Origin of the sequence: Microbacterium schleiferi (assembly GCF_020781975.1) — a bacterium.
Classification (GTDB): Bacteria; Actinomycetota; Actinomycetes; order Actinomycetales; family Microbacteriaceae; genus Microbacterium.
The window spans coordinates 1-56,097 of sequence record NZ_JAJGNI010000006.1; the positions used below are offsets into that span (position 1 = coordinate 1).

Genomic DNA, 56,097 nt, shown 5'->3' on the forward strand with positions numbered 1-56,097 from the left:
CTACGGCACCCACGCGAATGCCCTCCCGCACGGCCTACGGCCGCACGTGAGGGCATTGGAGGGGCTGACGGGAATCGTCCCCACCGCCACTCCACACGCCGCTGTGCGGCGCGCGGAGCCTCCGGCGGCGTGGGCCCACCCGCACGCGGAGATCGGTTCCTACGGCACCCACGCGAATGCCCTCCCGCACGGCCTACGGCCGCACGTGAGGGCATTGGAGGGGCTGACGGGAATCGAACCCGCGCTGTCTGCTTGGGAAGCAGAAGTTCTGCCATTGAACTACAGCCCCATGCGCCGAGGCGCCCCGCCAGCATACCAAGCAGCTCGCGAGGGGTCGTAGGCTGGGCTCGTGCTGCTCTCGGACCGCGACATCCGCCACGAAGTGTCCACTGGTCGGGTCGCGCTCGACCCATGGGATGCCGAGATGGTGCAGCCCTCGAGCGTAGACGTTCGCCTCGATCGCTACTTCCGGCTGTTCGACAACCATAAGTATCCGTTCATCGACCCCGCCGTCGACCAGCCCGATCTCACACGGCTGATCGAAGTGGCACCCGACGAACCGTTTATCCTGCACCCGGGCGAGTTCGCCCTGGGTTCGACGTTCGAGCAGGTGACACTCCCCGACGACATCGCCGCGCGGCTCGAAGGCAAATCCTCGCTCGGGCGGCTCGGGCTGCTTACGCACTCCACTGCGGGGTTCATAGACCCTGGCTTCTCGGGCCACGTGACCCTCGAGCTGTCGAACGTCGCTACCCTGCCGATCACGCTCTGGCCCGGCATGAAGATCGGGCAGCTGTGCTTCTTCCGGCTGTCGTCTCCCGCCGAGAACCCCTACGGATCTGGCCCGTACGGCAACCGCTACCAAGGACAACGCGGACCGACGGCATCCCGATCGCACCAGAATTTTCACCGCACGGATGTCGGAACCCGCGCCGCGGAGTAGTCCGGCGCTTAGTCATCCTGTCTCTGGCTCAGCGAGCCGCCAGCAACAGTTCGGTCGCGCCTTCTTGCGGGTTGACGTGAGCCGAACCCGCAAGACGACGCGACCGATAGGTGTGTTTGGGGTCGGAATGCCTCAGCTTGCCGCTGACTCGCGACCGCGCGTGAAGCCGGCGTCAAAGCCCCGCTCGTAGGCGCGCGCGCCGCGGCGGTGCTCGCCCCGGTGATGCTTGCCGTGACGGTGACCCTGTCGGTGCGAGCCGTGGTCACGGCCGTCGTCGCAATGGCGCGCATCGTTGTCGGCTTCGAAGGCCGGACCGAAACCCGGACGGAAACCGGGGCCGAAGCCGCGTCCGAATCCGGGGTGGAACCGCGGTCCGAAGGGGCGACCGTGCCGCCCGCGGCCGAACCGGCCGAAGCCGAGGTCCGGGTCCAGGTCGTGCTCCTGCTCTCCGCCGAGTCCGCGGGCCATCGCCTGAAGTGACGCGATGGTCGTGGCGTAGTCCTCGGGTGAGACGGCGCCCGAAACGCGCTCACGGATGCCGGACACGGCCTCGGCGAGGCGTTCCTTCATCTCACGACCGGCGTCGGTGAGCGTCCAGTCGCCGGATCCGTTCTGCTCGATCCAGCCGCGATCCTCGAGGCGGCGCATCCGCTTGCCTCGAGGTGCTCGGGCCCAGGCGTGCGTGCCGTCGATGACGCCCAGCAGCATCCAATCGCGGCGGTCAGCGCCGCACTCGGCGAGGCGTGTGTCGAACTCGCGGCTGATCAGGGCCTCGACCAGGCGCAGCCAGTAGCCGAGCGGGCGGTCGCTCCCGGCGGGTGCGTCTTCGTGGTGTTCTTCGTGGGTGTTCATGGGGAATCCTCTCTGGCGGGCAGAACCCGCGTCGTCTCCGAGCGCTCTTTTGCGTTGCTCCGGAATGCATGTATTAGTGCATGTACTTGCATGGTGACATGTAATCGATATCCATGTCAACTCGCATGTAAATTGGAGGGATGCCGATCACGCCGTCCGACCCCATCGATCAGATCGCGGCGGCACTCGTTCGCCTGCGAGGACGGCGCGGCCACCGGCCGTGGATGCCTCCAGGGCCGCACGACTCGCAGAACCACGGGACCGACGACGAGGACGGCCATCGTCGGCGCGGTCATCACCGAGGCGGCCCCGGCTTCGGTCCGGGCGTCGGCTGGGGCCCGTGGGTGGGACCGATGGGCTCGAAAGAACATCGCGGCGATGCCCGCATCTCGGGTCCGGCGCGGATGCGTGTGCTTGAAGTGCTGGCATCCAGCGACCATCCGCTCACTGTGAGCGAGCTCGGCGAAGCGATCGGCGTCGATCAGCCTCGCGCATCGCGCCTCGTGCAGCAGGGGGTCGAGTTCGGGCTCGTTCGCCGCGAGGCCGACCCCGACGATGCCCGCCGAACGCGGATCGTTCTCACCGAGAAGGGCGAGACCTTCGTCCGCGGCTTTCGCGATCAGCGACGCGATGCGATCACGACGGCCCTGGCATCCTTCACGGATGCCGAACGCACCGACCTCGCCCGTCTGCTGACCAAGCTCGCCGACGCCTGGCCCAGCTGACCCTGCCCGCGCCAATCCCGCAGGTAGGAGTAATCACCCAGGTAGGACGGATGCCGCCCCAATCGACCTGCGTAGGCGAGTTGTCCTACATCGCGGAGGCGAGCGCCGCGCTCAGACCGCCGAGCGCTTGGGCAGCCGCACGAGCAGCAGCAGGATGAGGCCGAGCAGGAGCACCAGTCCGATGCCGAGGACGCCGAAGAGGGTCGAGCCGAAATACGCGATGAAGACGGTCCACATGGCCGGGGAGAGGAAGCTCGCGACGCGTCCGGTTGTGGCGTAGAGCCCGAAGATCTCACCCTGCATCCCGGTCGGGGTGACGCGAGCGAGCAGCGAGCGGGATGCTGCCTGCGCCGGCCCGACCATGGCCGAGAGGATGAGTCCGCCGATCCAGAAGATGACGGCACCCAGGTCGTGGAACGCGAAGACGACGAACGCGACGACCACGAGGGTGGTCAGGGCGACGACGATGACGGCCTTCGCGCCGAACCTGTCGTCGAACCGACCCGCGATGATCGTCGACAGCCCGGCCACGACATTGGCCGCGATCGCGAACAGGATGACGTCGGTCGGCCCGAATCCGAACGCGACGGCTGCGAGCACTCCGCCGAATGCAAAGACCCCGGCCAAACCGTCGCGGTACACGGCGCTGGCGATGAGGAACCAGAAGGTCGGACGGTGCTCCCGGAACAGGCGCGCGATGTCGTGCACGAGCACCACATAGCTGCGGAAGAAGCCCACGCTTTGGCCGGGCGCCGAGGGCGGGGGCTCGGGGACGTTCCGAAAGAGCGGGATGGAGAAAAGGATCGTCCACACACCGCATCCGACCGCGATCAGGCGATACGCGAGGCCGTCGGAGGTGTCCATCCCGAACCAGTCCGCGAACGTGAGAGCGACGACGATCACGAGGGCGACGATTCCGCCGATGTAGCCCATGCCCCAGCCGAGGCCGCTGACCTTGCCGACCGTCTTCGGCGTTGACACCTGGACGAGCAGCGCGTTGTAGTTGACGCCGGCGATCTCGGAGATGACCGCACCCACGGCCAGCACGGCCGCGCCGTACCAGAAGAAGACGGGCTGGGCGTAGACGAAGAACAACGCGAACTGCGTGAGCGCGAGGAGCATCGTGAACACGAAGAGCCAGCGCTTCTTGCTGCCCCGGCGATCGGCCTGTTGGCCGAGGACCGGCGCGAGAAACAGGATCAGCAGCCCCGCGATGGTGGTGACCAAGCCGTACCCGCTGGTGAGGTCGGCCAGCGCCGCCTCCTTTACAGGGGAATCATCGGGGAGCGAAGCGACGTCAGCGGGCAGGAAGCTGTCGGAGACGAGGTACAGGGCCGCGAAGACGAAGGTGAGGATGACGGAGTTGAAAGGCTGGGTCGCCCAGTCCCAGAACGCCCACGAGATCACCTGCTTGCGCGGGACGTGCCGCTCCTCGGTGGAGTCCTGGAAGAGCACCGCCAGGCTCTCGAGGGCATCGGTGTCGGTGGTCGGCGGAGGAGTCGGCACACCGGTTGCGTCGGGTGTCGGGGCCTGGGCCTCGCGGAGTTCGGGCTCGCTGTCGCTCACTCGCCATACGCTAGGGGTCCAGAGTGAACATTGGGTAGCCCTTTTGGTGGGAAGATGGGCGCATGCCCGTTCACGTGGAGCGCGCCGAGCTACCCGGCATCGGCATCCGTCACGACATCCTCACCGACGATGGTCGGCGTCTCTCGGTGGTGAACTTCCGCGAGGGCGGTCGAGAGATAGCGATCTCCGACGAGGACGACCCCGACCGCTGCGGTGACACCCTCGCGTTGACGGATGACGAGGCCACGGCGCTCTCGGAGGTGCTCGGCGGCTCGGTGATCCTCACCCAGCTGGCGGGCCTGCAGGAGGCCTTCGCCGGCCTGCAGATCGAGAAGATTCCCGTGCGGGCAGACTCCCCGTACGTCGGGCGACCCCTCGGCGACACGAAAGCGCGCACGCTCACGCGCTGCTCCGTCGTGGCCATTGTGCGCGAGTCGGGCGTGATCCCGGCGCCCGAGCCCTCCGACGCGCTGCGCGCCGGAGACACCCTGGTCGTCGTCGGCACCCGTGAGGGTCTTGAGCACCTGGTCCGGATCCTGAACGGCGCTTGATCGATGCATGATGGCGCGCTGCTCTTTCTCGAGATCGGCGCGCTGCTGTTCGGTATCGCGCTGTTGGGTCGCCTCGCGGGCCGCATCGGGATCTCCCCGATCCCGCTGATCCTCCTGGGCGGCCTCGCGTTCGGTGAGGGCGGCATCCTGCCGATCTCACAGGGCGAGGAGTTCATCGAGGTCGGCGCCGAGATCGGCGTCATCCTGCTGCTGGTGATGCTGGGCCTGGAGTACAACGCGAAAGAGCTGATGGGCAGCCTCAACCGGTCGCGGATGGCCGGCGGGATCGATATGGCCCTGAACGCCATTCCGGGCGCTATCGCCGGCTTCGTTCTCGGCTGGGGTCCCGTGGGTGCGCTGGTTCTCGCGGGGATCACCTGGATCTCCTCATCCGGTGTCGTCGCGAAAGTGCTGCAGGATCTCGGCCGCCTCCCCAACCGAGAGACACCGACGATCCTCTCGATCCTGGTGATCGAGGATCTGGCGATGGCGTTCTATCTGCCGGTCCTGACCGCTGTGCTGGTCGGCATGGATCTTGCCGCCGGCGCGATCAGCGTCACGATCGCCCTCGCGGCGGTGCTCCTGATCCTGTGGGTCGCGCTCCGGCACGGACCGCTCGTCTCCAAGCTCGTCTGGTCCAAGCGCGCCGACGTGCTACTGCTGTCGGTCCTGGGACTGACGCTCGTCGTGGCGGGGCTTGCCGCAGAGGCGAACGTGTCGGCCGCGGTCGGGGCCTTCCTCGTCGGGATTGCGATCTCGGGTCCCGCGGCAGAGCACGCGACGCAGGTTCTCACCCCCCTGCGCGATCTGTTCGCGGCGGTGTTCTTCTTGTTCTTCGGGCTGTCGACCAACCCCGCCGATCTGCCTCCGGTTCTGGTGCCCGCGCTCATCCTCGCGATCGTCACCATGGGCACAAAGGTGCTCACCGGCTACCTGGCTGCGCGCAAAGCCGGGATCGCCGAACCCGGCCGCTGGCGCGCTGGTTTCGCCCTGACGCCGCGCGGAGAATTCTCGATCGTCATCGCGGGACTTGCCGTGTCCGCCGGTGCCGACCGGTCCCTTGCCGCCCTCGCGACGGCCTACGTGCTCATCACCATCGTGGTCGGGCCCCTCCTTGCCCGAATCCCCGACACCGCGCGGTTCGACACTTGGGCCAAGGGGCGGCAGAAGGCGCGGCGGATGCGACGGCGGGCGGCGGCGGCGGAAGGCTGACGGTACCGTTTGCACATGATGACGCCTGCGTCAGCCGACGAACCACGCGACGGTGCCCGAACAGACGGAGCGCCCGCGCGATCGACAGCCCCCGAGGGTGGATCCACGATGCAGCGGCGCTATGACCGCCTCTTCAACACCGGCGGCAGTCGGGCGGTCGGCGCGTATCTTCGCGAGCGGATCTACGCCACCTTCACAGGACTTGCCATCATCCTCGTGATCGCGGGTTCCGATCACGAGGATGCCGACCACGCCCTGCTTGCCCTGCTGTTCGGTGTGATCGGCATCACGATCGCGGGTCTGGTGTCAGACGTGGTTTCGCACCTCGCGGTGGAGGGGGAGTTTCCCCATGGCCGGGACTGGATCGTCCTGACCCGCGTCGCCGGCGGTGGCCTGTCGACGGTTGCCGTGCCGGGCGGACTACTGTTTCTCGGATGGCTCGAGATCATCGACCTGTCCACGGCGATAAGCGCTGCCGCCATCGTCTACGTCGTCACCCTCGCGCTGATCGGCTGGCTCGCCGTTCGCCGTTCGCACGCGAGGTGGTGGGAGAGGGTGCTCGCTCTCGGCATCCTCATCGGGCTCGGCCTTCTCGTGATTGCGCTGCAAACCCTCGCGAAGCTCGTGTGAATCACTCGCGGCACTCAGGCTCGAATGCGTCGATAGTCCTGCTCGAGGATCGCGTAGATCGCGGTGTCGACCCACTCGCCCTTCAGCCACATGTTCTCGCGCAGATGGGCCTCGTGACGCATTCCGAGCCGCGCACAGACTGCGGCTGACGCTTCGTTGCGGGGATCGAGTTCGGCGTAGATGCGGTGCAGCCCGAGCTCTTCGAATCCGACCCGCAGGAAGATGTCAGCGGACTCGGTCGCGTAGCCCTTGCCCCGCGCGGATGCCGACAGGAGCCATCCGATCTCTGCGGTGCGGTCATCAGTGCTGGCGAGCTTGAAATACAGCGTTCCCACCAGCTGGCCATCGGCATCCCGGATCGCCGGCTGAACGTAGTCACCGGCCTTCTCGAGGGAGTTGTGGGCGCTGTCGCGCTCGATGGCGGCGACGACCTGCTCTCGCGACCGCGCCTCGTAGAGCATGTAGCGCACGATCGCCGGGTCGCCCTGAATCGCGCTCAGCGCCTCCACGTCGTCCGTGCCGACGAGGTCGAGTGTCACACGCTCGCCGCGCAGCGGAGCGAAGTGCCACGGAAGATTCACGCGATCATTATCGCCCGCACAAAATTGATACGAGTGGACTCAACTCCAGTTGACACCGAGAGGGTGGGTGGCTACGCTTGAGTCATCGCGACTCAACCTCGTGCCTCAACCGTGCAAGGAGCCGCGAGTCGACTTTCAACCGGAACATCGCTTCCACGCAGAACAAGGAGAAACAGATGCCACGTGCAGTGGGAATCGACCTCGGAACCACCAACTCCGTCGTCAGCGTCCTCGAGGGCGGCGAGCCCAAGGTCATCGCCAACGCCGAGGGCTTCCGCACCACCCCGTCGGTGGTCGCCTTCACGAAAGACGGCGAGGTGCTCGTCGGCGAGACCGCCAAGCGCCAGGCCGTCACCAATGTCGACCGCACCGTCTCGTCGGTCAAGCGCCACATGGGAACCGACTGGACCTTCGACGTCGACGGCAAGAAGTACACGCCGCAGGAGATCTCGGCGCGCATCCTGGCCAAGCTCAAGCACGACGCCGAACAGTACCTCGGTGACTCGGTGACGGATGCCGTCATCACCGTCCCCGCGTACTTCAACGACGCCGAGCGTCAGGCGACCAAAGAAGCCGGCGAGATCGCGGGCCTGAACGTCCTGCGCATCATCAACGAGCCCACCGCCGCCGCCCTCGCCTACGGCCTGGACCGCGGTAAGGAAGACGAACTCATCCTCGTCTTCGACCTCGGTGGTGGAACCTTCGACGTCTCCCTGCTGGAGGTGGGCAAGGATGACGACTTCTCGACGATCCAGGTGCGTTCGACCGCCGGTGACAACCGCCTCGGCGGTGACGACTGGGACCAGCGGATCGTCGACTACCTGATCAAGCAGTTCAAGGACACCACCGGTGTGGACGTCTCGGGTGACAAGATCGCCCTGCAGCGCCTCAAGGAGGCCGCGGAGCAGGCGAAGAAGGAGCTCTCGAGCTCGGCATCCACGAGCGTGAACCTTCCCTACCTGTCGCTGACGGAGAACGGCCCGGTGTCGCTGTCCGAGACGATCACGCGCGCGAAGTTCGAGGACCTCACGAAGGACCTGCTGGACCGCACGAAGAAGCCGTTCGAGGACGTCATCCGCGAAGCCGGCATCAAGGTCAGCGACATCGACCACGTCGTGCTCGTCGGTGGGTCGACCCGCATGCCCGCGGTGAGCGACCTGGTCAAGAAGGAGACCGGCGGCAAGGAGCCCAACAAGGGAGTCAACCCTGATGAGGTCGTCGCCGTCGGTGCGGCGCTTCAGGCCGGTGTCCTCAAGGGTGAGCGCAAGGACGTTCTGCTCATCGACGTCACCCCGCTGAGCCTCGGTATCGAGACCAAGGGCGGCATCATGACCAAGCTCATCGAGCGCAACACCGCCATCCCGACCAAGCGCAGCGAGACCTTCACGACCGCCGACGACAACCAGCCGTCCGTCGCGATCCAGGTCTTCCAGGGTGAGCGCGAGTTCACCCGCGACAACAAGCCGCTGGGAACCTTCGAACTCACCGGCATCGCGCCGGCCCCTCGCGGCATCCCGCAGGTCGAGGTGACCTTCGACATCGACGCGAACGGCATCGTGCACGTGTCCGCCAAGGACAAGGGCACCGGCAAGGAGCAGTCGATGACGATCACCGGTGGATCGTCGCTGCCCAAGGAAGACATCGAGCGCATGGTGCGCGAGGCCGAGGAACACGCCGCTGAAGACAAGAAGCGTCGCGAGTCGGCTGAGACCCGAAACCAGGCCGAGACCCTGTCGTACTCGATCGAGAAGCTGATCAAGGACAACGAAGACAAGCTGCCCGACGAGGTCAAGACCTCGGTGCAGGCTGATGTCGACGCCCTCAAGACCGCTCTTGCCGGCGAGGATGACGACGCGGTGAAGGCTGCGTTCGACAAGCTGAACCAGAGCCAGTCGCAGCTCGGTGAAGCCATCTACCAGGCAGGGCAGGCCGCCGGCGAGAACCCCGACCCCGCGGCGAGCGAGCCCGGCTCGGGTGAGGTCCCCAACCCCGACGAGGACGTCATCGACGCCGAGGTCGTCGAGGACGAAGACGACAAGAAGTAAACGGAAGAGATCATGGCACGCAAGGACGACGAAGAGCCCACACCTTCGGAGAAGGACTCCGGAGTCGGACCTGACGGCGCCCCTGACAGCGCGAGCGCTGACAACGGTGACGCGGCAGCGTCGGAGGACACCTCCTCCGACGCTGCCGGTGCCGATCAGGATGACCTCACGGTGGACGCCATTCTCGGGGCTGCGCAGTCGGCTGACGCCGCTGCGGCCGAGGATGTCGTGCTCGCCGACCTCGAGTCGGCGCTGTTGACCGACCTCAAGCGCCTTCAGGCGGAGTACGCCAACTACCGCCGCCGCACGGAGGAGCAGCGGGAGATCGAGATCGAACGCGCGAAAGGGGCTGTCGCGAAGGGCTTCATCCCCGTGCTCGACGACCTCGACCGGGCCGAGAAACACGGCGACCTCGAAGAGGGCTCTCCCTTCGCAGCGATCGCAGAGAAGATCCGCTCGGTCGCCGAGCGGCTCGGTGTCACCTCGTACGGCGAAGCCGGCGAGGTCTTCGATCCGCAGCAGCACGAGGCGATCTTCCAGCAGCCCACTCCCGGGGCTACCGAGACCACGATCTTGGAGGTCGTGGAAGTCGGCTATCGGCTCGGATCGATCGAGCTTCGCCCCGCGAAGGTCGTCGTCGCGGTGCCCGCTGAGTAGCACGGAGGACAATCGATGGCCAGTCAAGACTGGTTCGACAAGGACTTCTACAAGGTCCTCGGCGTCTCGAAGGAGGTGTCCGCGGCAGACCTGAAGAAGACGTACCGGAAGCTCGCCCGCCAGTACCACCCCGACTCCAACGCCGGCGATGCGAAGGCCGAAGCACGGTTCAAGGAGATCAGCGAGGCGTACGCCGTGCTCTCCGACCCCGAGCAGCGCGAGGAGTACGACCAGATCCGCGCGATGGGATCGGGCGCACGCTTCACGGCGGGCGGTCAGGGCGCGGGCGGATTCGAGGACGTCTTCAGCCGGTTCGGTCAGAGCCGCGGGGGCTACAGCTACGAGAGCGCTGACTTCGATGACATCTTCTCGATGTTCGGGCAGGGCGGTGGCAGCTCGTTCGGCTCGGGACGGTTCGGGCAGGCATCCGGCGGTTTCCGCGGCTACGGCGGGCCCACCCGTGGCGCCGACGTCACCGCCCGCGCGACGATCGACTTCGTGACCGCGACCAAGGGTGAGACCATCACCCTGCAGTCCGAAGACGGTCAGCCGTTCAAGGTGAAGATCCCTGCGGGTGTCGCCGACGGGCAGAAGATCAGGCTGCGCGGTCGTGGTCGGCCCTCGCCTGATGGCGGTGAGAGCGGCGATATCGTCGTGCAGGTGACGGTGCGGCCGCACCCGGTCTTCACCCGAGAAGGGCTGAACCTCCGCGTGGTCGTTCCCGTGAAGTACACCGAGGCCGTGTTCGGCGCGACTATCGAGGTCCCCACCCTCGGCGGCGACCCCGTGAAGCTGCGCGTTGCCCCCGGCACGCCGTCGGGGCGCGTACTGCGCGTGAAGGGACGTGGCGTGCAGACCCGGAAGGGCACCGGTGACCTGCTCGCCGAGGTCCAGATCGCCGTCCCCACCCACGTCGACGGCGCCGCACGGGAAGCGCTCGAGAAGTACCGCGAGGCCGAACCGAAAGAGAACCCGCGCGCCGAACTGCTGGCCCGCGCGGCAACCTGACCCCCATCGAGGACACACGGATGGCTGAACACGAGATCGACGACGAGGCCCCGATCCTGGCGATCGCGGCAGCGGCCGAACTCACCGGCATGCATCCGCAGACCCTCCGGCAGTACGACCGCCTCGGTCTCGTCGTTCCGGCGCGTACACACGGCGGTTCGCGCCGGTACTCGCTGCGCCACGTCGAGCAGCTGCGAGAGATCGCCCGGCTCTCGGGTGAGGGAATGAGCCTGCCGGGGATCGCGCGCATCATCGAGTTGGAGAACCGCGTGCGCGAGCTGCACACCCGGGTGCGCGACCTCGAGGCGCGCGTCGAAGCGGAGCTCGCCAGTAGGCCGGGCGCTCGGGTGTTCGCGGCGGGATCGAGCGGATCGGTCATCACCCTCCGACGTGGACGCCGCGTCCGTCGCGCCACGGAGATCGTGCTGTGGCGCCCGCGCCACGCGCTGCCACCGGCATCCGACACCCCGGCCGGCGACGACTGAGTCGCGGTGCGGTCGCTGCGCTACTCTCATGCCGTGACAGCGACACCATCACCTGAGACGCCCGCGGCGCAGGCCGACACGCGCCGCGCTCACCGCATCGTCGTCGCCGAGGATTCCGGGTCCGACCACGAGCGAGCTCTCGAGTCGCTCAGTCTAGGCGTCGGAGCCGTCGCGTTCGTCGTTGTCGCGTTGGTTGCGTTGGCCGTCTTCCGGTTTCAGAGCGCGCCGATATCCGGCCCGGGTTCGGTGGGCCAGTTCTCCGCGATCGTCTCGGGGGTCGCGGGAATCCTCGCCTTCGCGGCGGGCAGGTATGTCCTCCACGCCCGCCAGTCCGGCGCTCGCCGCCTCGGGGTGCTCGACTATCTGGATGCCGGGGCGCTTGCCTTCGCCCACGGCATCATCGCGCTGCTGTCGTGGACGCTGCTCGCGGTGATTCTTGAGGACGCCTTCATCGGCGCGGAAGTGTATGCGTTGCCGCTGCTCGCCCTGTCGGCTGCCGCGGCCTCGGTGACCGCGTACCTGGTCTTCTACTCGGCCACGCATATGGATCTGTCGCTGCTCGCCCTGATTCTCGCGGTGTTCCTCATCGAGGGAGTGCTGGCGGCGATGCTGACGGCCAGCGACCCGTACTGGTGGAGAGACAACCTTTCCGCGCTGGGAATGACGAACGACCTGTCGGCGATGACGTTCAACCTCACGCTCATCGTGGCGGGCTTCATCGTCACGACACTTGCGCGGTACGCGACCCGTGGCATCCCGACCTCGCACGCTCACGGCATCCGGTGGGTGCGGCTGTGCCTCATCCTGGTCGGGGTCTTCCTCGCCTTTGTCGGGGTCTTTCCGGTCAACGAGTTCTTCTTCATCCACACCGCGTTCGCCTCGGGCATGGCTGTCGTGTTCGGCGTGCTCGTGATCCGCCTTCCCGCCTGGATCCCCGGAATTCCTCGCCCGTTCGTCGCGCTCGGCTGGCTTTTCATCGCCGCGATCGTCGTGCTCGCGGTGTTCTTCGTGGTCCGCTACTACACCCTGACCGCGGTCGAACTGGTCGCGGGCATCCTCGTGTTCACGTGGATCATCCTCTTCATCCGCAACGCGGCAGCCTTGGAGACCGACATCAACGCGACGTGACAAGAGGCGCCGGGTGATCCTCGATGATCATCTCCGGTGCCCGCGCAACGACCAGCCAGGTCGGCAGGATCGCCACGCACATGATCGCGAGGATGCCGATGTCGCCGACCATCGCGACGGCGACGAACAGGGCGATCCAGCCGTCGCGGGCGATGGCAAGCGTGAACCCAAGCACCCCGCTGGCGATCGCGAGGCCGAATGGGATCGACGGCACGAGGGTATGGGCCAGCATCCCGAACGCGACGCCGAGAAAGATCGCCGGGAACACGCGACCACCGCGGAACCCGAAGGATGCGGCCACCACGAGTGCCGCAAGCTTGATCCCGACGACGGCGAGGAGCCCTGCCCAGCCGATCGTGCCGTCCAGCGCGATGAGTTGAGCGCTCTGCTCCAGGCCCTTGAAGAGGGTCAAGGGGCCACCGAGGGCGCCGAGCCCGCCGAGGAGCAGGCCCCCGGCGATGCTCAGAAGCAGCGGGTTCGGCATCCGTCGGCGCAGGAACGGATGTAGGGCCTTGAACGCAATGATCCCGACGAGCGCCACCGCGGCCCCGACTGCGGCGATGACGGATGCCGAGACCAGGTCGATGGCCTGTGGATCGGTGTACGGAGCGATGTTGGCGACGGCGCCCAGCCCGCCGCCGAGGACGAGAGAGGTGACTGTGCCGGTCGCGGCGGCGACGAGGGGAAGGAAGAGCTTGTCCCACAGCGCTCCTCCGCCGGAGGCGAGGGCGCCGGTGAAGACGAGCGCAGCTGCCACGGGAGTCCCGAACAGAGCGCCGATCGTGCCGGCAGCAGTCAGGATCACGACCAGCTGAGCAGGGATCGCGGGCCACAGGCGTGAGACGATCCACACCGCCAGGGCCGTGTTGATCGCGATGATCGGGCTCTCGGGGCCGAGGCTTACGCCGCCGATGAGCGTGAGCAGGATGACGACGATGATGCTCGGCACCGCACGGACCGGCTGCGGCGGTGCGATGAGCTCGACGGTCGCGGAGTCCTGGCCGCCGTGGCCCGGCATCTTCCAGACGACAAGCCCCACGAGGAATCCGGTGAGGGCTAGAACGCCGAAGATCCACCAGGGTGAGTCGCCGGTCGCGCCCAGAGACTCCGGCAGCGCCTCCCACACCCAGTGCACCCCAAGGTGCGCGACTTCATCGAGCGCCCACAGCATGACTCCCGACAGGATGCCGATGAGTGCGGCGGGGATCGACAGGGCTACGAGCGTGCGCGAGCTGGAAGCGAATGCCCACGGGTTCGGGTTCGTGACCATGCGGCTCACCCTAGTGCGAGGGAATGCTGCGCGATGCTTGGACTCTCGGCGAGCGCTCGCAGAGGTGGTTGTTCAGTTCAGTACGCTCGGCGACATGACCGAACAGCGTTGGCAGCGCATCACGTACTGGCCGCTGGTCATCGCCTCGCTCGCATTTCTCGTCGCGTACTCATGGCAGGTGATCGCGAACCTGCAGGGCGCGGAGTACGTCGTCATGCGCACAGTCATGGCTCTGACATGGGTGATCTTCGCTGTCGACTACCTCGTGCGGCTCGCGCTCGCCCCGCGGAAGGCTCCGTGGTTTCGTGGCCACCTGTTCGATCTCACAGTCGTAGTGCTGCCGGTGCTCAGACCACTCCGGCTGATCCAGGCGATGACCGAGATCCAGAAGATGTCCAAGGGTGACGCACTTCGCACGCAGGCCTCCATCCTCGCCGGCGGCACCGTCCTGATTCTGATCTGGATCTGTTCTCTGGGCGTCCTGGATGTCGAGAGGGCCGCGCCGGGGGCGAACATCCTGAACATCGGGGACGCGATCTGGTGGGCCTTCGTTACCGTGACGACTGTCGGTTACGGTGATTTCTACCCCGTAACCGTGGCGGGCCGCGTCATCGCCGTCGTATTGATGACAGTCGGTATCGGAGTCGTCGGAGTGGTGACGGCGACCACCGCATCGTGGTTCGTCGAACGTGCCGCTGCCGTCGGAGGCAACGACGATCAAGAGACAGCCACTCGGGGCCAGATCCGCGCCCTCTCGCGACAGCTCGAGGCGGCGGTGAAGGGTCTTCCGGCAGACGTTGAAAAAGTCATCCCCGGCCACAAGCACACCGAACCGCCGAAGGCGTGATCGCCAACAACCGATGCTCGAAGGCCCCGCGGTAGCCTGGCGCGGTGAGTTCCGCTCAGCCGTCTCCCGCGCCGCCCGCGCTGTCACCCATGCTCCGGGTGCTGGTGGGCCTCGCCGCGACGGTGATTGTCTTGGTCGGCCTCTCGTGGGCGCGCGAAATCGTCGGTCCGCTCGTACTCGCAGCCGTGATCGTGATCATCTGCCACCCACTGCACGGCGTGCTGCGCAGACGCGGATGGCCCCTGTGGACTGCCACCACGGCTGTCATCGTGCTTGCCTACGTCATCCTTACGGCGATGGCACTGCTCCTGTGGTTCGCCGGAAGCCAGTTCGCGCGTCTGGTCGTCGAGTATCTCGGGCAGTTGCAGGCAACGGTGACCGACATCGAGCAGTGGCTGGCCTCGATGGGCTGGGATCAGCGTGCCGCCGACACCGTGTCGTCCTTCCTTGAACCGACGAGGCTGCTGAGCGTCGCGACGTCGGTGTCGGGAATGGTCGTCGGAGTCGCGCTCGGTCTGTTCTTCGTGCTCGCCTACGTGATCTTCATGGCAGCCGACGCAGCTCGCTATCGGCGGCTGGGCGCGGTGTTCCAAGACTCCGTCACCGACACGCTTGCACGCATCCGCGCGTTCAATATCGGGACGCGGCGTTACTACATCGTCAACGCCATCTTCGGAGCGATCGTCGCAGTCATCGACGGGATAGCGCTCGCGGCCATCGGCGTGCCAGCTCCCGTAGTGTGGGCGATTCTCGCTTTCGTCACCAACTTCGTACCCAACATCGGGTTCGTCCTCGGACTCATCCCGCCGGCCGTGCTCGCCCTTGTCGTCGGGGGTTGGCCCCTGCTTCTGGCGGTGATCGCGATCTACAGCGTTGTCAACGTGGTGCTGCAGGTTCTCATCCAGCCGAAGTTCGTCGCTGACGCGGTGAGCCTCAGCCTCACGCTGAGTTTCTTCTCCGTCATCTTCTGGACGTTCATCATCGGGCCGCTCGGCGCGATCCTCTCCATCCCGTTGACGCTCTTGGTGCGCGCACTGATTCTCGAAGCCGATCCGAATGCCCAGGTTCTCCGGTGGTTGAGCGGTGATCGGGATGCGGCGCCAGAGAGCGCAGTCGGGCGAGATCGTCACGAAGACGAGCCCCCGGCCGCAGACAGCTCGACAGACGAAGGGTCGCCGGTCGAGCCCTCAGACCCGCCCAGCGACCCCTCGGACTGAGTTCAGGCGAGGAGCTTGGCCTTCGCCGCGGCGAACTCCTCGTCGGTGAGGACGCCGGCATCCTTGAGCGCAGCGAGCTTCTGAAGTTCGGCAACGACATCCACCGCGGGAGCCGCTGCCGGTGCGGGGGCTGCAGCCTGCTGCGCGGCGACGGCCTGCTGTGCCGCCTGCTGCATCGCCGCTTGCTGTTGCGCTGCCTCGTACTGTTCCTGCTCATACTGAGACTGTGCTTTGCGCTGCCTGTTGCCCGCCATCGCGCCCGAGACGGCGCTAGCTGTGCCGGCCACGACGGCGGTACGTGCGGCGAGGCCGATGAGGCCGGGTCGGCCGACTCGTCTAATCATGTCGATCTCCTGTTTCTCTCAGGCCTCTTCGGCCAGGTCCATGACGGCGTTGACGATGGGTGCAGGGATGCGCTCGGCGCTCAGGACCACTCCACCCGACGACGCGAGCTTGTCGGCGAGCCGGCGCGCGTAGACGAGTTCGAGGGCGACGATCGCCGCCGAGGTGCCCGGCTCGACGAGCTCGACAAGCTCCGCGATGTCTTCCTCACCGGTGATCCCGATCTCTGCGAAGTCGATACCACCGAAGCCGTACTCCTCGGTTTGCTCTTCGATCTCAATGACCTCCACCTCGCCTGATTCCGACTTCGACACGATCACTAAGTCGAGGAGACGAACGAGGCCGCCCTCAACGAGCTCGGCCAAGGCGGCTGCGGTATCGGGGCTCGGGCGATCGCCCTCGAAGCCGACGAGGTAGAGCTCGACCGGTCCGTAGCGGAACTCAGCCATGGTGGATCCTTTCGGGTTGATGACAGGGATGCAGGAGAAGTCAGAAGTACGCGAGTCCCTTGGCGATGACCACGACGCCGAGGATCAAGAGCACCACCCCCATGATGACGGCGTTCTCGCGTTCCAGCCAGGACCTGAGTGAGTCAAGCGGTCGGCGGAGGCGGTCGCGGGCCACAAGGAATCCGACGACGGGGACAACGATCGTCGAGGCCGCCAGGAGCACGTACACCGCGATCGCGCCCACGGCGTTGCCGACTGCCAGGTTCGAGGTGCCGATCACGACACCCGCAGCCGCACCCAGGACCAGGTTCTTCGGGTTCGCAGCGGCCAGCAGGATGCCGAGGCCGAGAGCGTCCCAGAACCCGAGTCGACCGATCCCCTGCATCCAGCGTGGAAGCTCCGGCGGCCGCCCGTGCGACCTCGCCTGCGACCGGAACTGATGAGCGGAGAGGCCAATGAGCGTGACACCGAGAAGGAGATGGATCCCGCCCTGTACGGGGCGAACGCCTCCCACGACAGGCGTCGAGATCACCGCAGCGCAGAGTAGGAAGACGATGACCGCGGTGAGGATGCCCAGAATCCACCCCGCGGCAAACCCGACTGAAGATGCTCGCGCCCGGGGTGAGAGCAGCAAGAGAATCGTCGCGATGATCGGGATCGGGCTGAGAGCGATGCCGAGTGCGAGAGGAAGCACCGCGCTGATCGCGTTGCCCATGTCGAACCTCCTGCGAGATGTTCCCGGCTCCATCATCGTCCATACGACACGCGCTCCCTCGCCGGAGCACCCGGGAGCGCCTCCCGGGACAGCTCGGGTCGCTCAGGTACAGTTGTGTCGCCGCATCCCGCGGTGCGACCGCCGTTCAGCAAAGGCAGCCCCTCTGTGACTTCCCTCGACGCGTCCGACGGCTCGCCGACCGGCGACCATCCCGGTGGCGACGGCCGCCTCACCGTGCTCATCGGTGCTGACACCTTCTTTCCTGACGTCAACGGCGCCGCGCGTTTCGCGGAGCGGCTCGCGGCAGGTCTGGTTGCTCGCGGGCACGACGTTCACGTCATGGCCCCAAGCAAGACGTGGGCGCAGCACGGCGTGTTCCGTGAGGTGATCGAAGGTCAGGAGATGACCGTTCACCGCATTCGCTCGTACCGGTGGTATCCGCACGACTGGCTGCGTTTCGTGTGGCCATGGCGCGCCAAGCACTACTCCCGCATCGTGCTCGATGACGTGAAGCCGGATGTCGTCCACATTCAGTCGCACATCGTGATCGGTCGCGCGCTGACCCGGATCGCGCGCGAGCGTGGAATTCCCGTCGTCGCGACCAACCACGTCATGCCAGAGAACATCCTCGATTACTCGGCGATGCCGAAGTCGTGGAACGACACGATCATTCGGTGGGCGTGGGCAGACGCGAACCGAACGTTCCAACTCACCCGTGTCATCACCACTCCTACGCGCCGCGCTGCCGACTACCTGGAGCGGGCGACGGGGATCAGCGGCGTCATCCCGATCTCGTGCGGCATCGACATGCACAACTACACGCCTGACTTCAGTGCCCGTCCCGACAAGCGCGTGCTGTTCGTCGGTCGACTCACCAACGAGAAGCAGATCGATGTCCTGCTGCGAGCCATGACCAAGCTCGACCCCGCACTGGGGGCGACCCTCGACATCGTCGGCGGCGGCGACCAGCGTAAGAGCTTGGAGGCGCTCGCCGGCGATCTCGGTCTCGCTGATCGCGTGACGTTCCACGGCCACACCTCCGAGGAGGAGTTGCGGGCGCTGTACTCGCGGGCAACAGTCTTCGCTATCGCCTCGATCGCCGAGCTCCAGTCGATCGCCACAATGGAGGCGATGGCCTCGGGTCTTCCGATCGTCGCGGCCAATGCCGTGGCACTCCCGCACCTGGTGCACGACGGCGAGAACGGTTATCTCTTCACGCCGGGCGATGACGATGAGCTGGCAGCGCGCCTCACTGATGTGCTCACCGCGGAGTCTGAGGAGCGCCGCCGGATGCAGCAAGCCTCTCTCGATGCCGTCGCCATCCATGACATCAACCGCACACTCGACACCTTCGAAGCGCTGTACCGCGGCGAACCCGTCCCGGAGTAGCAATGCACGTCGTGATGTTCGGCGACCAGCACGCCGAAACGCTCGGCGGCGCACAGGTGTCGATGCGGCTTCAGCGCCGGTTCCTCGAGAAAGCCGGTCACACCGTCACGATCGTCGCGCCCCGCAGACACGGCCGGCGCTCGGCCCAGCATTCTGAGGACCCGGGATACGCCGACCTTCCATCCATCCCAGTGACCCTCGATCGCGAGTACTCGATGACGTGGCCGAGTGCCAGGGCCGATCGCGCCGTCGACGCGGTGATGGCCGGGCGGCTACCGGTCGACATCGTGCACGTGCAGGGTGACTTTTGGGGCGCGTTCCTCGGCCTACGCTTTGCCCGGCGCCACGGTCTTCCCGTGGTGTTCACGTTCCACAACCGGGTCGATGTCGGCATCCGCGCGGTCGCCCCATTCCCGGACCTCGTGCTGCGCGTTCTGAACCGGTGGGGCCGTCGTGCGCTCTCGGAACCTGCGGATGCGGGCGCCGACGGCTGGGCGTACCTACGCATGCTGGCGGCGTCGGCGGATGCCGTCACGGCGCCCTCGGCCCACTTCGCGCGCCGCCTTGAGGCCCACCGCGTCGCCCCCCATGTCGATGTCGTTTGGAACGGCATCGACGACGACGAACTGGCCCTGGCACTCAGCTCCCCGCGCGGGCTTCCCGAGTCCAGGTCTCCGCGCCTGGTGTGGGTCGGGCGCATGAGTCCCGAGAAGCGTCTGATTCCGTTCTTGGAGGCGGTGGTCGCGTCGGGAATCGACGCCGACATCGAAGTGATCGGCAACGGCGCGCAACGGGCTGCCGCTCAGCGCGTCGCCGAGCGTGCCCGTGCGTCAGTCTTCTTCCTCGGGTCGTTGCCCTATCGCGAAACGCTGCGACGCATCCGGTCGGCCGACGCCCTCGTCCAGACCTCGATCGGGTTCGAGACGCAGGGAATGACGATCTTCGAGGCTGCGACACTCGGAACCCCATCGATCGTTTGCGACCCGGACCTCGTGGCAGAACTCGGCTCTGGTGTGTGGGCAGTTCCGGATGACGAGACCGCAACCCTCGCTGAGGTCTTGCGCAGCGCCGTCGCCGACATCCGCGACGGCGCAGCGCCAGTGCCCGACCCGTCGATCGCCGAGAGATTCCGCCAGTCGTCGCGGACCGCGGCCATGCTCGAGGTGTACGAGGCAGCGAGAGCCCGGCACGCCGAGCGCTGAACCCGCGCTGGCACCGTCACGGCAGGCGTCGATAGTCGGTGGGAACGCGGCGAAAGCCGTCGGTGCGGACGGCGCGGAGCGCGGAAACCACGCCCCACACGGCAATCGCTGACATGAAGAGGAGAATAATCATGTCAGAAAAGCTATGATCGAATAATTCCCGCCACGAGTGGCGGAATGAACATACGTCGTAGGATTCATGCCACCCTGGGTGCGCTGCCGAAAGTCGAGTCATCATGATCCGCACCGTTGCCACCGTCGTCCAGCCGGGCTTCGCGCCATTCGAATTCGGGCTGGCATGTGAGGCTTTCGGTCTCGACCGCTCCGGCGATGGCATCCGGGGGTTCGATTTCCGCATCGTGGCTGCGGAGCCGGGGCTCGTGCCGAGCAACCTCGGGTTCTCGATCACGGTCGACGAGGATCTATCGTTCGCGGAGACCGCTGATCTTGTGATCGTGACACCGGTGCCGCGCGAGAGATGGCACGAGGCCGACACCCGGGTATCGGCCGTCGTTCGACGCGCAGCCGAGCGCGGCGCGTGGCTCATGAGTGTGTGCAGCGGGTCGTTCGTCCTGGCGGCGGCGGGAGTGCTCGACGGTCGTCGTGCCACCACCCACTGGATGTACGCCGAGACCATGGCTCGGATGTATCCCCAGATCGACGTGGACCCCGATGTCCTGTACGTCCAAGACGGCCGCATCATCACGAGCGCCGGGACGGCGGCGGGGCTGGATGCCTCCCTGCACCTCATGCGCCAGGAACTCGGCGCAGAGGCGACGAACCGCATCGCCCGGCGAATGGTGGTCGCACCGCAGCGGGACGGCGGCCAGGCGCAGTTCATCGACAAGCCGCTGCCGGTGGCGGCGTCTCACTCCCTTGCTCCGGTGACCGACTGGATGCTCGAGAACCTCCGCGCCGATCTGTCGGTGGAACAGCTCGCCGCGCGAGCGCACATGTCGCCTCGGACGTTTGCCCGGCGCTTCAAGGCGGACCTTGGCGCGACACCGGCGGCGTGGCTTGCCCGCCAGCGCATCATCCACGCGCAGCGGCTGCTCGAGCGCACCGACCTGGGCCTTGACCGGATTGCGTGGGAGAGCGGATTCGGTTCCGCAGCGGTACTGCGTCAGAACTTTGCGCGGGTCCTGGGGATCACCCCGACCGCGTACCGCGCGCGCTTCCCCTCGGTATCGCAGGACCTCGCTCCGACCGGCTGAGGCTGTCCTCGTCTGCGGACGCAACGATCGGGCAACGGCGCCCTGTGGCGTGCTGCGGCTCCGATACACTTTGGCCATGTCGAGGGCTGGGGGACAGATGGCCGCGTCGCGGATCTCGGTATGGGCCGGTGTTGCTGCGCTGAGCGTTGCTCTGGTCGGGTGCACCCCGGCTAGTCAGCCCGACCCGACGCCTTCGGCATCCGCATCGACGGAGCCGTCCCCGGATGCCACCTCCGACGGGCCACCGATGACAGAGGCGCCCGCCGAGGAGATCGACCTCGACGCTCTCGCGTGCACCGACCTGCTCGATCTGGCCGTCGCGCAGGCCCAGTTCGGGGCAGACGCGCAGTTCATCGCTGAACTCGGACCCACGGAATTCGCGGGCATCATGGCGGGCCCTGTCGCAGAGACCGCGCTGACCGAAGCGACACAGAAGATCGGATGCATCTGGGGGATTCCGCAGAGCGACGGAGCTTTCACCGTCGTTGTTGCCGCGCTGCCGCAGGCATCCCGCGACACCCTCACCACAGCCCTCGGTACCAGTGTCTTTACGGGCACCTTGATCGGTACAGCTCCGGCATACACGTGGGAGCGCGACGACGCCCTCGGGATGTTCACGACCGTCTACGCTTTCGCGTCCCCACTCTGGGTGACGGTCAACGGCGCAGGCACGACGAGTTCGCAAACCGAGATCACCGGTGACGTGCTCAGTCACCTCCGAACGCTGTACCCCAGCCTCGGCGACTGAGTCCGATCGGCTCCCGCCGCGTCAGTGGCGGCTGTCGTCAGCGGCGCGGCGCGGCTGACGCTGCCCTCCGTAAGGCCACAGCGTCGGAGCGGGAGAGGACGCGCTGTGCTCGCGCGCGAGCGTCGGTCGCGGCATCCGTGAACGGACGACTGCGCGCGGGACCGGCGAGGTCGGCGAGCGAGGCGAGGGTCTTCTGGAGCCGGATGCCGACCTCCACCATTCCGGCACCGTCGCGAGCGATCGGGCGGAACGCGTCCTCGACGAGGTCGCCGAGGGTGACGGGCTCGACGGTGACGTGGCCGTATGGTGTGTCGTCGTCGGCCTCGGTCTGCAGCATGTTCTCGAACACGCGACTGAGGGCAGCGAGGACGTCGATAGCGGTACCTGGGTCGTTGGTCGAGGGTGAGAGCGCGCGGCTCGCGATCTCAGATAGGGCGATCATCCCCAGTCGCGGGTCCTGGTCGTAGCTTCGGTGGGACTCGATGTGGAATGCGGTGGCGACTTTCGAACGGACCTCTTCATCAACGGTGCCGGCAACCAGCGCGAGGGGGCTGGCCGCGTCGACGACCGTCCCCGGCAGTGCGCGGACATGAATCGTGAGCTCTCGAGCTTCGGCCACCGCTTCCAGGCGGCCGAGGTCGATGTGCGTAACGTATCCCGCGCGCTCTGGCCTCACCGAGGCGCCGGTCACCGTTCGCGGGTCCTGCCGGCGGGCACCCAGGCTCGGACGATTCGCGTACTGGGACGTCGTGCGCTGGGCCGCCGATTCGACGCGGTCGATGATGTCCGACATACGCCCGAACGATCCGAGATGTGAGATCCACCGCAGGAGCACGACCACGACGATCACGATGACCACCAGCGTGCCCGTGAACAGAATCGCCTGGCCCTGGTCGCCGTAGTAGCCGGTTGAGATCGCGATGATTCCCACCATCGAGAAGACGAACGCGCCGATGAAGGTCGACAGCACGTTCTGCGACGTGGGGTCGGCAACCAGGAGCTGAGTTGCACGGGGCGTAGCTACCCGTGACGCCGAACCGTAGGCCGTGACCATCGCAGTCAGGGAGAACGTCGTGACGGCGAGCATCGAGCTCGCGACGATCTGCAGGATTTCGTCGACCGACCCCTGCCCCAGGTTGACGGCGAGATCGGGAAGCAGCGGCTCGAGGAACCCCGCCGCGAGGGCGAGCAGCACGGCGGCGAGGCTGAACAGCGAGGCCCGGAACCACACCGCGCGGGTCATCTGGGTCAGAAACACCCTCACGTTTGTCATCGTCGGCTCCGCATGAGAACCCACGCTATCCCGAGGCCCCGTTTATCGGCGAAGCTCTTCCCGAATCGACCACGCGGTGATAAAATTGAGTCAGAACGGCTCAAGTTTGAGCTCACGCAGATTTCGGCGGACGAACCGCCACCCACGTCGCCGCGCAGGAGGCATCATGCAGACCACCCCGATGGCCGACCAGGACGAGCAGCAGAGCGCGCTCGAACAGTTCGGTATCAACCTCACCGACCGTGCCCGCCAGGGCAAACTCGACCCCGTCATCGGGCGGGATGCCGAGATCCGGCGTATCAGCCAGGTCCTGACCCGCCGCACCAAGAACAATCCCGTCCTCATCGGCGAACCGGGCGTCGGCAAGACTGCCGTCGTCGAGGGTCTCGCTCAACGCATTGTGGCGGGGGATGTTGCCGAGAGCCTCCGGGGCAAGGAGCTCATCGCGCTCGATATCTCGGCGCTGGTCGCCGGCGCCATGTACCGCGGGCAGTTCGAAGACCGTCTCAAGAAGGTGCTCAAAGAGATCACCGACTCCGAAGGTCAGATCATCACCTTCATCGACGAACTCCACGTGCTCATGGGCGCGGGCGGTGGCGAAGGATCGGTCGCGGCATCCAACATGCTCAAGCCGATGCTCGCTCGCGGCGAGCTGCACATGATCGGGGCGACGACCCTCAACGAGTATCGCGAGTTCATCGAGAAGGATGCCGCGCTCGAGCGCCGCTTCCAGCAGGTTTACGTCGGCGAACCCAACGTCGAAGACACCGTCGCGATCCTTCGCGGACTCAAGGAGCGATACGAGGCACACCACAAGGTCGCGATCTCGGATAGCGCGCTGATCGCGGCGGCTGCCCTGTCGCACCGCTACATCCCGAGCAGGCAGTTGCCCGACAAGGCCATCGACCTCATCGACGAAGCAGCATCCCGGTTGCGGATGGAGATCGACTCGGCACCGCTGGAGATCGACGAGCTGCGCCGCCATGTCGACCGGCTCAAGCTTGAGGAGCTCGCTCTCAAGAAGGAGAAGGATGACGCGTCGCGCGAGCGCCTCGAGAAACTGCGCGCGGACCTGAAGCGCGAGCAGGACAAGCTCTCGGAGCTGCAGGCCAAGTGGGAGACCGAGCGCTCGATCCTCAACCGTGTCGGTGAACTGAAGACCCGCCTGGATGCGGCGCGCAGCGAGGCCGAGCGCGCTCAGCGCGAGGGTGACCTGGAGCGCGCGTCGCGGCTGCTCTATGCCGAGATCCCGGCGCTCGAGCGCGGGATCATCGAGGCCGAGAGCATGGAACCCAGCGAAGACCGGATGGTCAACGAGCAGGTCACCGAGGAAGACATCGCGGCTGTCATAGCCGGGTGGACCGGTATTCCGGTGGGGCGCCTGCTGCAGGGCGAGAGTGAGAAGCTCGTGCACCTCGAGGCCGAGCTCGGCAAGCGCCTGATCGGGCAGAAGGAGGCAGTGAAGGCGGTCGCCGATGCGGTGCGCCGATCGCGCGCCGGGATCAGCGACCCGAACCGACCGACAGGCTCGTTCCTGTTCCTCGGCCCCACGGGAGTCGGCAAGACCGAGCTCGCGAAGGCGCTCGCCGCATTCCTCTTCGACGACGAGCACGCCATGGTGCGCATCGACATGTCGGAGTACGGCGAGAAGCACTCGGTTGCCCGGTTGGTGGGTGCCCCTCCCGGATACATCGGTTACGAGCAGGGTGGACAGCTGACGGAGGCTGTACGGCGACGTCCGTACAGCGTCGTCCTGCTCGACGAGGTCGAGAAGGCGCATCCGGAAGTGTTCGACATCCTGCTGCAGGTGATGGATGACGGTCGCCTTACTGACGGCCAGGGTCGCACCGTGGACTTCACGAACGTCATCCTCATCTTGACCTCGAATCTCGGTTCGCCGATCCTCATCGACCCGACGATGCCGCTGGAGCAGAAGCGCTCACAGGTACTCGCTCTGGTGCGCCAGGCGTTCAAGCCCGAGTTCATCAACCGGCTCGATGACATCGTCATCTTCCAGGCGCTCTCGCAGGACGATCTGGCCCAGATCGTCGAACTGACGGTCGACCGACTGCAGCAGCGCCTCCACGAGCGCCGGCTGACCCTCGCGGTCACGCCTGACGCACGAGGGTGGCTTGCCGAGCGGGGCTACGACCCGGTGTTCGGTGCTCGTCCGCTGCGCCGTCTCATCCAGTCCGAGATTCAGGATCGCCTGGCGATGGCGCTGCTGTCGGGCGGGGTACGTGACGGAGACCTCGTCCGGGTGGATGTTGCGGTCGACGGGGACTCGCTGGTCCTGACCAGTAATGGACCGGCCGCCGCCCCGACGCCGCGTCCGGGCGAGGATGACGACATCATCGAAGCCGAACTGATGGACGACTGACGCCGAGAAACACCGCGGGGCTCGAGATCAGATGATGACCTCGAGCCCCGCGCCTATGCCCCGTGCGATCAGGCGTCGGCCAGAACTGTCTCCGACAGCGGCCGGCGGGTGCGTGGCGCGGCCTCGCGTTCGCGGACCGCCTCGTCTGCCGCGTCGAGATCGCCGAGGTTCCCGACGGCCATGACGGTGAGCGGGCGAACCGTCTCAGGGAGCGAGAACGCGGCAGCGATGGCGGCGCGATCGAACCCTCCCATCTGATGGGTCATCAGGCCGTCGGCGTGTGCCTGCACGGTGAAGTAAGCAGCGGCCTGGCCCGCGTCATACTCGGCCCACGGCAACTCCACGCCGTCGTGCTCGGTATCGGCAAGGAAGACCACGAAGGCTCCCGCCGTGATCGCCCAGACCCGGTTGAACCCCGTGAGCGCATCCGAGATCTGCGAGAACGTGTCAGTTCCGCGCCGTGCGACGATCATTCGCCATGGCTGGGTGTTTGCCGCCGACGGGGCCCAGCGCGCAGCCTCGAGGGCTGCCGACAACGCTGACTCGTCGACGGGGCGCTGATCGTCGAAGACCCGAGTGCTGCGGCGGTTCGCGAGGACATCGAGCAGGGCATTGGACGGGGCGATGGTGGTCATGATTTCTCCCGGTGTTGAGGAATGTGGGAACGGACCCCGTCGTCCTTTTCCGTCAACACCGAGTTCCGGTTGGTATTCCCCGCGCCGCGTCAGGCTCCGTTCATCCGGTCTCGCCACTCCAGCAGCGGCTTCACGGGGGAGAGGTCGTAGTCCGGCCCGTCAATCGACGGGATGATGAATCGCACCCCGAGCGGATGCAGCCGCTCCAGGGCATCCTGTTCCAGCAGCGGCCCGAATCCGCGCGGCGTGAAGCCCGTCGCGATCTCGATGTCGGCGGGATCCCGATTGACGCGGGCACACCAATCGTGAAGTACGTCGAGCTTGTGCGGGATCTTCTCAATCGGCGTGAACGTATGCCAGATGGCGGCGTGCTCGGCTACGAGCCGGAGTGTCTTCTGTTCGCCCTGTCCGCCGATGAGGATCGGGATGTCCCGCGTCGGGGCCGGATCCAACAACTCCCACCGGCGACGGATGCGGCCGAGGTCGTCGCGCAGATCGTTCAGCCGTGATCCGACAGTGCCGAACTCGTAGCCGTACTCGAGGTAGTCCTTCTCGGCCCAGCCGGAGCCCGTGCCGAAGATCAGCCGACCCGTCCCGCCTCTCGCACTGATGTGATCGACGGTGCGGGCCATGTCGGCCTGCAGGTCGGGGTTGCGGTACGAGCTGCAGTTGACCAGCGGGCCGAACTCCACGCGATCCGTGAGTTCGGCGATCGAGGCGAGCATCGTCCACGCCTCGTAGTGTGCGGCCTCCAGCGGTTCGGTGAGCGGGAAGAAGTGATCCCAGTTGAAGATCGCGTCGACTCCCAGATCTTCGGCGCGAAGGATGGCATCGCGGATCTGGGAGTAGGAGGCATGCTGGGGCGCGAGCTGCACGCCGACGCGCACGGGGCGATGCTTTGCGGGGTGGGTCGTCATCCTTCGAGTATCGTCCGATCCGGTCGTGACGGACCCGCGGTTGCGCCGCTCGGAAGTCTGCGGAATCTTTCCGGCTGCCGACCCACTCACCCGGCGATGCGCGCAGATACCGTCAGGGCATGACGATTGCAACAGCTGACCTGTTCGATGAACGCGGCGACGAGCTCGATTCGCTCGGCATCCAGCTGCAGGACATCGGCGGCCGGATCGAGTTCGACGGGCCCATCCGTACGGTCCGCTGCCATCGCGACAACGCCCTGGTGAAGGCGATCCTCGCAACCACAGGGCACGGAGCCGTGTTGGTCATCGACGGCGGAGGCTCGTTGGAGTCTGCGTTGGTCGGAGACCTCATCGCGGCGTCCGCTGTCGAGAACGGTTGGACCGGAGTCGTTGTTTACGGGGCGGTCCGCGATCGGGAGGCGATCCGCCAGCTCGACATCGGCCTCAAGGCGCTGGGCTCCAACCCACGTAAGAGCGCCAAGGACGGTGTCGGCGAGGTCGATGTTCCGGTCGAGATCGGCGGCGTAACGTTCACCCCGGGCAAACACGTGTGGGCGGATGCCGACGGCGTGCTTGTGGAGCGGTAGCGCGGCGATGCCTCAGTAGTCGTGGTCGGGCCAGCCGTCAGGCCCGTGCGAACCTGCCGCGTAGTCCTGCAGCGGGACATCACCGGCTGCCCAGGCGTCAAGCACCGGCTGCACGATGCGCCAGCACTGCTCGGCGGCATCCCCCCGCACCGACAGGGTCGGATCCCCATCGAGAATCTCCGAGAGGACTTCGGCGTAGGCCAGAAGCGCCCCCTCGCCGAGATCGGCGCTGAGCTTTGCCCACGTGAGCGCGAACGGGTCTTCGCTTCCATTGACGTTCAGCCCCAGCGACATCCGGTCGGGCCCGAGCGTGAACCGCAGCCGCGACCCGTGGGTCGCGCCCGTGAATCCGTCAGGGAGGTGCCGAACCGGGCGGAAGCGGATCAAGATCTCCTTGACCGGGTCACCGACCGCCTTGCCGGAGCGCAATGTGATGGGCACGCCGGCCCAGCGGTTGTTGCGGACCTCGAGCACGACCTCAGCAAGCGTCTCGGTGTCGCGGTCGGGTACGACGCCTGGTTCGTCCACGTAGTCGGGGAGTTCTCGCCCATCGATCGATCCAGCGGTATAGCGACCGCGGCGAGATGAGCCGACGGGGTCGTCGTTCCAGATGTGGGTCGCAAGAAGCGCCGATGTCGTAGCTCCCCGCAGGTCCTGCTCGCCGAGGGTCGCCGGCGGCTCCATCGTGACCAGGGCCATCAACTGCAGCAGGTGGCTCTGGATCATGTCGCGAAGCGCGCCGGCCTTGTCGTAGTACCCGGCGCGACCCTCGAGCCCCAGCTTCTCGTCATAGGTGATGTCGATCGACTCGATGTGCTCGGCAGACCACACCGGCTCGAGGACCCGGTTCGCGAATCGTGCGCCGATGATGTTCAGCGACATCGACCGTCCCAAGAAGTGGTCGACCCGGAACACCTGGCTTTCGGGCACGAGGGCCGCGAGCTTCGCGTTCAGCTCGTGGGCGCTCGTTGCGTTGCTGCCGAAGGGCTTCTCGAGGGCCAGGATGAGGCCGGGCGGCAGGTCGACGGCAGACAGTGACTCGCACGCCTTCGCGGCGATCGCCGGGGGCACCGCGAAGTAGAGAGCGATGCGGCCCTCCGTTTCGGAGAGCAGCGCTGTGAGGTCATCGGGCGCGGTGATATCGGCCTTCGTGTAGGTAGTCTCGGCGACCTTCTCGAATGCCGCCGCAGAGTCGCTCGAGGCGAAGGCGTCGCGTACGACCTGCTGCCAGTGCGCGTCGGTCCAGTCATCCATGCCTGCGCCGCGAAGACGGACGCGCCGCTGCGGCTGCCTGGACAGAAGCTGCCCGAGCGCGGGAAGCAGCAGGCGGGAGGTGAGGTCGCCCGAGGCGCCGAGGATGAGGAGGGTCGTCGTCTGGTCGGCCATGCCGCCACCCTATCGACGCCTCGTGAACCGCGACCAGGGGCTGGTCCAACTCGGAGCGGATTCGTATCGAATCCTCGCTATACCGCGGGCAAGGCATCGCGGACTGACAGAATCGGGTCATGGCTGCCCCGATCGAGGACTACGCGATTCTGAGCAACTGCCGCACGGCTGCGCTTGTCTCCCGAGAGGGAAGCATCGACTGGCTGTGCCTGCCGAGATACGACTCTCCGTCGATCTTCGGAGCGCTGCTGGGCGAACAGAAGCACGGCCACTGGACCATCCGCGCTGCCGACCCCGACGCCACGGTGACCCGGTACTACGAAGACGACACGTTCGTGCTCGTCACCCGCTGGGAGACACCCACCGGTGTGGCTGAGGTGCGAGAGTTCATGCCGATCGACGGCGGTCGGGTGGAGCTCGTGCGTCGCGTCGAGGGCGTCTCCGGGCACGTTGACTTCACAACGGAGCTGCGGATGCGCTTCGACTATGCCCGTGCGCTGCCCTGGGTCCGCCAGGTGGGCAGCCATGTTGCGCCGGCACTGCTGGCCATCGCGGGCCCGGATGCCGTGCTGGTGCGCGGTGTCGAGATGAACCCCGACGACCATGTCCACCGCGGATCGTTCACGATCGAATCGGGCAGTGGCGTGGATCTGACCCTGACCTGGTTCCCGTCTCATCTCGAGGCGCCGGATCCCGCCGACGTCGACCGGATGCTCACCCACACGCTGCACTGGTGGCGCGAGTGGGCAGGCCGCGTCGACCACGACGGGCCCTTCGAAGACGAGGTGGTGCGCTCGCTCATGGTACTTCGGGCGCTCACGCACGAAGACACGGGCGGCATCGTCGCGGCGGCTACCACCTCCCTTCCCGAGGACTTTGGGGGAGTACGCAACTGGGACTACCGCTATGTATGGCTACGCGATGCGGCGTTGACGATCGAGGCTCTGATCTCGCACGGTTTCCTACGGGTGACTGCCCGGTGGCGGCAGTGGCTGTTGCGGGCGATCGCGGGTGACCCGAAGGAACTGCAGATCATGTACGGGCTTGCAGGGGAACGCGATCTCACAGAACGTGAGCTGACCTCCCTTCCCGGGTACCAGGGCGCGGCCCCCGTGCGGATCGGCAACGGGGCACAGGTGCAGTACCAGGGTGATGTCATCGGAGAGGTGATGGTGGCCCTTGAGGCGGCGCGTGTCGCCGGGGTCGAAGAGACCGACTTCTCGTGGGCGCTGCAGAAGGCGATGCTCGCGTTCGCCGAGCGTCACCTCGACAAGCCTGACAACGGCATCTGGGAGATCCGTGGCGAGCCGCAATTGTTCACCCACTCGCGAGTCATGATCTGGGCGGCTTTCGACCGCGGAGCGCGCGCCGTGCGTGAGTTCGGGCTGTCGGGCGATCTCGAGAAGTGGGAGCGATTGCGCGATCGGATGCGGAACGAGATCGACGAGCGCGGCTTCGACGCCGAGCGCGGACACTTCGTGCAGCACTACGGCACGACAGAGGTGGATGCGTCGCTCCTGCTGCTCGCGCAGGTCGGGTACCTGGCCCACGATGATCCGCGCATGCTCGGGACCGTGGCCGAGATGGAGCGCACGCTCATGGTGGATGGGCTGCTGCACCGCTATCGCACGGAAAGTGGTGTGGACGGACTCGCCGGCACCGAGCATCCGTTCCTGGCGTGCTCGTTCTGGCTCGTGGAGCAGTACGCGAACAGCGGCCGCGTGGATGACGCCATGGCGCTCATGACCAGGCTGTGCGGCTTCGCGAACGATGTCGGACTGCTCTCGGAGGAGTACGACGTGGACGGAGAACGGCAGGCGGGGAACACGCCGCAGGCGCTCTCACACCTCGCGCTCGTCCGCGCCGCCGATGCGCTGGCCGGCCACCACGGCCGCGCCGCCGACCGGGAGTAGTGCCGTGCGGTCGCGCCCATCGTGCAATCGGCGTCGATCCCGCCCCGAAAGCGGAGCAGGACCGACGCCGATTCTCAGGCGGTTTCTAGATCACGGGGTCTTGAGCGCCTCGCGCCACGAGACGCGAGCGCCCATCCGCAGGATCGAGCGTTCGTAGATCTTCGCCGCCAACACGATCGCGGCGACGCAGGTGGCGATGAGGATGACCAGCGACAGGATCGGCTCCCACCACTGCGCCTCCCCGAGGTACAGGCGAAGCGGCATCCCGACCGGCGCCGAGAACGGCACATACGACATCACGGTCAGCACGACGGGGTTGTCGTTGAAGAAGATCACGAGGAAGTACGGGGCCATGATGAGCATCGTCAGCGGCGCGGTCGTCGAGCCGATGTCTTCCATCCGCGAGACGAGCGAACCCGCCGCCGCGAACAGCGACGCGAGGAGCACGAACCCGAAGAGGAAGAAGATCGCGAACCAGGCGATCGGGGCGCCAAGGCCCTGGAGGACCTCGCTCTGCCCGGTGACGATCAGGCCGACCACGGCGATCGTGGCCAGCAGCAAGATCTGCGCCATCGCCAAGATGGTGTTTCCGATGATCTTGCCCGCCAAGAGTGTTCGCGCCGGCATAGCGGACAGAAGCAGCTCCACGACGCGGGTCTGCTTCTCTTCGACGACGCTCTGGGCGATGGTTCCGCCGAACAAAGACGCCGCCAGCAGGAAGACGACTCCGAACCCGATCGAGACGAAGTACCGCAGGGCGAAGTCGACAGTCGCCGGGTCGAGCAGTTTGACTGACGGCGACTCCGACAGGCCCATCAGCAGCGACGTCGGTGGCGAGTCCTCGGTGATGACGACCAAGCCGGTGGGCGAGGAGGCGTCATCGACAACAGCCGCGCTGACCTCACCGCTGCGGACGAGTGCTTCCGCGGCATCCTGGTCGGCGACCTGCGTCACCTCAACCCCGGGAACCTTCTCCACTGCAGCCGCCGTCGAGGAGGTGACTGCGACCTTGGTGGCGGACGGATTGCCGGCAGAGAACCCACCCCAGATGACGGCGGCGAGCGCGATCAGCAGGGTGATGACCGTCGAGATCACGAAGGCGCGGCTGCGCAGCTTGGAGCCCACTTCGCGTTCGGCGACGAGCCAGACGTTCTGGAAGCCTCGGGGCGTGGATGTCGAAGCGGCGGTGTTCACTGGATGACCTCCTTGAAGATCTGCGCGAGCGTCGGGCGAACCGGGGCAAAGCTCTCGATGCTCGCCTCGCTCGCTGCGCGTTGCAAGATGCGCTGTGCGGCGGCGTCATCCGCCGCATCGAAAAGGGCGTTCCCGCCGTCGAACTCGACCACCGTGATGTCCGGCTGGTCGCGCAGCCAGCCGAGGTCGCCGGCGGTGCGCAGTTCGTAACGGTGTCCCGAGTGCTGCTGGCGCAGGTGTTCACTGCTGCCGGCGGCGCGGATCTCGCCTCCGGCGATGATGACGATGTCATCGCAGAGGCGCTCGACGACGTCGAGCTGGTGGGACGAGAACAGCACCGAGACGCCGGCAGCTGCCCGGCGGTGCAAGACGTCGGCTACCACGTCGACCGCGAGCGGGTCGAGCCCCGAGAAGGGCTCGTCGAGGATCAGCACGTCGGGCTCGTGCACCAGCGCCGCTGCGATCTGCGCCCGCTGCTGATTACCGAGCGAGAGCTTCTCGACAGTGTCGTTCAGGCGTTCCCCGAGTCCCAGCTGCTCGAGCAGAGCCGTAGCGCGGGTCTCCGCCTCGCCCTTGTCGAAGCCGTGCAACCGCGCCAGGTAGGTGATGTGCTCACCGACCTTCATCTTCGGGTAGAGCCCGCGCTCTTCGGGCATGTACCCGAAACGGCGTCGGTCGGCAGAGGTCAGCGCTGCACCATTGATGGTGACCGACCCCGCATCCTTGGCAAGCACCCCGAGGATGATGCGCATCGTCGTGGTCTTTCCCGCACCGTTCCCTCCCACGAAGCCGGTCAACCGGCCGGGCCTGACAGCGAACGACAGATCGTTCAGAACACGGTGCGCGCCATAACTCTTGGTCACGTGCGACAGCTCGAGCATGTTGCTCCTCTCACTCGGTTCTTCCAGGCTAGGAAGCTCCGCCTCGCCGCGCATCCGCCTCGAGGCGGGTTCGCGCCCTCCCTCGTACGGGGGATTCGACTCCGTTCAGGACAGCCCGTGGCGGTAGGCATAGACGACGGCGGCTACGCGGTCGCGGACGCCGAGCTTGAGCAACACATTGGAGACGTGGGTCTTCACCGTTGCCTCGCCGATGATCAGGTGCGCCGCGATCTCAGCGTTGCTCATCGCCTGCGCCATGAGACGCAGCACCTCCGACTCTCGTTCAGTGAGGTCAGCTGCCGCCGTCGGTGTCGGTGTCGGCGCTGCAGCGGCGAACCGTGCGATGACGCGGCGAGTCACCTCCGGGGCCAGGAGTGCGTCGCCTGCCGCCGCGACCCGCACGGCGGCCTGCAGCTCCTCGGGTGCTGCGTTCTTGAGCAGAAAGCCGCTGGCCCCGGCCTCGAGGGCCTCGAAGAGGTAGTCATCCCGATCGAAGGTGGTCACGATCACGACGGCGCACTCGAGCTGGGGGTCGGCGACGATCTGGCGTGACGCTGCGAGACCTCCCATTCCGGGCATCTGTACGTCCATGCAGATGACGTCAGGCCTGAGATCGGATGCCGCCCGCACCGCCTCCTCTCCGCTGGCGGCCTCTCCGACGACCTCCAGGTCAGGAGCGCTGTCGAGGATGAGACGGAACCCGGCACGCATGAGCGCATGGTCGTCGACGAGCAGAACGCGGGTACTCACGCGCTCACCGCCTCGGGACGCGGCACGGTCAGGCGTACCCGGAACCCGCCCTCGCGGCGCGGTGAGATCTCGATCGAGCCGCCGGACGCGACGGCTCGCTCACGCATCCCGAGAAGTCCGAGTCCGCTCTGCGAGGTCAGGGCGGGCCTGCCCGAGTTCACGATCTCGACCTCGACGGCATCGGGCAGGTACCGGACGCGGACGTCGGCCTCGGCATCCGGGCCGCCGTGGCGGCGTGCGTTGGTCAGGGCCTCTTGCGCGATCCGGAAGGCATTGACCTGAACCGTCGGCGCCACCGGCCCCGGCTCGCCGATGATCGTCAGAGTCGTCGGCAGACCGTTCTCGCTGGCATGCGCGACAAGGGCAGGCAGGCCTTCCAGGCCCACCGTGGATGCGTCGCTGGGGTCATCGTCGACCGGAGTGCGAAGCGTCTCGAGCAATTGGCGCAGCTCCACGAGCGCATCCCGGGCTGCCTGCTCGATGTCGACCAGAGCGCGGCGCGCGGCATCCGGATCGGTGTCCCACACTGTCCTCGCGGCCCCCGCCTGCACGCCCATGGCAGAGACGTGGTGCGCGACCACATCATGCAGCTCGCGGGCGATGCGGACGCGGTCGAGCGCGACGGCCTGCGCTGCGGTAGTCTCACGCTCCCGCTCGAGCTCGACGCTGCGCTCGGCGAGGATCTCGCGCTGTCGGCGGGACTCGAAGGTGCGATTGCCGAAGTAGTACGCGCCGCCGAAGAAAGCGACGTTGACGAGGAACTGGATGAGCATGAACGCGACGTAGGGCGAGAAGAGGCCCGCACGCGAGAGGCCCTCGTCGGTCGGCGCTGTGGCATCGATGAACATCGAGATGAGCAGCCACGTGAACATGCCAGCGATGATCGCGACACGGACGAGGAACGCTCGCCGTCGGTTGTCGACCCATGCCCCGACGGTGTAGAAGGCGATGAAAAGCGCGACATTCCCGACGTAAAGCTCCGGGACGCGGGCCATCATCCCGGCAAAGAACGCGACCGATACTGCCACCGCGACAGTGCAGGGCAGGCGTCGACGCCAGGCCAGCGGGGCGGTGAGACAGAGCGCGTAGAGCAGCGCGACCCGCAGGTCGATCTCGGTGGAGTTGTAGATTCCGGCGACTGCGCCGAGGGCGGTGCTCAGCACCGCCGTGACGAAGAGGGCTGCCGCCAACCAGACGTCCCCTCGGGTCGGAACCCACCGCGAGGTGGCGCGCGTCGGATCACTCACCCATCCACGCTACGTCGCTCGCACACCACGCCACATCCCTCTCGCGGGGGAGCCCCCCGTCCGCCGGCCGCGGCCGGCGATGGTCCCGATTGCAGGATCAGCTGCCTCGGCAGGGGCGGTGGAGGGCAGCAGAGCGGGTTGATCCTGCGTTCGGCTCGCCGGGTGCGGTGTCGGGACGCGTACTGTGAGGGCATGGCGACCCGGCAGACTTCCCCGGGCACGACAGGTTTCGGGGGCCGGGTGCTCGCCCTGCTGGCGTGCTCGCATCCTGGGCCGACGGTGGTCGTCACGACTCTCGCCGGATTGCTCGCCGTGGGGGCCGGCATCGGGGTGGGGCGCATCGTGCTGACAGTCGCGGCTGTGCTCTTCGGTCAACTGTCGGTCGGATGGTCCAACGACGCTATTGACGCTCAGCGGGACCTCGCCATCGGGCGCCGCGACAAGCCGATCGCTGCCGGCGTCATCTCGCGCCGAGCGGTAGCCGCCGCAGCCGGCGTCTCGCTGGTGATCGCGCTCATCATCTCGGCCATCATCGGGTGGGAGTTCTGTCTCGCCCACGGCATCGCCCTGGCCTCGGCGTGGGCGTACAACGCGTGGCTGAAGTTCACATGGGCATCGGTGATCCCGTTCGCGGTGAGTTTCGGCATCCTGCCCTCGCTCGCGACGCTGGCAGCTCCCGCGCCCGTCGTGGCTCCGTGGTGGCAGGGAGCCGCCGGCGCTCTGCTGGGCATCGCCGTCCACCTCACCAACGTGCTTCCCGATCTCGCCTACGACGAGGCGACGGGTGTGCGCGGGCTCGGTCACCGGATCGGCACCACGCCGAGTGCGATAGTCGCGTTCGCTGCCGTCATCGCGGGGACTGTGGTCGTCGTCGTCGGATCGTTCGGCCAGGTGCCCTTCGCCGTGGCGCTCGCGGCGTCAGTGAGCGTTGCGGCGTGCGCGGTCGCGGGCCTGCTCCGCGCTCTGCGGAAGCCGGACCGCGTGGTCTTCCGCCTGGTGATGGCGTCGGGTCTGATCCTTGCTGCGCAGCTCGTTCTCACCGCGTTTGTGGCGTGAGGGGGCTTTCTTGCGCATCCGGATCGAAACCCATCCCATAGGCGTGCGCGAGGAGCCGCGCCGGCGCCAGACGGATGCCTGCGAGCCGCGTGACCGCGCCGACGCTGCCGTGACCACGCCCGGCGACGGTGTTCAGCGCGGCGATTCGCGCCGCGGTCGTCGCGGCCGACCTGCGTCGCCGCTCCCACGCGGCCAGTGCGGCCGGCGGCTCTCCCGTGATGTCCCACTCTCGGAGCAGCGGCGCGAGCGTCGCCGCATCGATAAGGCCGAGGTTGAGACCCTGCCCGCCGATGGGGCTCACCTCGTGGGCCGCGTCACCGATCGCGAGAACCCGTCCGCGCGCCATCCGGCGCGCGACGAATCGGCCTACCCCGAAGTTCGACGCCGTCGTGATCGTGTCGCCGGAAGATCCCGCACGCCGGCTGACAGCGTCACGCAGGGCGGTCGCGTCGTCGGTCGCGTCATCTGTGGAGCCCGCGCGGTGCCACGCGACGTATCGCCGCAGGCCGCCGGGTAGCGGAAACGACTCGAGGACGCCATCCGGATGCAGGTGGACGATGGCGCGGGGCCCTTCGTCGGTGTCATCGGGAACGTCGGCCATGACGTAACGGTCGGGGTACGCGCGGCGCCTCCCGTCGCGGATGAGGCTACTGATGTGGCGCGAGCGAGACCCCGCCGCAATCACGACCGCATCGCCGTGCACGTCACCACTGTCGGTGATCACCCGACACGTCGCCCCTTCGTCGATCACGTCGAGCACCTGGACTCCGCGCTCCGGCGCGGGGGCGCCGTTGCTGGCGGCCGCGGCGGTGATCGCCGATTCGGTCGCTGCCTGCGGAAGGGTCGCGACGAACGGGAAGGATGCGAGCGAGCCGGCCCGCACAGCGTCGAACCGGATCGTGGTCACGGTCGCGGCGCCGACCCTGGCCTGGCCCTCCCGCACCTGCAGACAGGCGGAAAGAATGCGATCGGTCACCCCCGAGGCTGACATCGCCGTCAGCGCGGCGGAATGGATGCCGATCGCCCGGGACCCGGCGCCGGGAGCCTCACGCGCCTCGAGCGTGATGTGCTCCACACCCAGGCGGGCGAGTTCGCCGCCCAGCAGCATGCCGACGGGACCGGCGCCGATGATCACGACCGGCATGGCTCACCTGTCACCGGGTCCCTCGGGCCCGCGGGTCGCGAGGACGCGAAACGGCGCCGGCGCGGTCACTGTCCACACCCGTGGGACCTCCCGCTGGAGCTCGGCGACGGTGTATGACCGGCGGATCGAGCGGAGCCCGTCAGTGAGGAGGAAGGTCCCGGGTGCGACCGGAAGGATGCCGACTGCGTAGAGACCCCACGCCGTCTTGCTGCGGGCGATGTCGTTGTGCAGCGCGAGCTCGGCGCCGAGCGCGTCGGTGTGGGTGAGCAGTTCGTGCAACTGATCGCGGCTGAGGTGGTGGAGGACATGGTTGGAGACGACGACGTCGAACTGTTCGCCGGCGTCGACGAGGTCTGCGGCATACGCGCCTCGAAAGGTGACCCCGGGCTCGGGTGGCTGAGACGTCGCGATCGACAGGCACCGTGGGTCGGGGTCGATTCCGCAGATCTCCACCGCGAAGCCGTCGCTGTGAGCACGTCGCGCGAGGTCGCGTGTGACGTCGCCGCCGCCGCATCCGACGTCGAGAATCCGAACCGGCTCATCACGCTGCGCGTCAGCTCGGGTGCGAAGGTAGGGACGCAGACGGGATCTGTAGATCGCGCCCCATCCCGCCACCGCCCGGTTCACCACTGTGAACCGGCGTACCGTGCGCAGCAGCGCCTGTTCGTCGCACTGCGGATCGTCCATCAGCTCGCGAAGAGTCTCGTCACGAACGCGCACTGTCCGCCTGCCCCACGCGCAAGCTTTCCGCCGCCGCTATCGGCTGGCGCGCTGCGATGCGAGCCGTTGCACTCTCTACCGCGAGTCCGGGACCGAACGCTGTGACGAGAACCTGCTCGCCCTCGGCCACCGTGGGATCACCGAGCAGGTCGGCGAGGATGAACAGCACTGTCGCGGATGACATGTTGCCGTAGTCGCGCAGGATCGCTCGGGATCGCTGCAGAGCCGTTTCGTCGAGATCCATCGCCTGCTCGAACCTGTCCAAGATGCTGCGTCCGCCCGGGTGGACCACCCACTGGTCAATCGCACCGGTGCGCTCAAGCACTGGCGCGAGGGCGGCGCGGACTTCGCGTCCGACGATGCGGGGGACATTGCCGGTGAGTGTCATCTCGAAGCCGTGGTCGCCGATGATCCACGCCATGTCCTGCTCGCCGTCGGTCGTGAGGGCGGTGGTGAAGCCCGTCAACTCGAGCCCGCGAGACGGTGCAGCCAGTTCGCGGGGACCGCTGGATTCCGGCGACTGTGCGGTCACGACCGCCGCTGCCGCGCCGTCGGCGAAGACGGCGGAGGCGACGATCTGGTCGGGTTCGGATGATGAGCGAATGTGGATGGAGCACACCTCGGTGCACGCGACCAACACGGTTGCGGTGGGATCGGCGAGACAGATTCGCCATGCCGAGCGCAGCGCCGGGATTGCTGCGGCACACCCCATGAATCCGATGTGCTCGCGTTCGACCGTCGGATCAAGCCCGAGATCGCGCACCAGCCGGTATTCGGGGCCGGGAGCGTAGAAGCCCGTGCAACTGGCAGTGACCACGTGGGTGATCTCGCCCGGATGTACGCCGGCGTTCTTTAGCGCACGCCGCGCGGCGGCCTCCGACAGTCGCGGCGCTTCGCGCGCGTACCGCGCGTTGCGCGTACCGGTCCCCGGATTGCGCACCGCGTGGGTCTCGGGTTCCAGGAAGTCGCCGCCGTCACCGGCTAGATCCTCGATGACGGTGTGGCGCCGCTCGATCGCCGAGTTGTCGTAGGCGGCGCGGATGAGCCGTGCCGTAAGGGGCGCGATATCCGGCTCCGCGAGGAACAGGTCCTTCACCTGCGATTGCGAGAGCGCGAACTCCGGCACCGCGGTGCCAATGCCGATGAGCTGCACTCCCATGCACTCACCCTAGGCGCCGGGTACCTCAGCGGGGCCGCGTCACCCGAAGATCATCGGCCGGTCATCGTCTGCTTCGTCTTCTCCCGGCGACAGTCGGGCGCGGTCGAGCTCGACGACCACGGGGACGTGGTCGCTCGGAGCCTCACCCTTGCGCTCGTTTCGGTGGATGGCGGCATCCGTCACCGCATCCGCCACAGCGCGTGAGCCGAGGATGAAGTCGATCCGCAGTCCCTCGTTGCGGGGGAAGCGCAGCTGCTTGTAGTCCCAGTAAGTGAATCCGGTCGGAACCAGGGGCCTGACGACGTCGCTGAGCCCCGCCTGCTCGAGAGCGGTGAAGGCTTCCCGTTCTGGGGCAGAGACGTGCGTCGAGAATCCTTCAACGATCGCGGGGTCGCCGTTGTCGGCATCCGTCGGGGCGATGTTGAAGTCGCCGACCAGAGCCAGAGGCAGGTCGGGCGCTGCCGCGAGGGTGGTTGCGGTGTACTGGCGCAGCGCCTCGAGCCAGTGGAGCTTGTAGACGTAGTGGGGGTCCTCGAGGGCACGACCATTGGGGACGTAGAGACTCCAGACGCGCATGCCGTCGATGGTCGCACCGATTGCGCGGGCTTCCTGCGGAGCATCCGGGCCCTCGTGCCCCTTCGCGAAGCCGGGCATCCCGGGGAAGGCGGTCTCGACCTCGGTCGGACGCGAGCGGCTGGCGATCGCGACACCGTTCCACTGCGAGAAGCCGTGGGCTTCGACGTGGAACCCTGCCTGCTCGAACTGTTCGAACGGGAACTGCTCGACCTTGCACTTGATCTCTTGCATTGCCAACACGTCGATGTCTTCACGCACCGCGAAGTCGACGATCCGGTCGACCCGGGCGCGGACGGAGTTCACGTTCCAGGTGGCAAGGCGCATGGTCTCAGCCTAGAGTCGCCCGGCGACGTCGCCCGCTTCCTGACGCGGGCTCCGGGGCGGGGTGTGGCCAACTCCTGAGTTCCGGTGCCGAACCCCGGCCGTGTCGAGGTGAGGATGCCGTGCGGCCGTCGAGTGTGCGGAGTTAGCTGCGGTGGTGGCCTGGGGAGATAGGGGTGGTCGCGTGGTGCAATCTGGCGTCCGCGTTGCTCGGCATGGCCGGCCTCACCTTCGGTTTCATGCCCATTCCGACGGAGTGGATCGAGGGATCCGTTTTCACGTCGTACGTCTGGCCAGGTGTGATCCTCGGGGTCGTCGTGGGTGGATCACAGGCGCTCGCGCTGGCGGCGCAGTACTGGCGCTTCCGCCTCGCGGCTGGACTACATGCGGCGGCCGGGCTCGTCATGATGATCTGGATCTTCGTCGAGATCGCCATCATGCTCGTCTGGTCGCCGCTCCACGGCATCTACTTCGCGACCGGCCTCGTTCAGACCGTCCTCGCGGTGCTCGCGCTCGGTGCCTGGCCGCATCCATTCCTGGCCCGAGACCCGCGCTGAACGCGGCGTCTGGGGCGGCTCGGATGTCGCGGCTAGAGCTCCCGCAGGATCTGCTCGACCTTCTCCTTGGCGTCACCGAAGAGCATCTGGGCGTTCTCGCGGAAGAACAGCGGGTTCTGCACGCCGGCATAGCCCGAGGCCATCGACCTCTTGAAGACGATGACGTTGTCGGCCTCCCACACCCGCAGCACCGGCATCCCGGCGATCGGGCTGCCCGGATCCTCGGCGGCGGCGGGGTTGACGGTGTCGTTCGCGCCGATGACCAGGACGACCGATGTCTCGCCGAAGTCGTCGTTGATCTCGTCCATCTCGAACACGATGTCGTACGGAACCTTGGCCTCGGCCAGCAGCACGTTCATGTGTCCGGGAAGGCGTCCGGCGACGGGATGGATGCCGAATCTGACATCCACGCCGCGCTCGCGCAGCTTCGCCGTCAGCTCCGCAACCGGGTACTGGGCCTGGGCGACCGCCATGCCGTAACCCGGCGTGATGATCACCCGGTCTGCCTCGGCGAGGAGCTCGGCGGCGCCCGTGACGTCGATCTCGCGGTGTTCGCCGGTCTCGTCATCCGTCGACCTGGGCGCCTCGATCCCGAACCCGCCGGCGATGACGGAGATGAACGAACGGTTCATGGCACGGCACATGATGTACGACAGGTAGGCACCCGAGGACCCGACGAGCGCGCCAGTCACAATGAGCAGGTCGTTGCTGAGGATGAAGCCTGCCGCCGCGGCGGCCCAACCGGAGTAGCTGTTGAGCATCGAGACGACCACCGGCATGTCGCCGCCGCCGATCGAGGCGACGAGGTGCCAGCCGAGCAGCAGCGCGAGGACCGTCACGACGATCAGCAACCACAGGTCGGGCGTGATGACGTACCAAACCGTCAGGCCGACGAAAGCGACCAGGGCGCCGAGGTTGAGGGCGTTCTTGCCCGGCAGCATGAGCGGCTTCGACGAGATGCGAGCCGACAGCTTCAGGAATGCGACGATCGACCCCGTGAAGGTCACGGCACCGATGAACACGCCGATGAAGACCTCCGCATGATGGATGCCGAGCAGAGCCCCGTCGATCTCGCCAGGGTCGAGCGCGCCGTTCCACCCCACGATGACCGCCGCGAGGCCGACGAAGCTGTGGAGGAGCGCAATGAGCTCGGGCATCCCGGTCATTTCGACAACGCGGGCGCGCCACAGCCCGATCGATCCGCCGATCAGCACCGCGACCACGAGCAGCGTCAGTCCAATCGTCGCCTGTGGCTGCCCCCACAGCTGCTCCACCGTGAGCCAGATCGTCGCGGCAATCGCGATGACCATGCCGCCGACGCCGAACAGCACACCGCGGCGGGCTGTCTCGTGCTTGCTGAGCCCGTGCAGACTCAGGATGAACAGGAGCGCAGCGACGAGATACGCGGCCCCCGCGACGGATGCCGCAACTGACGCGCTTGCGGCAGATACTGACGCACCGCTGTGGAGAAGGATCGACGCGGCGCTCATCGGGCCTCACCCTTCGAGAACATCGCGAGCATTCGGCGGGTCACGGCGAAGCCTCCGAAGATGTTGATGCTTGCCAGGAGCACGGCGATTGCCGCGAGAATCTGGACGACGAGTACGCCGGATGCCAGCTGGAGCATCGCGCCGACGACGATGATGCCCGAGATGGCATTTGTCACGCTCATGAGCGGCGTGTGGAGGGCGTGATGCACCTTGCCGATCACGAAGAAGCCGATGATGATCGACAGGACCAGCACAGTGAAGTGCTGGGGGATCGGTGGCGGTGCGATCGCGGTCACGACGAACAGGAGAACCGCCGCGGCCCCGAGAAGCACCGGGGTCCGCCACGCGGGCGCCTTCTTCGGTTCTGGCTTCGGGGCAGGCTCCCCCGCGACCGGCTTCGGTGCGGCCGAGACCTGTACGGGCGGTGGTGGCCAGGTCGACTCGCCGTCGCGAACGATGGTGACACCACGCTGCACGATGTCGTCGAAGTCGATCGTGAGCTGCCCGTCCTTGCCGGGGGTCAGCAGCGCGACCAGGTTGTAGACGTTTGTGGAGTACAGCTGCGACGCCTGCGCGGGAAGTCTCCCCGCAAGATCCGTGTAGCCGAGGATCGTTACGCCGTTCTCGGTCACGATGCGCTCGCCCGCAACCGATCCCTCGACGTTGCCGCCCTGCGCCGCCGCCATATCGACGATGACACTCCCCGGCTTCATCTGCGCGACATCGGATGCCGTAATCAGCCGCGGCGCTGCGCGCCCGGGAATGAGCGCGGTGGTGATGATGATGTCGACATCCGCCGCCTGCTCGGTGTAGATCTCGGCGGCGCGCCGATCGTAGGCCTCGCTCGTCGCCTTGGCATACCCGTCGGAAGACTCCATGACCTCGTCGACCTCGACGGGAAGGTACTCTCCGCCCACCGACTTCACCTGGTCGGCGACCTCGGGCCGCGGGTCGGTGGCGCGCACGATGGCGCCCAGGCTCGCGGCCGTACCGATCGCCGCGAGTCCTGCGACGCCCGCGCCGGCGACCAGCACCTTCGCGGGCGGTACTTTCCCGGCGGCCGTGACCTGGCCGGTGAAGAAGCGCCCGAACTCGTGCGCTGCCTCGACAACGGCGCGATACCCCGAGATGTTGGCCATCGAACTCAGGACATCCATCGACTGCGCCCGAGATATGCGCGGAACGGCATCCAGTGATAGCGCCGTGATTCCGCGGGTCGCGAGCGACTCCCGAACCTCGGGCCGGAACGCGGGTGCGAGCATTCCGATCACTGTCGCGTCGTCCCGAAGCAGGGCCACGTCATCAGCGCTCGGAGCCGTCACCATCACGACGATGTCTGCACCCCAGGCGCCCACACGGTCGGTCACCTGGGCGCCGGCATCCGTGTACGCCGCATCGGGGAACGAGGATGCCGCGCCCGCTTCTGCCTCCACGACCACTTCGTACCCGAGCGTGATCAACCGAGCGACAGTGGGCGGGGTGAGAGCGACGCGGGTTTCGCCGCCGCGCTCCGCGACGATGCCGATGCGGGTCATGTGCGCACTCCCTTGCTTCTCGCGTGCGGGTTCCGCGAACGGGCCTGACTCTATCGGCGAGCTCGACGCGGCTTCGGGACCATCGTCCTCGGCGATGAGGCGCGGCCCGAGCTACACCAATCTAGGAGCCGCCGCGGGGCTACGGTCCCAGATGACGCGGAAACATTGTGCGTTCTTTCCTAGACTCGGGCTGTGACCGCTTCCTCCACGCCCGAACTCGAAGCCGACCGCCAAGCCCTCATCGCCCTCATCGGCGCCGAAGCGGTCTTCCACGGCGACTTCACCCTGTCCAGCGGCAAGAAGGCGTCGTACTACGTCGATATGCGCAAGCTCACGCTCGATCACCGGGCGGCCCCCGCCATCGGGCGGATCATGCTCGACCTCGTTCGCACCGGGCTCGGGACGGATGCCGACACCGTCGTCGCCGTCGGCGGCCTCACCCTCGGCGCCGACCCCATCGCGAACGCCGTCATGCACGCGTCAGTCGACACCGAGCATCCGCTCGACGCCTTCGTCGTCCGCAAGGAGCCGAAGGACCACGGCCGCGGCCGTCAGGTCGAGGGAGCGGACGTCGTGGGTAAGCGCGTCGTCGTGCTCGAAGACACCTCGACGACGGGGCAGTCGGCGCTGAAGGCCGTCGAGGCGCTGCGCCGCGAGGGCGCGGAGCCGGTCGCCGTTGCCGTGATCGTCGACCGCAAAACCGGTGCGCAGCGGGCGATCGAGGATGCCGGGCTGCAGTGGCTCGCGGCGATCGACCTCGAAGACCTGGGCCTCGCCCCGCAGTAACACCTCAGTCCTCGCCGCGGTCGCCGCGGCTGCGCCACCACTGCCACACCGCGACGACGAGGGCGCCGCTGATGATGATCAGCGACGTCCACAGCAGCAGCGACTGTTCGAGCTCGTTCACTGACGCTTTCCTTCGTCTGCGTCCCCGGCTTCGACGTGGTCGCCGTCGTCCAGGGCACCCATCACAGCACCTCGGGCATCTCCGACTCTTCAGGCTCCGCGGGAAGCAGCTCGGCGATCGAGTCCAGGATCTCGTCGGGACGGAAGGGGAAGCGTTCGATTTCGGCGCGATCACTGATGCCGGTGAGCACCAGCACGGTGTGAAGACCCGCTTCGATTCCCGCGACGATATCGGTGTCCATCCGGTCGCCGATCATCCCGGTGGACTCTGAGTGCGCGCCGATTCGGTTCAGTGCCGAGCGGAACATCATCGGGTTGGGCTTGCCCACCACGTACGGCTCCTTGCCGGTGGCCTTGGTAATGAGGGCGGTGATCGCCCCGGTTGCCGGGAGTACGCCCTCGGCCGAGGGACCGGTCGCGTCGGGATTCGTGGCGATGAACCGCGCACCGCCGGCAATCGCGCGGATGGCCTTTGTGATCGCCTCGAACGAGTAGTTGCGGGTCTCGCCGACCACGACATAGTCGGGGTCGTTCTCGGTCATGATGAAGCCGGCTTCGTGTAGCGCCGTGGTCAGGCCCGCCTCGCCGATCACGAAAGCGGATGCTCCGGGCGCCTGTCCGCGCAAGAAATCCGCCGTCGCCAGTGCCGAGGTCCAGATGGCCTCTTCGGGCACGACGAGCCCGGATGCCCGGAGCCGGGCGCTGAGGTCGCGTGGCGTGAAGATCGAGTTGTTCGTCAGCACGAGGAAGGGAACTCCCTGCTCGCGCCAGCGCTCGATCACCTCAGCCGCCCCGGGGACGGGGATGTTCTCGTGGACGAGCACGCCGTCCATGTCGGTGAGCCAGCATTCCACGTCTGCTCGGGTCCGCATGGGCACAGCGTATCCCGCTCGCGGAGGTCTAGTGTCGATCACGTGACGCGCAGGCGGTGGGATCCCGAGTCGCTGCCCGACCTTTCCGGGCAGTCGTACCTCGTGACGGGCTCCAACGCCGGCCTTGGGTACTTCGCGAGCGAACAACTGGCCCGTGCCGGGGCGCATGTCATCATGTCGGGCCGCAATCCCAAGCGTCTTTCCGCCGCTCGAGCGACGCTAGCGGGGCGTGTTCCGGGAGCCGACATCGAATCTCTGATCATCGACACCGCCAAGCCTGGATCGATCCGGTCGGCCGCGGCATCCTTGCGGACGCGGGGCCCGCTGGATGGGGTTCTGCTCAACGCCGGAGTCGTTCATCCACCCCGGCGCCGTGAAACGACCTCCGACGGTGCCGAGGTCGTGCTTGCCACCAACGCACTCGGGCACTTCGCGCTCGCGGGAGAGTTGCTGGTGCCGCTCGCGCGATCAGGGGGACGGATGGTGTGGCTCGGCAGCATGTCGATCTCCCTGACCCCCTACGACCCGGTCGACCTGCAGCTGACCGAGGGCTACTCGGGCTGGCGTGCGTACGTGCAGTCGAAAGTCGTGACGACGGCCCTCGGACTCGAAGCAGATCGGCGCCTGCGCGAGCACGGCGTTCCGGTCGACAGTGTCGTTGTGCACCCCGGGTACTCCGTGAGCGGACGCACACCGGGCCTCCACGGCGTGAACCAACCAAGCAAGATCACCCGGTTCGTCGACAACCTGCAGACCCCGTTCACCCAGTCCAAGGAGCACGGCGCGTGGCCGCTCGTGCGGGCGCTGGCCGACCCGTCGATCGCCGGTGGCCAGTTCTGGGGACCGCGCTTCATCGTGAAGGGTGACCCTCGGCGGGCGCGCTTGCCGAAGATCGTGCGCGATCCCGAACGCCTGGCGCGCATCTGGGAAGCGTGCGAAGCAGCAACCCGCACCCGGTGGCCGTTCGCGACGGCATCCGTCGCCCGCTGACGAACGGGACTCAGGCGCTGAGCCAGATGGCCTCGGGCGCCGTCGAGGGCAGGGTCACATCCCGTCCGTCGACCTCCACGATCGCTCCGCTTCGGACGCACACGACGCTGCCGACGTCGACGGATGCCGCATCCAACGCCTCGAGCAGCCCCGGGACGCGGTCAGAGACGCGAAGAATCCGTCCACAGTGCCCCGGGGGAGCATCGGCGAGCAGCACGAATCGCTCACGGGTGACCGTGCCGTCGGCATCCGGGATGGCGTCGCCGTGGGGATCGAACCGGGGCCTCCCGAGGCGCTCATCGATGCCGTCGAGGAGCCGGTCGCTGATGGCGTGTTCGAGGATCTCTGCCTCCTCGTGCACATCGGCCCAGGTGTAGCCGAACTCGCGTACGAGCCAGGTCTCAATAAGGCGGTGGCGGCGGATGATGGCGGCTGCGCGGTGCTCGCCGGCTGTCGTGAGCGAGATCGGTCCGTACGGGCGATGGGTCACGAGCCCGGCCGCGGCGAGCTTGCGAACCATCTCGGTCACGCTCGAGGGCGCAAGTCCGAGCTCGGAAGCGAGTTGCGACGGCGTGATCCGTTCGGTCTGCCACTCCGTGTGATTGTAGATCGTCTTCAGATAGTCGTCGACGGCCGCGGAGGACATGCCGAAACCCTACCCGCCCCGGGTGGGCGCTCGATCACGTGCCGGTGAAGACCAGCCACAGCAGCACCAGGTTGAGAGTGATCAGCAGCGCCGCTGACACCACGCCCAGGACGGTCGTTGCGAGTCGGTTCCGGAACGGACCGAGGACGCTGCGCCGTGCGGTGATCCACACGAGCGGAACGAGGGCGAACGGGATGCCGAACGAGAGCACGACCTGGCTGAGGACGAGAGCGAAGGTCGGGTCAACGCCGAACCCGAGGATCAGCAGAGCGGGAACGAGCGTGACGAGGCGCCGGACCACGAGCGGCACCCGGATGCGCAGCAGGCCGCTCATGATCTCGGCGCCCGCGTACGCTCCGACGGCTGTGGAGGCCAGGCCGCTCGCGAGCAGTCCGACGGCGAACAGCGTCGCGATGATCGGTCCGAGCCCGTCACGCAGGGCGGCGTAGGCGCCCTCGAGCGAGTCGGTGCCGGGGACGCCCGCGAGGTTCGCTGCAGCAAGCAGCAGGATGCAGAGGTTCACGGTTCCGGCGATCACCATGGCGATCGTGACGTCCCAGCGCGTGGCGGTCAGGAGCCGCCTCGTCGACACTCCGCGCCCTGATTCGAGGCCGGCCGCCGCGGAGCCGAACGCGAACGGCCCGGCCGTGGTGGTCGGCGCGAACCGGTCGCGGCTGAGAGCCGAGTGCGCGTAGATCGCATGCGGCATGACGGTCGCGCCCAGGATGGATGCCGCCAGCAGCACGGAGTCAGCGCCTTCGAACCGGGGGACGAGACCGCCGACGATTCCGGCGGGGTCGGGCGGCGCGACGAAGACTCCGGCGGTGAACCCGACAGCAATGAGGACCACGAGCCCGATGACGATGACCTCGAAGGGCCTGGCCCCGCGCCTGGACTGCACGATCAGCAGGCCCAGGGAGACGACACCCGTGATCACCCCACCCCAGAGCAGGGGGATGCCGAACAGCAGGTTCAGGGCGACGGCACCGCCGATCACCTCGGCGACGTCGGTCGCCATCGCGACGAGCTCGGCTTGCAGCCAGTACAGGCGCCGCCCCCAGACGCTCCGGATTCGCCCTCCGAGTGCCTGGGGCAGGCTCTCGCCGGTGACCACGCCGAGCTTTGCCGAGAGGTACTGAATAAGCCAGGCCATCACGTTCGCGACGACGACGACCCACACCAGCAGGTAGCCGTAGCGTGCGCCGGCTGTCATGTTGCTGGCAACGTTGCCGGGGTCGAGGTAGGCCACGCCGGCAACCATCGCCGGGCCGAGGAGCCACACCAACCGGGGTGCGCGCGCCGACGCTGAGACCGTGGCAGTGAGCGTCGGTGGAGACTTCGGCATATCGAAACCCTATCGATTTTTCGGTATACCGAAAAGATGCGCGGTGGGCACTCACCGTCCGGGCTCAGCGCGACCGTCAGATAGATTGCTCGACGTGCAGGACGAGACGGAGCCCGGGAGCGAGCCGGAACTCCCTCACGGAGTCGGACCCTGGCCGGGCGGTGAAGCTGAATGGCCGGATGATCCCCGACTTGACCCCGACCTCCTCGCCGCAGGTGACCGCCGCAACGTCGTCGACCGGTACCGATACTGGCGAATGGACGCGATCGTCGCGGACCTGGACGAGCGGCGGCATCCGTTTCATGTGGCGATCGAGAACTGGCAGCACGACCTCAACATCGGCTCCATCGTCCGCAGCGCGAACGCCTTCCTCGCAGCGGAAGTGCACATCATCGGGCGTCGCCGCTGGAACAAGCGCGGCGCGATGGTCACCGACCGCTATCAGCACGTGCGTCACCACGAGGATGTCGCGGCTTTCGCCGTGTGGGCGGATGCTGCGAACCTTCCTGTGATCGCGATCGACAACGTCGAGGGCTCCCGGCCGCTGCCCGAGGCGGACCTGCCCCAGGCGTGCGTTCTGTTGTTCGGTCAGGAAGGGCCGGGGCTCTCGGCAGAGGCGCTGGCCGCGGCATCCGGCAGCGTCGAGATCGCGCAGTACGGCTCGACCCGCTCCATCAACGCGGCCGCTGCTGCGGCCGTCGTGATGTACGAATGGTGTCGACGCTGGGCGTGAGCTGGGCTCGGCTCGAGGCTACCGCCGCGCGTTCACACCCTGAAAGGCACGCATATGCGTCCCCTCACCGACGCTCAGATCCGGGCATCGTTTCTCAACGCCTCGCGCAGCGAGCGCAAGAACCTCACCCTTCCCACCGACCTCGACACTCGCGACTGGGAGTCCCTGGACTATCTCGGCATCCGCGATTCGAAGCTGCCGAAGCTCGCGTCAGTCGTGATCGAACTCGACGACGAGCCCGTCGGCATCCTGCTGCGTCAGACCGATGCTCGCCCCCTGAGTCGTCCGCAATGTTCGTGGTGCAACGACGTCCAGCTCCCCAATGACGTCGTGATGTTCGCCGCCAAGCGAGCGGGCGACGCCGGACGGCGCGGCGATACCGTCGGTATCCTCGTCTGCGAGAACTTCGAGTGCTCGGTGAATGTTCGAAAGCTCCCGCCGTCGGCGTACCTCGGATTCGACCGTGAGTCGGCGCGCGATAGGCGCATCGAGGCCCTGCGCGCGAACGTCACCGAATTCGCCCGCAGCGTCCGCGACGGCGCGTAGCCGCCCTCAGGGCTGCATGATCTCGCGCAGTCGAGCCTCACGCTCGGCGGCGAGATCGTGCAGCCGCTGAGCGAAAGCAGCGACGGATGCCGCATCCGCAGCCCCTGCCGCGCGGGTCACCGGGGAACCTATCGGTGTGCCCGCGCGGACGGCGAGCGGCACGACACCCGCCCAAACGGTGTGGTCCTCGCCGTCGTCCTCAGTGTCGCCCACCCCGTCGAAGCGGACCTTGACGCTCGCCTGATCGAGCGGGACCTGCAGAACGTGAGTGGCGCGGACTTCTTTGCGGGTCATCTCCCGCACCTCGGCGCGGCGGCCCGGCATGAGGTGATCCGAGACCTGCCACAGCGCCCGCTCCCGCTGGTCTTCAGGCACAATGCGGGCGCGCCCGAAGACCACCGCGCTGCGGTAGTTCGCGGAGCTCTCGAACGTGGATGCCGCGAAGACGAGTCCGTCGACGTGGGTGACCGTGACCGAGACCGGGACGCCCTCGCCCGCGGCATCCAAGAACAGCCCGCCGCCGGTCGACCCGTGCAGCAGCAGAACGGGGCCTTCACCGAGATCGCCGACCCCGTAGAGGTAGGGCAACACGATCGGTGCGCCGTCCCGCACGAAGCCCACGTGGGCGACGATCCCCTCAGCCAGGATGCCGCGCAGCACGTCGGCGTCAGTGTTCTGCCGCTGCGGCTTGCGTCGCACCTGCAGCGAGGGGGAGGAGGGGCTCTCGGGGCTCATATGTTGAGGGTAGAGCCGAGCCACGTCTGGCCCCGCAACCGCCAGCCGAGCGTCGCGGCGCGCGCAAGCATGTAGACGCCGAAGAAGGCGACGGCAAGCCACGCGAGCCCAGCGGCGCCGCCGGGGTGGAAGATCGCGACGAGGGCCAGGGCGGGGAGGAACGGTACGAGATTCAGCGCGCCCGCGATCGCGAGATAGCGCGCGTCGCCGGCACCGATGAGCACGCCGTCCCAGACGAAGACGATGCCGCACAGCGGCTGCGCAACGGCGAGCACGAGCAGGGCGGGCTGCACGATGGCCGCAAGTTCCGGGTCGCCGGTGAAGAGGATGCCGATGACCCCGGATGCCGCCGCGACCCCCGCGCCGACGAGGATGCCGAACCACAGACCCCACGCGCTGGTGCGCTGCAGCACCTTACGCACTCTGGCATGGTCCTGCTCGCCGAGTGACTTGCCGATGAGCGCTTGGGCCGCGATCGCGAGGGCGTCCAGAGCGAACGCTGCTGCCGAGAAGATCGTGTACGCGACCTGCCAGCCGGCGAGCTCATCGGTGCCGAGCCCGGTGGCGACGGCCACCGTGGTCAGGAGGGCTATCCGCAGCGACACCGTGCGCAGGAATAGCCAGCCGCCGGTGCGGGCGGACCCGCGCACGCCGCGAGCCGACGGGCGGACCTGGGCCGAATGGCGCTGAGCCAGCCGACCGATGACACCGACGTAGGCGACGACCATGCCCCATTGGGCCAGCACGGTTCCCACCGCCGAGCCCGCGATCCCCCACCCGAGCCCGTAAATGAAGAGCGCGTTCAGCGCAGCATTCGCGCCGAAGCCGGCCGCGGCGATCCACAGCGGCGTGACGGTGTCTTGCATCCCGCGCAGCAGCCCTGTCGCGGCGAACACGATGAGCATTGCGGGAAGACCCCACATGGAGATCTGGAGGTAGGTCACCGCATCCGCCGCCACCTCCTGGGTGGCACCGAACAGCGAGACGAGGGGTGGTGTCGCGAGGGATCCGGCGAGGGCCAGAAGTGCGCCAAGCCCGAGCGCGAGCCAGAGGCCGTCGATGCCGACCGAAACCGCAGATTTCGCATCGCCGGCGCCGAAGCGTCGGGCGACTGCCGGTGTGGTCGAGTACGCGAGAAAGACCATGAGCCCGACGATCGTCTGCAGGATCGCCGAAGCGATCCCGAGGGCGGCCAGCGGCACGGTACCCAGGTGCCCGACCAGTGCCGAATCGACGATCAGGAACAGCGGCTCGGCGATGAGGGCGCCGAGGGCCGGCACCGCGAGCCGCAGGATGTCACGGTTCAGCGTCGTCGGTGCGTCGCCGGCGGGTCGAGAAGGCACGAGCCGAGCCTAGGGTTCACCGCCGCTGACACGGATGACGCGCGCCGCGCCACCGTCCGGTGCTGGTCTGTTCGGTTGCCGCGACACGCCGTGCGTGGCATCCGTCGTCCGCGCTTCGCGGCAAACGAACCGCGCGGATGCCACGATGGGCAGTGCGGAAGAGGCGCCGCCGGGCGCCCGGGCAGGGGTGGGATGACGGGGAACACGTCGTCGACGACATCTCCGGATGCCGGCAGTGGGGCTGCCCGGCAGATCGCGATCCTCATGCTGCTGGCTGCCATCGCGGGTCTCGCCCTCGGACTCGTCGGCGGGGCCTTTCGCTGGTGCATCGACCAGGCCGAGCATCTGCGCATCGAGGTCTTCGCGTTCGCGCACGACCAGCCCGCGTGGGGGTGGCTCATCGCTATCGCCGTCACCGCCACGGGCGCGACGCTGGCAGCACTTCTCGTGAAGTGGGTCCCACAGGCGGCCGGGAGCGGCATCCAGTACGTCGAGGCTGTCGAGCGCGGGGAGGAGCCGCCGAGCGCGCTGGGCGTGCTTGTGGCGAAGTTCGTGGGCGGCGTGCTCTCGATCGGGTCGGGAATGGTGCTGGGTCGCGAGGGCCCCACGGTTCATATCGGGGCGGTGCTCGGCGCCGAGGCTGCTCGCCGCAGCCGCAGATCCGCGGCGGACGCGCGCACCCTTCACTCCGCCCTCTCTGGCGCTGGCCTAGCCGTCGCTTTCAACGCTCCGCTGGGCGGATCGCTCTTCGTCATCGAAGAGGTCGCCCAGTCGGTGCGCGCGCGTATCGTCCTCCCAACCCTGACCGGTGTCGCTGTGGCAGTTGCCACGGCGTGGATCGTCGTTGGCAATGCGCCGATCTTCCAGGTAGCGCCCGTCCCGCCGCCCGACCTCGCGCAAGTGGGCGTCTTCGCGGTGTTTGGCCTGCTCACCGGCATCCTCGGTGCGGGATACAACCGTCTGATCCTCGGGTTCCTGACGGCGGCCCGGGCAGCGCGCCGCGTGCCGCCGGTGGCCCAGGCGGCGATCATCGGCGGAGCAGTCGGCCTGCTGCTCTTCCTCGACCCGCTCGGTGCCGGCGGGGGCGATCCGATCTCGCAGGGCCTACTTCGCGGCGAGTCGCTCATCCCTATCGTGCTCGCCGCGACCCTCGTCATCCGGTTCCTGGCAGGGCCCCTCTCCTACGCCGCCGGAACCCCCGGGGGTCTGTTCGCGCCGCTCCTCGCGATCGGCGCGCTGTGGGGAGCGCTGTGCGGATCGCTCGCCAAGCTCGTCCTCCCCGAGATCGCCGATACGACGGTCGTCGTGTTCGTGCTCGTCGGCATGACCTCGATGTTCGCCGCCACGATCCGCGCGCCGCTCACCGGAATCGCGGTCGTGGTCGAGATGACAGCCGTCGCGACCGTGCTTGCGCCGATGCTGGCGGCATCCGTGTGCGCGATCCTCGTCGCCGCCGCGCTGCGTACGCGTCCCATCTACGAAGACCTCCGCGAACGGATGCTGCATCCACCCGCTGTTCGCCCGGTGTTCCCGCCGCGCAGGGATCGCGCATAGCCGACGTGCTTATTCTGGAGGACATGACCGACGCGACCGTCTCTGGCCTCCCGCTGGAAGAACTTTCTGCCGACATCCGCCCGCAAGACGACCTCTTCCGCCACGTCAACGGCGCGTGGCTGGATCGGACGGAGATTCCGGACGACAAGGCTCGCTGGGGGTCGTTCCACCTCATCGCCGAGCAGGCCGAGAAGGATGTGCGCGCGATCATCGAGGAGAGCACGGATGCCGAGCCCGGCACCGAGACCCGCAAGATCGGCGATCTGTACACGAGCTTCATGGACACCGAGCGCATCGCGGCGCTCGGGGCGACGCCGATCGCCCGTCAGCTCGCGGCCGTCGACGCGATCTCATCGGTTCCCGAGCTGTTGACGACGCTCGGTTCTCTCGAGCGCGATGGCGTGTCGGGGCTGGTCGGCCTCTACGTCGAGCCGGACCCCGGAAACCCTGAGCGTTATGTTCCTTTCATCGTGCAGGGCGGGCTGTCGCTTCCCGACGAGAGCTACTACCGGCTCGAGAACTTCGACGAGACACGCCGCGAGTTCCGTGCGCACATCGAACGGATGCTGACGCTCGCCGGCGTGACGGACGCCGCAACGGATGCCGACCGCATCGTTGCCCTCGAGACCGAGCTCGCCTCGCACCACTGGGACAACGTGCGCAGTCGGGATGCTGTGGCCACGTACAACCTGCGGACGTGGACGCAGGTTCTGGAGATGGCCGGTCTCGACCTCGCGCCGTGGCTGTCGGCGCTGGCTCCCGGGAAGGAGACCGCCTTCGACGAGGTCGTCGTCTACCAGCCGAGCTTCATCGAGTCGCTTGGCGGCCTGCTGAGTGCCGGGCGACTGGAGGACTGGAAGGCGTGGCTGCGATTCGCCGTCATCCGGGGTGCTGCCCCGCTGCTGTCGGACGAGTTCATCGCCGAGAACTTCAGCTTCTACGGGACCCAGCTCACGGGTGTGCCGACGATCCGGGAGCGCTGGAAGCGCGGGGTCAGCCTCGTCGAAGGCGCGATGGGCGAAGCCGTCGGCCGCGTCTACGTCGAGCGACACTTTCCGCCCGCCGCGAAGGACGCGATGGACGAACTGGTCGCGAACCTCATCGAGGCGTATCGGCGCAGCATCCGCGCCCTCGAATGGATGAGCCCCGAGACGCGGGAACGCGCCCTGGCCAAGCTCGACGCCTTCACCCCGAAGATCGGGTACCCGGTGACGTGGAAGGACTACTCCGCGCTCGAGATCGACGCCACTGATCTCGTCGGCAACGCACGCCGCTCGCACCGGGTCGAGCACGACCGTCAACTCGCGAAGGTGGGGCAGCCGATCGACCGCGACGAATGGTTCATGACGCCGCAGACCGTCAACGCGTATTACAACCCGCTGATGAACGAGATCGTCTTCCCCGCGGCGATCCTGCAGTACCCGTTCTTCGACGTGGACCGCGACCCGGCCGCGAACTACGGCGGCATCGGAGCGGTGATCGGCCACGAGATCGGTCACGGTTTCGACGACCAGGGGAGCCGCTTCGACGGCGACGGTTCGCTGCGGGACTGGTGGACAGAAGACGATCGCGCGGCCTTCGAGCAGCGCACCAAGAGCCTGATCGAGCAGTACGACGCGCTCACCCCGCGCGGCCTTGACGAGAGACACCACGTCAACGGCGCCCTCACGATCGGTGAGAACATCGGGGACCTCGGCGGACTCGGCATCGCGATCAAGGCATACGAGATCTCCCTCGATGGTGAACCGGCGCCGGTCATCGACGGATACACCGGCATCCAGCGCCTCCTGCTGAGCTGGGGTCAGATCTGGCAGCAGAAGGGCCGAGATGCCGAGACCATCCGGCTGCTCACGATCGACCCGCATTCGCCGAACGAGTTCCGCTGCAATCAGATCGTGCGCAACGTGGATGCCTTCTATGACGCCTTCGAGGTGACGGAGGCTGACGAACTGTGGCTCGACCCCGCCGAGCGCGTCACCATCTGGTGAGGTTGATCACCTAGAATCCCCCCACCCGAACACGGGAAGGATCCCACGGTGGGCACACCACCCCGCACGTCGCGCGCGGATCATCGCGCGGATTCGCGACGGTCACGTCAGGCGTCTGGCCGCGCGCCTTCCTTCGCCGCGACGATGCACGCGCTCGAAGAGATCGCGAGCACCGGCGGCCGCGTCTCGGTGTGCGTCACCGATCTTGATCGCGGGTCAGACCTCGTGCTGGGGGATGCCTTCATCACCCTCCCGGTCGCTCAGCTCGGCATCGTTCCGCTGCTGGTCGAGACCTCGGCGGCGCTGGAGGCGGGCCGACTGGATCATACGGAGACGGTTTCGCGTCCACCCCGGGAGCAGCACATCTCGGCTGGGCTCTGGCGCCACTTTGCGACCGAGGACCTCGCGGTGTGCGATCTGGCTGTGCTGACGGCTGCGGCAGCGGATCCGCTCGCGACCAATGCGCTCATCGACCTCGTGGGACTGGACCCCGTGCGAGAGCGGATTCAGCACCTCGGACTCACCCGAACTGCGCTGCTCGACCGTGTTCGCGAAGACCGGGGGCCCGATGATGCTCCTCACCTCGCGCTGTCCACGACCCGCGAGCTCACGTCATTGTTCTCGGCGCTCGCGAACGGTCGAGCGGTGTCGGCGTCGGTGAGCGCGCAGGTCATCGGCTGGCTTGCGCTGAACACGGACCTCGGCCTGGCTGCCGGCGCGACAGGCCTCGACCCCCTGGCCCACGGGGGCAGCGCAGACCAGTTGCTGCTGGTCAACAAGACCGGACGCGACCGCGGCATCCGGGCTGAAGCGGGGGTTCTTGCCGGGACGCGAGCAGGAGTCGCCTACGCGATGATCGTTCAGTTCGCGGAAGAGACCCCGCTTGACCGGCTTCGCGTGCACGACGCGTTCCGTGTCCTGGGTGCAGACCTCATGGAGGCC

General features: G+C 67.3%; 54 protein-coding genes and 1 tRNA gene (1 of these 55 only partly in view). 28 read left to right on the forward strand and 27 right to left on the reverse strand.

Annotation, left to right across the window (positions count from 1 at the left end):
* Positions 1-215 precede the first annotated feature (215 nt).
* Positions 216-289, reverse strand: a tRNA-Gly gene (locus tag LL236_RS08130).
* Between the two features lie 60 nt (positions 290-349).
* On the opposite strand from LL236_RS08130, the gene dcd reads away from it, so the two are divergent.
* The gene (dcd, locus tag LL236_RS08135) at positions 350-943 is read left to right on the forward strand and encodes a dCTP deaminase (RefSeq protein ID WP_228178244.1); all 594 of its coding nucleotides are present in this window, start codon (positions 350-352) and stop codon (positions 941-943) included.
* Positions 944-1,075: 132 nt separating this feature from the next.
* Here the strand turns inward: dcd and LL236_RS08140 are convergent, their stop codons facing one another.
* Positions 1,076-1,795 carry a hypothetical protein gene (locus LL236_RS08140; protein WP_228178245.1) on the reverse strand — a complete coding sequence of 240 codons (720 nt, stop codon included), beginning with the start codon at positions 1,793-1,795 and terminating at the stop codon, positions 1,076-1,078.
* A 140-nt stretch (positions 1,796-1,935) separates the two neighbouring features.
* Here LL236_RS08140 and LL236_RS08145 point away from each other — a divergent pair, with 140 nt between their 5' ends.
* Positions 1,936-2,520: a MarR family winged helix-turn-helix transcriptional regulator gene (locus tag LL236_RS08145; protein ID WP_228178246.1), complete on the forward strand. Its 585-nt coding sequence runs from the start codon at positions 1,936-1,938 to the stop codon at positions 2,518-2,520.
* A gap of 111 nt (positions 2,521-2,631) precedes the next feature.
* Here LL236_RS08145 and LL236_RS08150 read toward each other — a convergent pair whose 3' ends face one another.
* Positions 2,632-4,086, reverse strand: coding sequence for an MFS transporter (locus tag LL236_RS08150; RefSeq protein ID WP_308017249.1), 1,455 nt, complete (start codon positions 4,084-4,086; stop codon positions 2,632-2,634).
* 62 nt (positions 4,087-4,148) lie between these two features.
* Between LL236_RS08150 and LL236_RS08155 the strand changes: the two genes are divergently transcribed.
* The 3 genes from LL236_RS08155 to LL236_RS08165 are packed head-to-tail and all read left to right on the forward strand — an operon-like array spanning position 4,149 to position 6,479.
* On the forward strand, positions 4,149-4,637 hold the full coding sequence (locus tag LL236_RS08155; RefSeq protein ID WP_228178247.1) for a cation:proton antiporter regulatory subunit: 489 nt from the start codon (positions 4,149-4,151) through the stop codon (positions 4,635-4,637).
* 3 nt (positions 4,638-4,640) lie between these two features.
* Positions 4,641-5,849, forward strand: a complete 1,209-nt coding sequence (locus tag LL236_RS08160) for a cation:proton antiporter (protein WP_228178248.1) — start codon at positions 4,641-4,643, stop codon at positions 5,847-5,849.
* 15 nt (positions 5,850-5,864) lie between these two features.
* Positions 5,865-6,479, forward strand: a complete 615-nt coding sequence (locus tag LL236_RS08165; RefSeq protein ID WP_228178249.1) for a hypothetical protein — start codon at positions 5,865-5,867, stop codon at positions 6,477-6,479.
* A 14-nt stretch (positions 6,480-6,493) separates the two neighbouring features.
* On the opposite strand, the gene LL236_RS08170 is transcribed toward LL236_RS08165, so the two are convergent.
* Positions 6,494-7,060 (reverse strand): GNAT family N-acetyltransferase, encoded by a 567-nt coding sequence (locus tag LL236_RS08170; protein WP_228178250.1) that lies wholly within the window; start codon positions 7,058-7,060, stop codon positions 6,494-6,496.
* 176 nt (positions 7,061-7,236) lie between these two features.
* Between LL236_RS08170 and dnaK the strand changes: the two genes are divergently transcribed.
* The 5 genes from dnaK to LL236_RS15000 are packed head-to-tail and all read left to right on the forward strand — an operon-like array spanning position 7,237 to position 12,383.
* Complete coding sequence (gene dnaK / locus LL236_RS08175) at positions 7,237-9,105, forward strand: molecular chaperone DnaK (RefSeq protein ID WP_228178251.1); 1,869 nt, start codon at positions 7,237-7,239, stop codon at positions 9,103-9,105.
* A 12-nt stretch (positions 9,106-9,117) separates the two neighbouring features.
* Entirely contained in the window at positions 9,118-9,762 is a 645-nt protein-coding gene (locus tag LL236_RS08180) for a nucleotide exchange factor GrpE (RefSeq protein ID WP_228178252.1), read from the forward strand.
* Between the two features lie 15 nt (positions 9,763-9,777).
* Positions 9,778-10,770 carry a DnaJ C-terminal domain-containing protein gene (locus LL236_RS08185; protein WP_228178253.1) on the forward strand — a complete coding sequence of 331 codons (993 nt, stop codon included), beginning with the start codon at positions 9,778-9,780 and terminating at the stop codon, positions 10,768-10,770.
* Positions 10,771-10,790: 20 nt separating this feature from the next.
* Complete coding sequence (locus tag LL236_RS08190; RefSeq protein ID WP_228178254.1) at positions 10,791-11,255, forward strand: heat shock protein transcriptional repressor HspR; 465 nt, start codon at positions 10,791-10,793, stop codon at positions 11,253-11,255.
* Positions 11,256-11,288: 33 nt separating this feature from the next.
* Positions 11,289-12,383 (forward strand): DUF998 domain-containing protein, encoded by a 1,095-nt coding sequence (locus tag LL236_RS15000; RefSeq protein ID WP_228178255.1) that lies wholly within the window; start codon positions 11,289-11,291, stop codon positions 12,381-12,383.
* Here LL236_RS15000 and LL236_RS08200 read toward each other — a convergent pair.
* Positions 12,370-13,653, reverse strand: coding sequence for an ion channel protein (locus tag LL236_RS08200; RefSeq protein WP_228178256.1), 1,284 nt, complete (start codon positions 13,651-13,653; stop codon positions 12,370-12,372). The genes LL236_RS15000 and LL236_RS08200 overlap by 14 nt on opposite strands.
* 94 nt (positions 13,654-13,747) lie before the next feature.
* Here LL236_RS08200 and LL236_RS08205 point away from each other — a divergent pair, with 94 nt between their 5' ends.
* Both LL236_RS08205 and LL236_RS08210 read left to right on the forward strand, forming a co-directional pair.
* Positions 13,748-14,500: a potassium channel family protein gene (locus LL236_RS08205; protein WP_228178257.1), complete on the forward strand. Its 753-nt coding sequence runs from the start codon at positions 13,748-13,750 to the stop codon at positions 14,498-14,500.
* 44 nt (positions 14,501-14,544) lie between these two features.
* Positions 14,545-15,717 carry an AI-2E family transporter gene (locus LL236_RS08210; protein WP_228178258.1) on the forward strand — a complete coding sequence of 391 codons (1,173 nt, stop codon included), beginning with the start codon at positions 14,545-14,547 and terminating at the stop codon, positions 15,715-15,717.
* A gap of 2 nt (positions 15,718-15,719) precedes the next feature.
* On the opposite strand, the gene LL236_RS08215 is transcribed toward LL236_RS08210, so the two are convergent.
* The 3 genes from LL236_RS08215 to LL236_RS08225 are packed head-to-tail and all read right to left on the reverse strand — an operon-like array spanning position 15,720 to position 17,223.
* Positions 15,720-16,061, reverse strand: coding sequence for an SHOCT domain-containing protein (locus LL236_RS08215; RefSeq protein WP_228178259.1), 342 nt, complete (start codon positions 16,059-16,061; stop codon positions 15,720-15,722).
* A gap of 18 nt (positions 16,062-16,079) precedes the next feature.
* Entirely contained in the window at positions 16,080-16,508 is a 429-nt protein-coding gene (locus LL236_RS08220; RefSeq protein ID WP_228178260.1) for a DUF6325 family protein, read from the reverse strand.
* 40 nt (positions 16,509-16,548) lie between these two features.
* Positions 16,549-17,223: a GAP family protein gene (locus tag LL236_RS08225; protein ID WP_228178261.1), complete on the reverse strand. Its 675-nt coding sequence runs from the start codon at positions 17,221-17,223 to the stop codon at positions 16,549-16,551.
* A gap of 165 nt (positions 17,224-17,388) precedes the next feature.
* Between LL236_RS08225 and LL236_RS08230 the strand changes: the two genes are divergently transcribed.
* From LL236_RS08230 to LL236_RS08245, 4 genes are all read left to right on the forward strand, one after another.
* The gene (locus tag LL236_RS08230; protein ID WP_228178262.1) at positions 17,389-18,612 is read left to right on the forward strand and encodes a glycosyltransferase; all 1,224 of its coding nucleotides are present in this window, start codon (positions 17,389-17,391) and stop codon (positions 18,610-18,612) included.
* A gap of 2 nt (positions 18,613-18,614) precedes the next feature.
* Complete coding sequence (locus tag LL236_RS08235; protein WP_228178263.1) at positions 18,615-19,814, forward strand: glycosyltransferase; 1,200 nt, start codon at positions 18,615-18,617, stop codon at positions 19,812-19,814.
* 236 nt (positions 19,815-20,050) lie between these two features.
* On the forward strand, positions 20,051-21,028 hold the full coding sequence (locus LL236_RS08240) for a GlxA family transcriptional regulator (RefSeq protein WP_228178264.1): 978 nt from the start codon (positions 20,051-20,053) through the stop codon (positions 21,026-21,028).
* A 76-nt stretch (positions 21,029-21,104) separates the two neighbouring features.
* Positions 21,105-21,776, forward strand: coding sequence for a hypothetical protein (locus LL236_RS08245; RefSeq protein WP_228178265.1), 672 nt, complete (start codon positions 21,105-21,107; stop codon positions 21,774-21,776).
* 37 nt (positions 21,777-21,813) lie between these two features.
* Here LL236_RS08245 and LL236_RS08250 read toward each other — a convergent pair whose 3' ends face one another.
* Positions 21,814-23,049, reverse strand: coding sequence for a DUF2254 domain-containing protein (locus tag LL236_RS08250; protein WP_228178266.1), 1,236 nt, complete (start codon positions 23,047-23,049; stop codon positions 21,814-21,816).
* A 166-nt stretch (positions 23,050-23,215) separates the two neighbouring features.
* Here LL236_RS08250 and LL236_RS08255 point away from each other — a divergent pair, with 166 nt between their 5' ends.
* A complete protein-coding gene (locus tag LL236_RS08255; protein ID WP_228178267.1) occupies positions 23,216-25,429 on the forward strand; it encodes an ATP-dependent Clp protease ATP-binding subunit in 2,214 nt (737 codons plus the stop codon).
* Positions 25,430-25,497: 68 nt separating this feature from the next.
* Here LL236_RS08255 and LL236_RS08260 read toward each other — a convergent pair whose 3' ends face one another.
* Positions 25,498-26,064, reverse strand: a complete 567-nt coding sequence (locus tag LL236_RS08260) for a nitroreductase family protein (protein WP_228178268.1) — start codon at positions 26,062-26,064, stop codon at positions 25,498-25,500.
* An 89-nt stretch (positions 26,065-26,153) separates the two neighbouring features.
* A complete protein-coding gene (locus LL236_RS08265) occupies positions 26,154-26,981 on the reverse strand; it encodes an LLM class F420-dependent oxidoreductase (protein ID WP_228178269.1) in 828 nt (275 codons plus the stop codon).
* Positions 26,982-27,100: 119 nt separating this feature from the next.
* Between LL236_RS08265 and rraA the strand changes: the two genes are divergently transcribed.
* Entirely contained in the window at positions 27,101-27,568 is a 468-nt protein-coding gene (rraA, locus tag LL236_RS08270; RefSeq protein ID WP_228178270.1) for a ribonuclease E activity regulator RraA, read from the forward strand.
* A gap of 12 nt (positions 27,569-27,580) precedes the next feature.
* Here the strand turns inward: rraA and LL236_RS08275 are convergent, their stop codons facing one another.
* On the reverse strand, positions 27,581-28,954 hold the full coding sequence (locus tag LL236_RS08275; RefSeq protein ID WP_228178271.1) for a glucose-6-phosphate dehydrogenase: 1,374 nt from the start codon (positions 28,952-28,954) through the stop codon (positions 27,581-27,583).
* Positions 28,955-29,073: 119 nt separating this feature from the next.
* Between LL236_RS08275 and LL236_RS08280 the strand changes: the two genes are divergently transcribed.
* Complete coding sequence (locus LL236_RS08280; RefSeq protein ID WP_228178272.1) at positions 29,074-30,867, forward strand: glycoside hydrolase family 15 protein; 1,794 nt, start codon at positions 29,074-29,076, stop codon at positions 30,865-30,867.
* A 90-nt stretch (positions 30,868-30,957) separates the two neighbouring features.
* On the opposite strand, the gene LL236_RS08285 is transcribed toward LL236_RS08280, so the two are convergent.
* From LL236_RS08285 to LL236_RS08300, 4 genes are all read right to left on the reverse strand, one after another.
* Complete coding sequence (locus LL236_RS08285) at positions 30,958-32,061, reverse strand: ABC transporter permease (protein ID WP_228178273.1); 1,104 nt, start codon at positions 32,059-32,061, stop codon at positions 30,958-30,960.
* Positions 32,058-32,942 (reverse strand): ABC transporter ATP-binding protein, encoded by an 885-nt coding sequence (locus tag LL236_RS08290; RefSeq protein ID WP_228178274.1) that lies wholly within the window; start codon positions 32,940-32,942, stop codon positions 32,058-32,060. The genes LL236_RS08285 and LL236_RS08290 overlap by 4 nt, the downstream gene beginning before the upstream one ends.
* 105 nt (positions 32,943-33,047) lie before the next feature.
* Positions 33,048-33,692 (reverse strand): response regulator, encoded by a 645-nt coding sequence (locus LL236_RS08295; RefSeq protein WP_228178275.1) that lies wholly within the window; start codon positions 33,690-33,692, stop codon positions 33,048-33,050.
* Entirely contained in the window at positions 33,689-34,939 is a 1,251-nt protein-coding gene (locus tag LL236_RS08300) for a sensor histidine kinase (protein WP_228178276.1), read from the reverse strand. The genes LL236_RS08295 and LL236_RS08300 overlap by 4 nt, the downstream gene beginning before the upstream one ends.
* Positions 34,940-35,131: 192 nt before the next feature.
* Here LL236_RS08300 and LL236_RS08305 point away from each other — a divergent pair, with 192 nt between their 5' ends.
* Positions 35,132-35,995: a UbiA family prenyltransferase gene (locus LL236_RS08305; RefSeq protein ID WP_228178277.1), complete on the forward strand. Its 864-nt coding sequence runs from the start codon at positions 35,132-35,134 to the stop codon at positions 35,993-35,995.
* Here the strand turns inward: LL236_RS08305 and LL236_RS08310 are convergent.
* From LL236_RS08310 to LL236_RS08325, 4 genes are read right to left on the reverse strand one after another with little or no spacing between them, the layout of a single operon-like run.
* The gene (locus tag LL236_RS08310) at positions 35,976-37,139 is read right to left on the reverse strand and encodes an FAD-dependent oxidoreductase (protein WP_228178278.1); all 1,164 of its coding nucleotides are present in this window, start codon (positions 37,137-37,139) and stop codon (positions 35,976-35,978) included. The two genes, LL236_RS08305 and LL236_RS08310, sit on opposite strands and share 20 nt — an antisense overlap.
* A 3-nt stretch (positions 37,140-37,142) precedes the next feature.
* Positions 37,143-37,859: a methyltransferase domain-containing protein gene (locus LL236_RS08315; RefSeq protein ID WP_228178279.1), complete on the reverse strand. Its 717-nt coding sequence runs from the start codon at positions 37,857-37,859 to the stop codon at positions 37,143-37,145.
* A complete protein-coding gene (locus LL236_RS08320; protein ID WP_228178280.1) occupies positions 37,846-39,018 on the reverse strand; it encodes a type III polyketide synthase in 1,173 nt (390 codons plus the stop codon). Before LL236_RS08320 ends, LL236_RS08315 begins: the two co-directional genes overlap by 14 nt.
* A 39-nt stretch (positions 39,019-39,057) precedes the next feature.
* Positions 39,058-39,918: an exodeoxyribonuclease III gene (locus tag LL236_RS08325; protein WP_228178281.1), complete on the reverse strand. Its 861-nt coding sequence runs from the start codon at positions 39,916-39,918 to the stop codon at positions 39,058-39,060.
* A gap of 173 nt (positions 39,919-40,091) precedes the next feature.
* Between LL236_RS08325 and LL236_RS08330 the strand changes: the two genes are divergently transcribed.
* Positions 40,092-40,472, forward strand: coding sequence for a hypothetical protein (locus LL236_RS08330; RefSeq protein WP_228178282.1), 381 nt, complete (start codon positions 40,092-40,094; stop codon positions 40,470-40,472).
* A gap of 32 nt (positions 40,473-40,504) precedes the next feature.
* Here LL236_RS08330 and pntB read toward each other — a convergent pair whose 3' ends face one another.
* A complete protein-coding gene (gene pntB / locus LL236_RS08335; protein ID WP_228178283.1) occupies positions 40,505-41,962 on the reverse strand; it encodes a Re/Si-specific NAD(P)(+) transhydrogenase subunit beta in 1,458 nt (485 codons plus the stop codon).
* Positions 41,959-43,497, reverse strand: coding sequence for a Re/Si-specific NAD(P)(+) transhydrogenase subunit alpha (locus LL236_RS08340; RefSeq protein WP_228178284.1), 1,539 nt, complete (start codon positions 43,495-43,497; stop codon positions 41,959-41,961). Before LL236_RS08340 ends, pntB begins: the two co-directional genes overlap by 4 nt.
* A gap of 192 nt (positions 43,498-43,689) precedes the next feature.
* Between LL236_RS08340 and pyrE the strand changes: the two genes are divergently transcribed.
* Positions 43,690-44,283, forward strand: coding sequence for an orotate phosphoribosyltransferase (gene pyrE, locus LL236_RS08345; RefSeq protein WP_228178285.1), 594 nt, complete (start codon positions 43,690-43,692; stop codon positions 44,281-44,283).
* 182 nt (positions 44,284-44,465) lie between these two features.
* Here the strand turns inward: pyrE and LL236_RS08350 are convergent, their stop codons facing one another.
* Positions 44,466-45,275, reverse strand: coding sequence for an HAD-IIA family hydrolase (locus LL236_RS08350; protein WP_228178286.1), 810 nt, complete (start codon positions 45,273-45,275; stop codon positions 44,466-44,468).
* A 42-nt stretch (positions 45,276-45,317) separates the two neighbouring features.
* Here LL236_RS08350 and LL236_RS08355 point away from each other — a divergent pair, with 42 nt between their 5' ends.
* Positions 45,318-46,265 carry an SDR family NAD(P)-dependent oxidoreductase gene (locus tag LL236_RS08355; protein ID WP_228178287.1) on the forward strand — a complete coding sequence of 316 codons (948 nt, stop codon included), beginning with the start codon at positions 45,318-45,320 and terminating at the stop codon, positions 46,263-46,265.
* A 10-nt stretch (positions 46,266-46,275) separates the two neighbouring features.
* Here LL236_RS08355 and LL236_RS08360 read toward each other — a convergent pair whose 3' ends face one another.
* A complete protein-coding gene (locus LL236_RS08360; protein ID WP_228178288.1) occupies positions 46,276-46,911 on the reverse strand; it encodes a metal-dependent transcriptional regulator in 636 nt (211 codons plus the stop codon).
* A gap of 34 nt (positions 46,912-46,945) precedes the next feature.
* Positions 46,946-48,256: an Nramp family divalent metal transporter gene (locus LL236_RS08365; protein WP_228178289.1), complete on the reverse strand. Its 1,311-nt coding sequence runs from the start codon at positions 48,254-48,256 to the stop codon at positions 46,946-46,948.
* A gap of 94 nt (positions 48,257-48,350) precedes the next feature.
* Here LL236_RS08365 and LL236_RS08370 point away from each other — a divergent pair, with 94 nt between their 5' ends.
* Positions 48,351-48,989: a TrmH family RNA methyltransferase gene (locus LL236_RS08370; protein ID WP_228178290.1), complete on the forward strand. Its 639-nt coding sequence runs from the start codon at positions 48,351-48,353 to the stop codon at positions 48,987-48,989.
* 54 nt (positions 48,990-49,043) lie between these two features.
* Positions 49,044-49,535, forward strand: a complete 492-nt coding sequence (locus LL236_RS08375; RefSeq protein ID WP_228178291.1) for an FBP domain-containing protein — start codon at positions 49,044-49,046, stop codon at positions 49,533-49,535.
* A gap of 6 nt (positions 49,536-49,541) precedes the next feature.
* On the opposite strand, the gene LL236_RS08380 is transcribed toward LL236_RS08375, so the two are convergent.
* Positions 49,542-50,270, reverse strand: a complete 729-nt coding sequence (locus LL236_RS08380; protein WP_228178292.1) for a pyridoxamine 5'-phosphate oxidase family protein — start codon at positions 50,268-50,270, stop codon at positions 49,542-49,544.
* Complete coding sequence (locus tag LL236_RS08385; RefSeq protein WP_228178293.1) at positions 50,267-51,613, reverse strand: MATE family efflux transporter; 1,347 nt, start codon at positions 51,611-51,613, stop codon at positions 50,267-50,269. The genes LL236_RS08380 and LL236_RS08385 overlap by 4 nt, the downstream gene beginning before the upstream one ends.
* Positions 51,614-51,805: 192 nt before the next feature.
* Between LL236_RS08385 and LL236_RS08390 the strand changes: the two genes are divergently transcribed.
* From LL236_RS08390 to LL236_RS08400, 3 genes are all read left to right on the forward strand, one after another.
* Entirely contained in the window at positions 51,806-53,167 is a 1,362-nt protein-coding gene (locus LL236_RS08390) for a ClC family H(+)/Cl(-) exchange transporter (RefSeq protein ID WP_228178294.1), read from the forward strand.
* Positions 53,168-53,190: 23 nt separating this feature from the next.
* Positions 53,191-55,155, forward strand: coding sequence for a M13 family metallopeptidase (locus LL236_RS08395; RefSeq protein ID WP_228178295.1), 1,965 nt, complete (start codon positions 53,191-53,193; stop codon positions 55,153-55,155).
* Positions 55,156-55,299: 144 nt separating this feature from the next.
* Positions 55,300-56,097: the 5' portion of a serine hydrolase gene (locus LL236_RS08400; RefSeq protein WP_228178296.1), read on the forward strand. 9 nt of this gene lie beyond the right edge of the window; the window shows 798 of its 807 coding nt (coding positions 1-798); the start codon lies at positions 55,300-55,302; its stop codon lies off the right edge, out of view.

Excerpts from the sequence above, each read along its gene's own strand:
- LL236_RS08140 (WP_228178245.1), bottom strand. The coding sequence starts at position 1,795 with ATGAACACCCACGAAGAACACCACGAAGACGCACCCGCCGGGAGCGAC.
- LL236_RS08145 (WP_228178246.1), top strand. The coding sequence starts at position 1,936 with ATGCCGATCACGCCGTCCGACCCCATCGATCAGATCGCGGCGGCACTC.
- LL236_RS08155 (WP_228178247.1), top strand. The coding sequence starts at position 4,149 with ATGCCCGTTCACGTGGAGCGCGCCGAGCTACCCGGCATCGGCATCCGT.
- LL236_RS08160 (WP_228178248.1), top strand. The coding sequence starts at position 4,641 with ATGCATGATGGCGCGCTGCTCTTTCTCGAGATCGGCGCGCTGCTGTTC.
- LL236_RS08165 (WP_228178249.1), top strand. The coding sequence starts at position 5,865 with ATGATGACGCCTGCGTCAGCCGACGAACCACGCGACGGTGCCCGAACA.
- dnaK (WP_228178251.1), top strand. The coding sequence starts at position 7,237 with ATGCCACGTGCAGTGGGAATCGACCTCGGAACCACCAACTCCGTCGTC.
- LL236_RS08180 (WP_228178252.1), top strand. The coding sequence starts at position 9,118 with ATGGCACGCAAGGACGACGAAGAGCCCACACCTTCGGAGAAGGACTCC.
- LL236_RS08185 (WP_228178253.1), top strand. The coding sequence starts at position 9,778 with ATGGCCAGTCAAGACTGGTTCGACAAGGACTTCTACAAGGTCCTCGGC.
- LL236_RS08190 (WP_228178254.1), top strand. The coding sequence starts at position 10,791 with ATGGCTGAACACGAGATCGACGACGAGGCCCCGATCCTGGCGATCGCG.
- LL236_RS08200 (WP_228178256.1), bottom strand. The coding sequence starts at position 13,653 with ATGGTCACGAACCCGAACCCGTGGGCATTCGCTTCCAGCTCGCGCACG.
- LL236_RS08205 (WP_228178257.1), top strand. The coding sequence starts at position 13,748 with ATGACCGAACAGCGTTGGCAGCGCATCACGTACTGGCCGCTGGTCATC.
- LL236_RS08215 (WP_228178259.1), bottom strand. The coding sequence starts at position 16,061 with ATGATTAGACGAGTCGGCCGACCCGGCCTCATCGGCCTCGCCGCACGT.
- LL236_RS08220 (WP_228178260.1), bottom strand. The coding sequence starts at position 16,508 with ATGGCTGAGTTCCGCTACGGACCGGTCGAGCTCTACCTCGTCGGCTTC.
- LL236_RS08225 (WP_228178261.1), bottom strand. The coding sequence starts at position 17,223 with ATGGGCAACGCGATCAGCGCGGTGCTTCCTCTCGCACTCGGCATCGCT.
- LL236_RS08235 (WP_228178263.1), top strand. The coding sequence starts at position 18,615 with ATGCACGTCGTGATGTTCGGCGACCAGCACGCCGAAACGCTCGGCGGC.
- LL236_RS08240 (WP_228178264.1), top strand. The coding sequence starts at position 20,051 with ATGATCCGCACCGTTGCCACCGTCGTCCAGCCGGGCTTCGCGCCATTC.
- LL236_RS08245 (WP_228178265.1), top strand. The coding sequence starts at position 21,105 with ATGTCGAGGGCTGGGGGACAGATGGCCGCGTCGCGGATCTCGGTATGG.
- LL236_RS08250 (WP_228178266.1), bottom strand. The coding sequence starts at position 23,049 with ATGACAAACGTGAGGGTGTTTCTGACCCAGATGACCCGCGCGGTGTGG.
- LL236_RS08255 (WP_228178267.1), top strand. The coding sequence starts at position 23,216 with ATGCAGACCACCCCGATGGCCGACCAGGACGAGCAGCAGAGCGCGCTC.
- LL236_RS08260 (WP_228178268.1), bottom strand. The coding sequence starts at position 26,064 with ATGACCACCATCGCCCCGTCCAATGCCCTGCTCGATGTCCTCGCGAAC.
- LL236_RS08265 (WP_228178269.1), bottom strand. The coding sequence starts at position 26,981 with ATGACGACCCACCCCGCAAAGCATCGCCCCGTGCGCGTCGGCGTGCAG.
- rraA (WP_228178270.1), top strand. The coding sequence starts at position 27,101 with ATGACGATTGCAACAGCTGACCTGTTCGATGAACGCGGCGACGAGCTC.
- LL236_RS08275 (WP_228178271.1), bottom strand. The coding sequence starts at position 28,954 with ATGGCCGACCAGACGACGACCCTCCTCATCCTCGGCGCCTCGGGCGAC.
- LL236_RS08280 (WP_228178272.1), top strand. The coding sequence starts at position 29,074 with ATGGCTGCCCCGATCGAGGACTACGCGATTCTGAGCAACTGCCGCACG.
- LL236_RS08290 (WP_228178274.1), bottom strand. The coding sequence starts at position 32,942 with ATGCTCGAGCTGTCGCACGTGACCAAGAGTTATGGCGCGCACCGTGTT.
- LL236_RS08305 (WP_228178277.1), top strand. The coding sequence starts at position 35,132 with ATGGCGACCCGGCAGACTTCCCCGGGCACGACAGGTTTCGGGGGCCGG.
- LL236_RS08310 (WP_228178278.1), bottom strand. The coding sequence starts at position 37,139 with ATGCCGGTCGTGATCATCGGCGCCGGTCCCGTCGGCATGCTGCTGGGC.
- LL236_RS08320 (WP_228178280.1), bottom strand. The coding sequence starts at position 39,018 with ATGGGAGTGCAGCTCATCGGCATTGGCACCGCGGTGCCGGAGTTCGCG.
- LL236_RS08325 (WP_228178281.1), bottom strand. The coding sequence starts at position 39,918 with ATGCGCCTTGCCACCTGGAACGTGAACTCCGTCCGCGCCCGGGTCGAC.
- pntB (WP_228178283.1), bottom strand. The coding sequence starts at position 41,962 with ATGAGCGCCGCGTCGATCCTTCTCCACAGCGGTGCGTCAGTATCTGCC.
- LL236_RS08340 (WP_228178284.1), bottom strand. The coding sequence starts at position 43,497 with ATGACCCGCATCGGCATCGTCGCGGAGCGCGGCGGCGAAACCCGCGTC.
- LL236_RS08350 (WP_228178286.1), bottom strand. The coding sequence starts at position 45,275 with ATGCGGACCCGAGCAGACGTGGAATGCTGGCTCACCGACATGGACGGC.
- LL236_RS08360 (WP_228178288.1), bottom strand. The coding sequence starts at position 46,911 with ATGTCCTCCGCGGCCGTCGACGACTATCTGAAGACGATCTACAATCAC.
- LL236_RS08365 (WP_228178289.1), bottom strand. The coding sequence starts at position 48,256 with ATGCCGAAGTCTCCACCGACGCTCACTGCCACGGTCTCAGCGTCGGCG.
- LL236_RS08375 (WP_228178291.1), top strand. The coding sequence starts at position 49,044 with ATGCGTCCCCTCACCGACGCTCAGATCCGGGCATCGTTTCTCAACGCC.
- LL236_RS08380 (WP_228178292.1), bottom strand. The coding sequence starts at position 50,270 with ATGAGCCCCGAGAGCCCCTCCTCCCCCTCGCTGCAGGTGCGACGCAAG.
- LL236_RS08390 (WP_228178294.1), top strand. The coding sequence starts at position 51,806 with ATGACGGGGAACACGTCGTCGACGACATCTCCGGATGCCGGCAGTGGG.
- LL236_RS08395 (WP_228178295.1), top strand. The coding sequence starts at position 53,191 with ATGACCGACGCGACCGTCTCTGGCCTCCCGCTGGAAGAACTTTCTGCC.